Origin of the sequence: Halomonas sp. YLGW01 (genome assembly GCF_014840935.1) — a bacterium.
Lineage (GTDB): Bacteria > Pseudomonadota > Gammaproteobacteria > Pseudomonadales > Halomonadaceae > Onishia.
Genome location: NZ_CP062005.1, coordinates 1,016,904 through 1,071,970 on the forward strand (window position 1 = coordinate 1,016,904; position 55,067 = coordinate 1,071,970).

The 55,067-nt window shown below is 67.2% G+C and carries 55 protein-coding genes, 2 tRNA genes and 1 pseudogene (2 of these 58 cut by a window edge); 31 read left to right on the plus strand and 27 right to left on the minus strand.

The window, feature by feature from the left end; all coding sequences use genetic code 11:
* The 4 genes from flhF to IEJ03_RS04730 all read left to right on the plus strand — a co-directional run.
* Window positions 1–553, plus strand: partial view of a flagellar biosynthesis protein FlhF gene (gene flhF, locus IEJ03_RS04715; protein ID WP_192036536.1) — the 3' portion only. 1,709 nt of this gene lie to the left of the window's left edge; 553 of the gene's 2,262 nt are visible here — the last part of the coding sequence; its start codon lies beyond the left edge, outside the window; it ends in the stop codon at window positions 551–553.
* Between the two features lie 2 nt (window positions 554–555).
* Window positions 556–1,200 carry a hypothetical protein gene (locus tag IEJ03_RS04720; RefSeq protein WP_192036537.1) on the plus strand — a complete coding sequence of 215 codons (645 nt, stop codon included), beginning with the start codon at window positions 556–558 and terminating at the stop codon, window positions 1,198–1,200.
* Window positions 1,197–1,631 carry a flagellar protein FlhE gene (locus tag IEJ03_RS04725; RefSeq protein WP_192036538.1) on the plus strand — a complete coding sequence of 145 codons (435 nt, stop codon included), beginning with the start codon at window positions 1,197–1,199 and terminating at the stop codon, window positions 1,629–1,631. Before IEJ03_RS04720 ends, IEJ03_RS04725 begins: the two co-directional genes overlap by 4 nt.
* Before the next feature lie 131 nt (window positions 1,632–1,762).
* Window positions 1,763–2,467 (plus strand): RNA polymerase sigma factor FliA, encoded by a 705-nt coding sequence (locus IEJ03_RS04730; RefSeq protein ID WP_192036539.1) that lies wholly within the window; start codon window positions 1,763–1,765, stop codon window positions 2,465–2,467.
* 70 nt (window positions 2,468–2,537) lie between these two features.
* On the opposite strand, the gene IEJ03_RS04735 is transcribed toward IEJ03_RS04730, so the two are convergent.
* A complete protein-coding gene (locus IEJ03_RS04735; RefSeq protein WP_192036540.1) occupies window positions 2,538–3,719 on the minus strand; it encodes an HDOD domain-containing protein in 1,182 nt (393 codons plus the stop codon).
* 72 nt (window positions 3,720–3,791) lie between these two features.
* Complete coding sequence (locus IEJ03_RS04740) at window positions 3,792–5,885, minus strand: carboxy terminal-processing peptidase (protein ID WP_242458051.1); 2,094 nt, start codon at window positions 5,883–5,885, stop codon at window positions 3,792–3,794.
* Window positions 5,886–6,015: 130 nt separating this feature from the next.
* Here IEJ03_RS04740 and IEJ03_RS04745 point away from each other — a divergent pair, with 130 nt between their 5' ends.
* Window positions 6,016–7,314, plus strand: coding sequence for a M18 family aminopeptidase (locus IEJ03_RS04745; RefSeq protein ID WP_192036541.1), 1,299 nt, complete (start codon window positions 6,016–6,018; stop codon window positions 7,312–7,314).
* 127 nt (window positions 7,315–7,441) lie between these two features.
* Here IEJ03_RS04745 and IEJ03_RS04750 read toward each other — a convergent pair whose 3' ends face one another.
* The 10 genes from IEJ03_RS04750 to IEJ03_RS04795 form a co-directional block, all read right to left on the minus strand.
* Window positions 7,442–8,362, minus strand: coding sequence for a DMT family transporter (locus tag IEJ03_RS04750; protein ID WP_192036542.1), 921 nt, complete (start codon window positions 8,360–8,362; stop codon window positions 7,442–7,444).
* Between the two features lie 137 nt (window positions 8,363–8,499).
* Window positions 8,500–8,576 (minus strand) — tRNA-Met (locus tag IEJ03_RS04755).
* Between the two features lie 102 nt (window positions 8,577–8,678).
* Window positions 8,679–9,770 (minus strand): redox-regulated ATPase YchF, encoded by a 1,092-nt coding sequence (gene ychF, locus IEJ03_RS04760; protein ID WP_192036543.1) that lies wholly within the window; start codon window positions 9,768–9,770, stop codon window positions 8,679–8,681.
* Window positions 9,771–9,890: 120 nt separating this feature from the next.
* Entirely contained in the window at window positions 9,891–10,475 is a 585-nt protein-coding gene (gene pth / locus IEJ03_RS04765) for an aminoacyl-tRNA hydrolase (RefSeq protein WP_192036544.1), read from the minus strand.
* Between the two features lie 148 nt (window positions 10,476–10,623).
* Window positions 10,624–11,277 (minus strand): 50S ribosomal protein L25/general stress protein Ctc, encoded by a 654-nt coding sequence (locus tag IEJ03_RS04770; RefSeq protein WP_192036545.1) that lies wholly within the window; start codon window positions 11,275–11,277, stop codon window positions 10,624–10,626.
* A gap of 122 nt (window positions 11,278–11,399) precedes the next feature.
* A complete protein-coding gene (locus IEJ03_RS04775) occupies window positions 11,400–12,341 on the minus strand; it encodes a ribose-phosphate pyrophosphokinase (protein WP_192036546.1) in 942 nt (313 codons plus the stop codon).
* 69 nt (window positions 12,342–12,410) lie between these two features.
* Window positions 12,411–12,485, minus strand: a tRNA-Gln gene (locus IEJ03_RS04780).
* An 83-nt stretch (window positions 12,486–12,568) separates the two neighbouring features.
* Window positions 12,569–13,459 (minus strand): 4-(cytidine 5'-diphospho)-2-C-methyl-D-erythritol kinase, encoded by an 891-nt coding sequence (gene ispE, locus IEJ03_RS04785; protein ID WP_192037184.1) that lies wholly within the window; start codon window positions 13,457–13,459, stop codon window positions 12,569–12,571.
* 4 nt (window positions 13,460–13,463) lie between these two features.
* Window positions 13,464–14,069: a lipoprotein insertase outer membrane protein LolB gene (lolB, locus tag IEJ03_RS04790; protein ID WP_192036547.1), complete on the minus strand. Its 606-nt coding sequence runs from the start codon at window positions 14,067–14,069 to the stop codon at window positions 13,464–13,466.
* Window positions 14,070–14,140: 71 nt separating this feature from the next.
* A complete protein-coding gene (locus tag IEJ03_RS04795; RefSeq protein ID WP_192036548.1) occupies window positions 14,141–15,871 on the minus strand; it encodes a tetratricopeptide repeat protein in 1,731 nt (576 codons plus the stop codon).
* 233 nt (window positions 15,872–16,104) lie between these two features.
* Here IEJ03_RS04795 and hemA point away from each other — a divergent pair, with 233 nt between their 5' ends.
* From hemA to IEJ03_RS04850, 11 genes are all read left to right on the plus strand, one after another.
* Entirely contained in the window at window positions 16,105–17,409 is a 1,305-nt protein-coding gene (gene hemA / locus IEJ03_RS04800) for a glutamyl-tRNA reductase (RefSeq protein WP_192036549.1), read from the plus strand.
* Window positions 17,406–18,494: a peptide chain release factor 1 gene (gene prfA, locus IEJ03_RS04805; protein WP_192036550.1), complete on the plus strand. Its 1,089-nt coding sequence runs from the start codon at window positions 17,406–17,408 to the stop codon at window positions 18,492–18,494. The genes hemA and prfA overlap by 4 nt, the downstream gene beginning before the upstream one ends.
* A gap of 20 nt (window positions 18,495–18,514) precedes the next feature.
* Entirely contained in the window at window positions 18,515–19,354 is an 840-nt protein-coding gene (gene prmC / locus IEJ03_RS04810; RefSeq protein WP_277950349.1) for a peptide chain release factor N(5)-glutamine methyltransferase, read from the plus strand.
* A 237-nt stretch (window positions 19,355–19,591) separates the two neighbouring features.
* Window positions 19,592–20,092, plus strand: coding sequence for an Lrp/AsnC ligand binding domain-containing protein (locus IEJ03_RS04815; RefSeq protein WP_192036552.1), 501 nt, complete (start codon window positions 19,592–19,594; stop codon window positions 20,090–20,092).
* A gap of 124 nt (window positions 20,093–20,216) precedes the next feature.
* Window positions 20,217–20,969, plus strand: a complete 753-nt coding sequence (gene moeB, locus IEJ03_RS04820) for a molybdopterin-synthase adenylyltransferase MoeB (RefSeq protein WP_192037185.1) — start codon at window positions 20,217–20,219, stop codon at window positions 20,967–20,969.
* Window positions 20,970–21,322: 353 nt separating this feature from the next.
* Window positions 21,323–22,474 (plus strand): ABC transporter ATP-binding protein, encoded by a 1,152-nt coding sequence (locus IEJ03_RS04825; protein ID WP_192036553.1) that lies wholly within the window; start codon window positions 21,323–21,325, stop codon window positions 22,472–22,474.
* Window positions 22,471–23,394 (plus strand): ABC transporter permease, encoded by a 924-nt coding sequence (locus tag IEJ03_RS04830; protein ID WP_192036554.1) that lies wholly within the window; start codon window positions 22,471–22,473, stop codon window positions 23,392–23,394. The genes IEJ03_RS04825 and IEJ03_RS04830 overlap by 4 nt, the downstream gene beginning before the upstream one ends.
* Complete coding sequence (locus IEJ03_RS04835) at window positions 23,391–24,194, plus strand: ABC transporter permease (protein ID WP_192036555.1); 804 nt, start codon at window positions 23,391–23,393, stop codon at window positions 24,192–24,194. Before IEJ03_RS04830 ends, IEJ03_RS04835 begins: the two co-directional genes overlap by 4 nt.
* 118 nt (window positions 24,195–24,312) lie before the next feature.
* Entirely contained in the window at window positions 24,313–25,398 is a 1,086-nt protein-coding gene (locus IEJ03_RS04840) for a spermidine/putrescine ABC transporter substrate-binding protein (protein ID WP_192036556.1), read from the plus strand.
* Between the two features lie 293 nt (window positions 25,399–25,691).
* Window positions 25,692–26,267 (plus strand): glycine zipper 2TM domain-containing protein, encoded by a 576-nt coding sequence (locus IEJ03_RS04845; RefSeq protein WP_192036557.1) that lies wholly within the window; start codon window positions 25,692–25,694, stop codon window positions 26,265–26,267.
* A 243-nt stretch (window positions 26,268–26,510) separates the two neighbouring features.
* The gene (locus tag IEJ03_RS04850) at window positions 26,511–26,681 is read left to right on the plus strand and encodes a DUF6435 family protein (RefSeq protein ID WP_192036558.1); all 171 of its coding nucleotides are present in this window, start codon (window positions 26,511–26,513) and stop codon (window positions 26,679–26,681) included.
* 131 nt (window positions 26,682–26,812) lie between these two features.
* Here IEJ03_RS04850 and gatB read toward each other — a convergent pair whose 3' ends face one another.
* The 3 genes from gatB to gatC are packed head-to-tail and all read right to left on the minus strand — an operon-like array spanning window position 26,813 to window position 30,059.
* The gene (gene gatB, locus IEJ03_RS04855; protein ID WP_192037186.1) at window positions 26,813–28,267 is read right to left on the minus strand and encodes an Asp-tRNA(Asn)/Glu-tRNA(Gln) amidotransferase subunit GatB; all 1,455 of its coding nucleotides are present in this window, start codon (window positions 28,265–28,267) and stop codon (window positions 26,813–26,815) included.
* Complete coding sequence (gene gatA / locus IEJ03_RS04860; protein ID WP_192036559.1) at window positions 28,267–29,727, minus strand: Asp-tRNA(Asn)/Glu-tRNA(Gln) amidotransferase subunit GatA; 1,461 nt, start codon at window positions 29,725–29,727, stop codon at window positions 28,267–28,269. Before gatA ends, gatB begins: the two co-directional genes overlap by 1 nt.
* A 44-nt stretch (window positions 29,728–29,771) precedes the next feature.
* Window positions 29,772–30,059, minus strand: coding sequence for an Asp-tRNA(Asn)/Glu-tRNA(Gln) amidotransferase subunit GatC (gene gatC, locus IEJ03_RS04865; protein WP_192036560.1), 288 nt, complete (start codon window positions 30,057–30,059; stop codon window positions 29,772–29,774).
* Window positions 30,060–30,266: 207 nt separating this feature from the next.
* Between gatC and IEJ03_RS04870 the strand changes: the two genes are divergently transcribed.
* The 7 genes from IEJ03_RS04870 to tldD all read left to right on the plus strand — a co-directional run bounded on the left by IEJ03_RS04870 (window position 30,267) and on the right by tldD (window position 40,201).
* Window positions 30,267–31,304 (plus strand): rod shape-determining protein, encoded by a 1,038-nt coding sequence (locus IEJ03_RS04870; RefSeq protein WP_192036561.1) that lies wholly within the window; start codon window positions 30,267–30,269, stop codon window positions 31,302–31,304.
* 76 nt (window positions 31,305–31,380) lie between these two features.
* Window positions 31,381–32,235: a rod shape-determining protein MreC gene (gene mreC / locus IEJ03_RS04875; RefSeq protein ID WP_192036562.1), complete on the plus strand. Its 855-nt coding sequence runs from the start codon at window positions 31,381–31,383 to the stop codon at window positions 32,233–32,235.
* An 8-nt stretch (window positions 32,236–32,243) separates the two neighbouring features.
* The gene (gene mreD, locus IEJ03_RS04880) at window positions 32,244–32,723 is read left to right on the plus strand and encodes a rod shape-determining protein MreD (protein ID WP_192037187.1); all 480 of its coding nucleotides are present in this window, start codon (window positions 32,244–32,246) and stop codon (window positions 32,721–32,723) included.
* A gap of 31 nt (window positions 32,724–32,754) precedes the next feature.
* Window positions 32,755–33,336, plus strand: a complete 582-nt coding sequence (locus IEJ03_RS04885; RefSeq protein WP_192036563.1) for a Maf family protein — start codon at window positions 32,755–32,757, stop codon at window positions 33,334–33,336.
* A gap of 70 nt (window positions 33,337–33,406) precedes the next feature.
* Window positions 33,407–34,870 carry a ribonuclease G gene (gene rng, locus IEJ03_RS04890; RefSeq protein WP_192036564.1) on the plus strand — a complete coding sequence of 488 codons (1,464 nt, stop codon included), beginning with the start codon at window positions 33,407–33,409 and terminating at the stop codon, window positions 34,868–34,870.
* 10 nt (window positions 34,871–34,880) lie between these two features.
* Window positions 34,881–38,735: a YhdP family protein gene (locus IEJ03_RS04895; RefSeq protein WP_192036565.1), complete on the plus strand. Its 3,855-nt coding sequence runs from the start codon at window positions 34,881–34,883 to the stop codon at window positions 38,733–38,735.
* Window positions 38,735–40,201: a metalloprotease TldD gene (gene tldD / locus IEJ03_RS04900; RefSeq protein WP_192037188.1), complete on the plus strand. Its 1,467-nt coding sequence runs from the start codon at window positions 38,735–38,737 to the stop codon at window positions 40,199–40,201. The genes IEJ03_RS04895 and tldD overlap by 1 nt, the downstream gene beginning before the upstream one ends.
* A 57-nt stretch (window positions 40,202–40,258) precedes the next feature.
* On the opposite strand, the gene yjgA is transcribed toward tldD, so the two are convergent.
* Window positions 40,259–40,762 carry a ribosome biogenesis factor YjgA gene (yjgA, locus tag IEJ03_RS04905; protein ID WP_192036566.1) on the minus strand — a complete coding sequence of 168 codons (504 nt, stop codon included), beginning with the start codon at window positions 40,760–40,762 and terminating at the stop codon, window positions 40,259–40,261.
* A 67-nt stretch (window positions 40,763–40,829) separates the two neighbouring features.
* On the opposite strand from yjgA, the gene pmbA reads away from it, so the two are divergent.
* Complete coding sequence (pmbA, locus tag IEJ03_RS04910; protein WP_192036567.1) at window positions 40,830–42,170, plus strand: metalloprotease PmbA; 1,341 nt, start codon at window positions 40,830–40,832, stop codon at window positions 42,168–42,170.
* 179 nt (window positions 42,171–42,349) lie between these two features.
* On the opposite strand, the gene IEJ03_RS04915 is transcribed toward pmbA, so the two are convergent.
* The 11 genes and pseudogenes from IEJ03_RS04915 to IEJ03_RS04965 all read right to left on the minus strand — a co-directional run bounded on the left by IEJ03_RS04915 (window position 42,350) and on the right by IEJ03_RS04965 (window position 50,559).
* Entirely contained in the window at window positions 42,350–42,619 is a 270-nt protein-coding gene (locus IEJ03_RS04915) for an HPr family phosphocarrier protein (RefSeq protein ID WP_192036568.1), read from the minus strand.
* Complete coding sequence (rapZ, locus tag IEJ03_RS04920) at window positions 42,606–43,526, minus strand: RNase adapter RapZ (protein WP_192036569.1); 921 nt, start codon at window positions 43,524–43,526, stop codon at window positions 42,606–42,608. Before rapZ ends, IEJ03_RS04915 begins: the two co-directional genes overlap by 14 nt.
* Window positions 43,527–43,597: 71 nt before the next feature.
* A pseudogene (gene ptsN / locus IEJ03_RS04925) lies at window positions 43,598–44,079 on the minus strand (PTS IIA-like nitrogen regulatory protein PtsN).
* Between the two features lie 4 nt (window positions 44,080–44,083).
* Window positions 44,084–44,392, minus strand: a complete 309-nt coding sequence (gene raiA / locus IEJ03_RS04930; RefSeq protein ID WP_192036570.1) for a ribosome-associated translation inhibitor RaiA — start codon at window positions 44,390–44,392, stop codon at window positions 44,084–44,086.
* A gap of 157 nt (window positions 44,393–44,549) precedes the next feature.
* Entirely contained in the window at window positions 44,550–45,962 is a 1,413-nt protein-coding gene (locus IEJ03_RS04935) for an RNA polymerase factor sigma-54 (protein ID WP_192036571.1), read from the minus strand.
* Window positions 45,963–46,169: 207 nt separating this feature from the next.
* Window positions 46,170–46,895, minus strand: coding sequence for an LPS export ABC transporter ATP-binding protein (lptB, locus tag IEJ03_RS04940; protein WP_192036572.1), 726 nt, complete (start codon window positions 46,893–46,895; stop codon window positions 46,170–46,172).
* Window positions 46,896–46,903: 8 nt separating this feature from the next.
* Window positions 46,904–47,431 (minus strand): lipopolysaccharide transport periplasmic protein LptA, encoded by a 528-nt coding sequence (lptA, locus tag IEJ03_RS04945; RefSeq protein WP_192036573.1) that lies wholly within the window; start codon window positions 47,429–47,431, stop codon window positions 46,904–46,906.
* Window positions 47,428–48,009, minus strand: coding sequence for an LPS export ABC transporter periplasmic protein LptC (lptC, locus tag IEJ03_RS04950; RefSeq protein ID WP_192036574.1), 582 nt, complete (start codon window positions 48,007–48,009; stop codon window positions 47,428–47,430). The genes lptA and lptC overlap by 4 nt, the downstream gene beginning before the upstream one ends.
* Window positions 48,009–48,578, minus strand: a complete 570-nt coding sequence (locus IEJ03_RS04955; RefSeq protein ID WP_192036575.1) for an HAD hydrolase family protein — start codon at window positions 48,576–48,578, stop codon at window positions 48,009–48,011. The genes lptC and IEJ03_RS04955 overlap by 1 nt, the downstream gene beginning before the upstream one ends.
* 9 nt (window positions 48,579–48,587) lie before the next feature.
* Window positions 48,588–49,568 carry a KpsF/GutQ family sugar-phosphate isomerase gene (locus IEJ03_RS04960; RefSeq protein WP_192036576.1) on the minus strand — a complete coding sequence of 327 codons (981 nt, stop codon included), beginning with the start codon at window positions 49,566–49,568 and terminating at the stop codon, window positions 48,588–48,590.
* Window positions 49,569–49,599: 31 nt separating this feature from the next.
* Window positions 49,600–50,559 (minus strand): calcium/sodium antiporter, encoded by a 960-nt coding sequence (locus tag IEJ03_RS04965; protein ID WP_347400995.1) that lies wholly within the window; start codon window positions 50,557–50,559, stop codon window positions 49,600–49,602.
* 157 nt (window positions 50,560–50,716) lie between these two features.
* On the opposite strand from IEJ03_RS04965, the gene IEJ03_RS04970 reads away from it, so the two are divergent.
* The 7 genes from IEJ03_RS04970 to murA all read left to right on the plus strand — a co-directional run.
* Complete coding sequence (locus tag IEJ03_RS04970) at window positions 50,717–51,529, plus strand: ATP-binding cassette domain-containing protein (protein WP_192036577.1); 813 nt, start codon at window positions 50,717–50,719, stop codon at window positions 51,527–51,529.
* Complete coding sequence (mlaE, locus tag IEJ03_RS04975) at window positions 51,526–52,308, plus strand: lipid asymmetry maintenance ABC transporter permease subunit MlaE (protein ID WP_192036578.1); 783 nt, start codon at window positions 51,526–51,528, stop codon at window positions 52,306–52,308. The genes IEJ03_RS04970 and mlaE overlap by 4 nt, the downstream gene beginning before the upstream one ends.
* On the plus strand, window positions 52,305–52,769 hold the full coding sequence (gene mlaD / locus IEJ03_RS04980) for an outer membrane lipid asymmetry maintenance protein MlaD (protein WP_192036579.1): 465 nt from the start codon (window positions 52,305–52,307) through the stop codon (window positions 52,767–52,769). The genes mlaE and mlaD overlap by 4 nt, the downstream gene beginning before the upstream one ends.
* Before the next feature lie 53 nt (window positions 52,770–52,822).
* Window positions 52,823–53,479 (plus strand): ABC transporter substrate-binding protein, encoded by a 657-nt coding sequence (locus tag IEJ03_RS04985; RefSeq protein ID WP_192036580.1) that lies wholly within the window; start codon window positions 52,823–52,825, stop codon window positions 53,477–53,479.
* Window positions 53,476–53,826 carry an STAS domain-containing protein gene (locus IEJ03_RS04990; protein ID WP_192036581.1) on the plus strand — a complete coding sequence of 117 codons (351 nt, stop codon included), beginning with the start codon at window positions 53,476–53,478 and terminating at the stop codon, window positions 53,824–53,826. The genes IEJ03_RS04985 and IEJ03_RS04990 overlap by 4 nt, the downstream gene beginning before the upstream one ends.
* A 151-nt stretch (window positions 53,827–53,977) precedes the next feature.
* The gene (locus tag IEJ03_RS04995) at window positions 53,978–54,232 is read left to right on the plus strand and encodes a BolA family protein (RefSeq protein WP_192036582.1); all 255 of its coding nucleotides are present in this window, start codon (window positions 53,978–53,980) and stop codon (window positions 54,230–54,232) included.
* 13 nt (window positions 54,233–54,245) lie between these two features.
* Window positions 54,246–55,067: the 5' portion of a UDP-N-acetylglucosamine 1-carboxyvinyltransferase gene (gene murA, locus IEJ03_RS05000; RefSeq protein WP_192036583.1), read on the plus strand. It continues 444 nt past the right edge of the window; 822 of the gene's 1,266 nt are visible here — the first part of the coding sequence; the start codon lies at window positions 54,246–54,248; its stop codon lies beyond the right edge, outside the window.

The window sequence follows — 55,067 nt, forward strand, 5'->3', positions numbered from 1 at the left end:
CGAACGCCTGGCCCTGTCGGCGCTGGTCACGGAGGCTCGGGCGCTGCCCCCGGTCTCGCTGCGCTACCGGGGGCAGACGGTCAGCGTCTCGATCGCGCGGCTGGCGGTTCGCTGCACCGGCCCCGGAGAGGGCGAGCCCATGTGGGCCTGGTTTGCCGAGGTGCACGGGCAGGATAGTGGTGCGGTGCTGACGCGCCGCTATGCGATGTCGCCGGCCTGGTGGCCGGCCGAGCGCGGCCGTTCGGCATTGCTCGAACAGCTCGCCGCCGACGAGCTGCCGACCCTGGCACGTCACGCCGCACGGGAATTGGCAGGCACCGGGCCGCTGGCCATCGACGGTGAACTGCGGACCTTCATGGCCGGCGGCATCGCGGCACTCGCCATGCACCTGGAGCAGGCCGAGGACGACTGGGCGATGGATGCTCGCGCCCAGCTGCTGCGTCTCGCCGGGGGCCGCCGGCCTCGACGGGCCAGGACCCTGCTCGATGGCTTGATTCAGGTGCTGGAGGCCCGTGAGGCGATGCGCCACTTCGCTGAGCAGGAGGCGTGGTGAGCATGGGCGATCAGGCGGCCGGCCTCCGCCGCTGGGCCGAGGCGCATAAGGCTTCCGAGGAGGCGCCTGCGACGGACGAGGCCTCGAGTGTGGACGCTTCGGCGTCGCGAGGTGTGGTCCGCGATCAAGCGATCGCGGAGACGGCGAGCCGCGAGCGCACCGGCGCCCCGGACGGCAAGACCGAGTCGCCGGCCCAGGAGATAGAGACTCAGGAGGTGGAGGCCCAGGAGGTAGAGAGCGAGTCGGTCTCGGCTCCTGACGCGACATCGAGGATTCCGCTGATGGTGCTGGGATTGCCCACCGGGGCGAGCACCGAGCGTGCCCAGGCGGCACTGAAGGCCTGGGCCCGTCAGGGGCAGCGCTGGATCGGAGATCCCGGCGTCTGGCATTTGATGGCCTGTGACGCCGAGAGCCCGCAACTGGCCCGGCTGGCTCGCCAGCAGCCGCGCTGGGCGCTGTGGATCGATACCGACGGCGACGGCTTTCGTCAGGCCTTTCGCGTCATGCAGGCGGTGCAACAGGGCGGCGGCCCTCGGCGCCTGTTGGCGCTTCATCCGCCGGTGACCTCGCGTCGTGGCCTGCTCAACAATCTGCAGCAGGTCGCCCGCCAGGCCTTCGGTATCGAGCTGCTGGTGGTGGCGCCATGAGGGGAGCTGGCAAGCTCGCCCTGGCCACTCTTGCGTGTCTCGCGGCGCTGTGGATGGCGTCATCCATTCAGGCCGCCGGCAGCTGGGTGGCCAGCGCGCCGCCGCTCACCGTGGCGGTGCCAGGGCGGGTGGCGAGTTCCGGCGTCCTGTTGCCGGCGGATCCGGCCAGGGTTGGAGGGCAGGGGATCGCCGCGGTGTCCTGGCGTTTTCGCCTGCCGGCCGGACGTGCCCTGGAGGCCAGGCTATGCCAGGCGGACCGTTGCCTGATGCTTGCCACGTCCCGGGGACGACGCACCGCACCGCAGGCCTGGCGGGCCGATGCACCGCTGCGCTTTCGCTTTCGGCTGCCCGAAGGCGAGCGCCGGGCCCTGCGGGTCGAGGACCTTCAGGTGATCGTCGAGCATCGCCGTCGCGCGCCATCGCACAAATAACCCGCCTCAGTAGGGCCTGTTTCGGCCTTCCTCGAGTGCGGTCAGGCCGAATAATGGTAGTCATCGTCCCGGAAGGCCGGGGCACCGTCCGAACCACGCACCCGGCAATATGTCGGTCCCGAGGCAACAGGATGTACACGGCACAGGGCAAGATCGATCAACAGGCACTCCTCGAGCAGTACCTGCCGGTGGTCAGACGCCAGGCGCTGTCGCTGCAGGTCAAGCTGCCGGCGGGCGTCGAGCTGGATGATCTGATCCAGGCGGGGATGGTGGGGTTGCTGGACGCCCTGGGGCGCTTCGATGCCAAGGCCGGCGCCAGTTTCACCACCTTCGCCAGCCAGCGCATCCGTGGCGCCATGATCGATGAACTGCGCACCCGGGACTGGATGCCGCGCAGCGTGCGGCGCAATGCCCGCAGTGTGGATGCCAGCGTACGACGCCTGGAGCAGGAGCTAGGCCGAGCCCCGGAGGAGCGGGAGATCGCCGCCGATCTGGACATGCCCCTGGAGGCTTACCGCCAGCTGCTGAGCGACACCAACAGCGGCCACCTGCTGCCCTTCGAGGAACTGGTGGCCGAGAGCGGCGAGCCCCAGGCGGGCGCCCTGGGGCCGCAGTCTCCCTTCGCGGCTCTGGTCGATAGCCAGCAGCGCGAGCAGCTGGTGGCGGCCATCGAGGCGCTTCCGGAACGCGAGAAACTGCTAATGGCGCTGTACTATCAGGAAGAACTGAACCTGAAGGAAATCGGTGCGGTGCTCGGCGTCACCGAATCCCGAGTCTGCCAGCTGCACAGTCAGGCGGTCAGTCGCCTGCGAGCACGGATGGCGGCAGGGACCTGAGGCCTCGCGCATCCTGAGGCTTCCGTGCTTCTCAACCCGTTCGAGATGTTCCCGGTGGACGCGGCCCCTCCTAGAGCGTCATCTGCATGAGTGCCTCGGTGCGCTGCTGGGCGGCCAGGTAGCAGTCCCGCAGCCGGGCGCTGTCGGCCTGGGCATCGGGCTCTCCTGCCAACGCCTCGTAATCCTCGGCGAGGCTCAGCAAGGCTCCCAGCGAGCCACGGCGCGTCTCGATGGCGCCGGTGATCGCCGGGCCCAGCGGCACCTCGGCCAGCAGGGTCTGGCGATCCGTCTCCAGCAGCACGTCCATCAGCGAGAAGAGCCCGGTGGTGAAGGCGTCGTAGGCGTCGATGTCGGAGAATGGCTGGGCCAGCTGCTCGCACATGAAGGCCCGCACCAGGGCGAGTCTCAGCGTCAGTCGAGAGGAGGGGAAGTTGCTCGACAGCAGCATGGTGGCCACCAGGGTGCGCAGCTCCTGCAGGCCTAGCACCTGCATGGCGCGCATCAGCGAGGACTGCCGGTCGGCCTGACCGAAGAAGCTCGAGTTGGCGCGCTTGATGATGGCCACATGGAGGTGCGGAATCTGCACGATCAGATCGTTGATGGCGGACAGGTCGACGTCCTCGCGATACAGCTCGCTGACCAGGCGGATCTGGATGCCCTTGTTGCCATGGGTGCCGGAGACCGAACGGCGGTGTCGTCGAGGGCTGGCCAGGTAGCCGCCGGTGAAGAGGGTGCAGCCGGCGTGGCGAGCGGCCTCCAGGCGGGTATCGTCATCGACTCCGGTGGCCAGCATCGGCTGACTCCCGGTCTGCCACCCGGCGAGACGTGGATCGTCCAGATCGCGGCCGGCGTCCAGGCGGACCACGTCGGCCAGGGCGGTGAGAGCCGAGTCCTGGTCAGTGCCGCTCATCAGCCGATAGCCGCGAGCCTTGAGGACATCGAGCCCCTCCAGCTCCGCTTCGCCCAAGGCGGTGGTGCCGAGCAGGCCGATCACCATGCGTTTGGCCGGCATCGGCCACAGCTCGGGGCGAGCCAGCCATGCCACCGGCAGGTCGATGTAGAGGGCGCGATCGTCGAGCAGGTTATCGAGGCCGATCTCGTAGAGCGCCAGGCTACAGGCATTGGCGGCGGCCTCCAGTCCGTGATCTTCGTCGTCGCTGCGGTATTGCAGGTGATCGCCCAGGTGGACGAAGTCACGGTCGAAGATCGGGTGCAGGGTAACCTGGTACCGACGATCGGCATGCTGAGACATGGGGGTGTCGTTTCCTTGACGGCAAGCAATAGGGGCGCGCCCCGACAGGGGCGCCCGGTGGAGAGGTGGGGATCAGTCCAATCCGCTGAGCTGGCGCCCGTTGGTCCTGAGGTACGCGTAGTCGAGCAGGATTTCGGCGCTCTCGATCACCTGAGCACGATCGATGGGGGCGGGTTCTTCGGCATCCAGTGGCGCGCCGGACTCTGTCTCGGTCGCGCCACCACGGGCCTGACTCCAGTCCTCGAGGGTTTCGAGCCCCAGGGCGCGGCGGCGCTGGTTCTCAAGCGACAGCTGTTCGGCTTCCTGGGCCTGCATCTCCCGCTTACGCTGTTCGCGATTCAGACTGACGCTAGTCTGCTGATCGCGCAGGTGGCGCGAGAGCTCGGCCTGCTTCTGCAGATAGACGAAGTTGGGGTGCGTGGCGATACGATCCTGGTGCGCCGCGGACAGAGCCTCGAGATGGCGCCAGGGGGTGCCGTAGAGCCGATACTGGACGGCGCGTACGGTGTCCCAGGGCAGGGCGTTGTCGAGGCTGCTCTCGCCGATCACCTCCGGGTCGATCAGGCTCGGGAAGACGATATCGGGCTCGACGCCGCGATGCTGGGTGCTTTCCCCCGAGATGCGGTAGAACTTGGCACGGGTCAGCTTCACCTCGCCATGACTGAGCTCGTTGAGAGTCTGCACGGTACCCTTGCCGAAGGTGCGGTTGCCCACCACCAGGCCGCGGCCATAGTCCTGGATGGCGCCTGCCAGGATCTCGGAGGCGGAGGCCGACAGGCGATTGACCAGCACCGTCAGCGGGCCGTCATAGAGAGTGCCGCTGTCGGTGTCGCCATACAGGCTGATGCGCCCTCGGGCGTCGCGGACCTGGACGGTGGGACCGCGGTCGATGAACAGGCCGATCAGCGAATTGGCCTCCTGCAGGGCGCCGCCGCCGTTGTTGCGCAGGTCCAGCACGATGCCTTCCACATCCTGAGCCTTGAGAGCGCGGATCTCCTTGGCCACGTCGCGGGTCGTGCTGCGGTAGTCTTCCTCGCCGGCCTGCCAGGCATCGAAGTCGACGTAGAAGGTGGGAATGTCGATCACGCCGATGCGGTGGACGCCGTCCTCGCGGGTGATCTCGACGACTTCGCTGCTGGCCGCCTGATCCTCCAGATTGACGGTGTCACGCACGATCTCGACGATATGCGAGCGGGTCATGTCCACCGACTGGGCGGGGACCACGTCCAGCAGCACCCTGGAGCCCTTGGGGCCGCGAATCAGGTCGACCACTTCATCGAGACGCATGCCGACCACGTTGGTCATCTCGCCGTCATCGCCCTGGCCGACGGCCACGATGCGATCGGCGGGCTCGAGCACGCCGGCCTTCTCGGCGGGGCCGCCCGGAACCAGGCTCGAGACCTTGACGTACTCGCCGTCGGCCTGCAGCAGGGCGCCGATGCCTTCCAGGGACAGGCGCATCTGGATATCGAAGGACTCGCCCTGGCGCGGCGACAGGTATTCGGTGTGGGGGTCGATGGTGCCGGTGACCGCCGCCATGAACAGACCGAAGATATCCTCTTCGTTGGTCTGACGGATACGATTCAGCTGGTTCTCGTAGCGGTCGCGCAGGGTCTTGACCACCTCGGCCTCGTCCTGGTCGCTGAGCAGCATGGTCAGGGCGGAATTCTTCAGCCGCTTGTCCCAGAGGTCATCCAGAACATGCTGCTTGTCGGCCCAGGGGGCGTCCTCGCGCTCCAGGGCCAGCCGCTCGTCGGTGTCGTAGTGATAGGGGAGGCCGTCATCGAGCTTGGCGAGGATCCACTCGAGGCGCGCCTCGAGGCGTGTCTGATAGCGCTGGTAGAGCGCGAAGGCCGGTTCCAGGTCACCGTCGTAGAGCACGTCGTCGACGCGACCGCCGAGGCTGTCGCGAAATTCCTCGACATCCCGCTCGAGCAGATAGGCTCGCTGGGGGTCGAGAATGTCCAGGTAGCGTTGATAGGCGCGACGCGACCAGCTGTTGGTGAGGCTGATATCCGCGTAGTGGCCGTAGCGCAGGGAGTCGGCGACCTCGGCCGCGACCTGGCGCTGGGCCTCGCTCGGCTGCGGCTGGGCCAGGGCCATGGCGCTCAGCGTCAGCATCAGGGTGATGGCGCCCAACCGCCCCATGACTGCAATCCGTCTCATCGATGAAGCACTCCCGGTTTCATGTACACTTCGTCCCTAGCTGAGCCTGGCTCATCACGCGCCTCTCGACAGCCGAGAACGCATTGTAGCAGCCTGTGTCGCCGGACACAGACCCTCCAAGAGGATGAACATGCCTAACGCTTCCCCCCTGGATCGCCTGCTCGACTTTCTCGAGCATTCCCCCACTCCCTGGCATGCGGTCGCCAACATGGCCGCTGCGCTCGACGCCGCCGGCTATCGCCGCCTGGACGAGACAGCTCCCTGGACGCTGGCGCCCGGTGAGCGGGTCTATGTGACCCGTAACGATTCCTCGATCATCGCCCTGCAGCTGCCCAAGGGGCGGCTCGAGGCGCTGCGCATGATCGGCGCCCATACCGACAGCCCCGGGTTGCACCTGAAGCCTCACGCCGCTCAGCGCAGTGCCGGCTGGCTGCAGCTGGGGGTTCAGGTCTACGGCGGCGCCTTGCTGGCGCCCTGGTTCGATCGTGACCTGGGCCTCGCCGGCCGGGTGCACCTGCGCCGCCCGGATGGTCGAATCGAAGGGGTGCTGCTCAACGTCGACCGACCGGTGGCCACGGTGCCGAGCCTGGCGATTCATCTGGATCGCGAGGCCAACAGCAACCGCTCCATCAATCCTCAGACCGAGATGGCGGCGGTTTTGTTGCAGGGCGGCGACAGCGATGACTTCCATGACCTGCTGCGGGGCTGGCTCGAGGAACAGCATGGTATCCAGGACGCCGAGCCGCTGGACTTCGAGCTGGCGCTCTACGACACCCAGCCGCCGGCTCGGGTGGGCGCGCGGGGCGAGCTGATTGCCAGCGCCCGGCTCGACAATCTGTTGTCGTGCTTCATCGGCCTGGAGGCGTTGCTCGGATGCGACGGCGAGCAGGGCGCGCTGCTGGTGGCCAACGACCACGAGGAGGTGGGCAGCGCCAGCGCGTCCGGGGCCCAGGGGCCCTTCCTTAGCGACGTGCTGCGCCGGGTCAATGCGCAGCTCGGCGAGGCCGGCGATGAGGGCTTCATTCGCCTGATCCAGGCATCAAGAATGATCTCCTGCGACAATGCCCACGCGCTGCACCCGAACTTCACCGACAAGCATGATGCCGGTCACGGTCCTGCCATCAACGGCGGCCCGGTGATCAAGATCAACGCCAGCCAGCGCTACGCCACCAACAGTGCCACCTCGGCGCTGTTTCATGACCTGTGTCGGGAAGCCGAGGTGCCGGTGCAGAGCTTCGTGACCCGGGCCGACATGGGCTGTGGCAGCACCATCGGGCCGATCACGGCGACAGAGCTCGGTGTGCCGACTCTCGATGTGGGCGTCGCCCAGTGGGGCATGCACTCGATCCGCGAGACCGCCGGCAGTGACGACGCCGAGCGGCTGACCCGGGTGCTGACCGCCTACCTCAACCGCCCCGCGCTGGTCTGATCGTCGGCGGGGAGGGCCGGTGGGAAGGGGTTATGAAGAGGTGTGCTGGAGAGGTGTGATGGAGAGGTGTGATGGAGAGGTGTGATGGAGAGGTGTGATGGAGAGGTGTGATGGAGAGAGCCGGGTCCTAGCGGCCCCGGCCGTCCTCGCTGGCGGCCGGAGCGTCCGGCTCCGATGCCTTTGCGGGCGCGGCGGCCCGAGGGCGATCCAGGGCCAGCCCCGCCACCACCAGGGAGGCGCCGAGGATCATCGGCGCCGTCCACTGTTCGTCGAACAGCAGCCAGGCCATCACCGCGGCGCAGGGGGGCACCAGGAAGAAGGTGCGGGCGACCTGATGAGCCTCGCCCCGTTCGATCATCATCATCAACAGCCAGATGGCGCCCACCGAGATGGCGCCGACCAGCCAGGTCAGGGTCAGCAGCAGGCGAGGCGTGGGGTCGAAGGTGAAGCTGCCGACCCAGCCGGCGGCGATGGCGAACACCAGCGCCGCGCCCAGGTACTGGAAGACCAGCCCCTCGACCAGGCCCATACCGCCGCTCAGCCGCTTCTGCCACAGGGTCGCGCCCGACACGCCGACCAGCGCCACCAGGCACCAGACGAGCCCGATCACCGGCCACCCCTCGGAAACATCCAGGCCACCGCCCAGCACCAGGCTGGCGCCCAGCGCGCCCAGCCCCAACCCCATCCATTGCCTGGGGCCCAGTCGCACGCCGAGCAGCGGCAGCGAGAGGGCCGCCGTCGCCAGAGGATGCAGGCTGACCAGCAGGGCCGTGAGGCCGGCGGGCAGGCCGGCCTTGACGGCGGCGAAGACGCCTCCCAGGTAGGCGCCATGCAGCAGCATGCCGACGCCCATCTGGCGCAGACGCTGGCCGCCATCACCCCACCGGCGGGGGGAGCGACGCAGCCACAGGATGGCCGCCAGCACCGGTAGAACCACCAGGCTGCGTACCAGCAGCAGGGTGAAGGGCTCGGCGTCCATGGTGCCCAGGCGCGCACAGATGAAACCGGTCGAGAACAGCAGCACGAAGGCCAGCGGGATCCACATCATGACCATCCTTTGGCATGAGCCACCGCGCGGGGGTGCGGGGGGGGAGAGTAAGCGAGGTGCTTATTGATGCCATGAATACGGGAGGGAGTCAAAAAAACGCCCGGACGGCGAACCGTCCGGGCGTTTTTTCTGTATCTTGGTGGCTACACCCTGATTCGAACAGGGGACCCCATCATTATGAGTGATGTGCTCTAACCAGCTGAGCTATGTAGCCAACGGCGATGAATACTACGCAAGCGAATGGTGCACGTCAACCATAAGCGCATGATCCCGCGTCTTTTTTCAGCGCCCTGGCGTCATGTCGTTGCCGGCTGGCTCAGACGTTGAAGCGGAAGTGCACCACGTCACCGTCCTTGAGGATGTAGTCCTTGCCTTCCAGGCGCCACTTGCCGGCATCCTTGGCGCCCTGCTCGCCACCCAGGGACACGAAGTCGTCGTAGGCGACCACCTCGGCGCGGATGAAGCCCTTCTGGAAGTCGGTATGGATCACGCCGGCGCCTTCCGGAGCCGTGGCGCCGACCTTGACGGTCCAGGCGCGCACCTCCTTCACCCCGGCGGTGAAATAAGTCTGCAGGCCCAGCAGCTCATAGCCGGCACGAATCACGCGGTCGAGGCCCGGCTCGTCCATGCCCAGCTCGTCGAGGAACATAGCGCGCTCCTCGTCTTCGAGCTCGGCGATCTCCGCCTCGATCTGGTTGCAGACCGGCACCACCATGGCGCCCTCGGCGGCGGCGATCTCGCGGACCTTGTCCAGGTAGGGGTTGTTCTCGAAGCCGTCGTCGTTGACGTTGGCGATATACATGGTCGGCTTCAGGGTCAGGAAGCCGAAGCTCTTGAGCTGGCGCTGCTCGTCATCATCGAGGCCGAAGCTTCTCAGCGGCTGGCCCTCGGCCAGGTGCGGCTGGATGCGCTCGAGGATGGCCTTGGTGGCGACGGCCTCCTTGTCGCCGCCCTTGGCGACCCGCACCAGGCGCTGGATGGCACGCTCGACGGTGTCCAGATCGGCAAGCGCCAGTTCCATGTTGATGATCTCGATGTCCGCCTCGGGATCGACCTGGTTGGCGACATGGATGACGTTGTCGTTGTCGAAGCAGCGCACCACATGGGCGATGGCATCGGTCTCGCGGATGTTGGCCAGGAACTTGTTCCCGAGCCCTTCGCCCTTGGAGGCGCCGGCGACGAGGCCCGCGATATCGACGAACTCCATGGTGGTGGGGATCACCTTCTCGGGGCTCACGATCTCGGCCAGCCTGTCGAGGCGCGGATCCGGCATCGGCACGATGCCGACGTTGGGCTCGATGGTGCAGAAGGGAAAGTTCTCGGCGTCGATGCCCGACTTGGTCAGGGCATTGAAGAGGGTGGACTTGCCGACGTTGGGCAGGCCGACGATACCGCAGTTGAAACCCATGGTGTGTTCCTGGCATTCGGTGAAAAAACGATGGCGGGCATTCTACGCCACCCGACGGGCCTGTCACTAGCGAGGCGCCGGCGAGAGGCGGAGTCATGGCCCTGGCGGCGGGCCGTGGGATCAGCCCTTGAAGCTGTGCAGGCGGTTCATGGCCCGGGCCCAGTCGCCGGCGACGGCATCCGGCAGGGTGCGCTCGATCTCGTCCAGGGTCGCATCGATGGCGGCGCGTTCGGCCTTGCCGGGGCGGCCGAGCACATAGTTGACGACCTGGCGGGCCTCGCCGGGGTGGCCGATGCCGATGCGCAGGCGATGGAAGTCCTTGGCGTTGCCCAGCGAGGCGATGATATCGCGCAGGCCGTTATGGCCACCGTGGCCGCCGCCCTGCTTGTAGCGGGCGGTGCCGGGGGCGATATCCAGTTCGTCGTGGGCGACCAGCAGCTCTTCCGGGGCCAGCTTGAAGAACTTGGTCAGCGCGGCCACCGAGCCGCCGCTCTTGTTCATGAAGGTCTGAGGGTAGAGCAGGTGCAGGTCCTGACCGGCCAGGGTGATCTTGGCATAGAGCCCCTGGAACTTGCGCTCGGCGCGCAGGGTTGCGTGATGATCGCGGGCCAGGGACTCTACCAGCCAGGCGCCGGCATTGTGCCGGGTCGCATCGTAGTCGGCGCCCGGGTTGCCAAGGCCGATGATCGCTTTCAGCTGACTCATGTCGGTGTCCTCGCGTGTTCGGGGCGTGTGTTCGAGGGGCTACTGTTCGGGCTTGTAACAGGCAAAAAAAATCAAGCGCCGAAGCGCTTGATTTTCAGAAGACAGTACGGGCATGACGGCTGGCCGGCATGCCCGCAGGCGTCGCCGATTACTCGGTGTCGCCTTCGCCTTCAGCCGGCTTCTCTGCCGGTGCTTCGGCTTCTTCGTCTTCCTCGGCCCGGACCTTGGCCTTGGTCACGCTCAGCACGGCGTTGTCGTGATCTTCGCCGTGAGTCAGAGCGACCAGGGTCACGCCCGCCGGAACGGTCAGGTCGGACAGGTGCAGGGTAGTGCCCAGCTCGATCTCGCTGATGTCCACTTCCAGGTACTCGGGGAGATCCTTCGGCAGGCAGCTGATCTCGACGTCGGAGGCCAGTACGTGCAGTTCGCCGTCCTGGTCCTTGATCGCCTTGCTGGTGTCTTCGCCCACCACGTGCAGCGGGACGTGCAGGGTCAGCTCGTGGGTGGCGTCGACGCGCAGGAAGTCGGCGTGGGTGACCAGCGGCTTGTACGGGTGACGCTGCAGATCACGCACCACGACCTGCTCCTTCTGGCCTTCCACGTCCAGCGTGATCACGGAAGAGAAGAAGGACTCATCTTCGATGGCCTTGTAGAACGGGGCCTTGTCGATGGCGATGGACTTCGGTGCAGTCTCGCCGCCGTAGATGATCGCCGGGATGGCGAGGTCCGCACGACGCAGGCGGCGGCTCGCACCTTTCCCCAGGTCGTGACGAACGCTGGCATTAAGATTGAAATCGGACATTGAATGAAACCTCATTGGTTTGATGAGGAGAACGCCAAGCCCGCGACCAAGCTTTGGCGTTTCCATGGGCGCCTGACGGCGCGCGTATCCTGCGTTATGTCCCGTTGCCCCTTATCGGGGTGTTAGTGGAACATCGCGCTGACGGATTCTTCGTTGCTGACGCGACGGATCGCCTCGGCGATCAGGCCGGCCACCGACAGCTGGCGAATCTTGCCGCTGCGGCGGGCCGTGTCGGACAGCGGGATGGTATCGGCCACCACGACCTCGTCTAGGACCGAACCGGTGATGTTATCGACGGCCGGGCCGGACAGGATCGGGTGGGTGGCATAGGCCACCACGCGGCGGGCGCCATGGGCCTTGAGGGCCTCACCGGCCTTGCACAGGGTGCCGGCGGTATCGATCATGTCGTCCACCACCACGCAGGTGCGGTCCTGGATCTCGCCGATGATGTGCATCACCTGGGCCTGGTTGGCCTGGGGGCGACGCTTGTCGATGATGGCGAGATCGGCGTTGAGCTGCTTGGCGATGGCGCGGGCCCGGACCACGCCGCCCACGTCCGGCGAGACCACGACCAGGTCTTCATAATTCTGGCGCTCGATGTCGTCGAGCAGGATCGGCGAGCCATAGACGTTGTCCACCGGCACGTCGAAGAAGCCCTGGATCTGGTCGGCGTGCAGGTCCATGGTCATGACCCGGTCGACGCCGGCCTTGACCATCATGTCGGCGACGATCTTCGCAGAGATCGGCACGCGAGCGGAGCGCACGCGGCGGTCCTGGCGGGCGTAGCCGAAATAGGGGACCACCGCCGTGATGCGGGCGGCGGAGGCGCGCCGCAACGCATCAATCATCAGGACCAGTTCCATGATGTTGTCGTTGGTGGGTGCGCAGGTGGACTGCAGCACGAAAACGTCCTTGCCGCGGACGTTTTCATTGATTTCGACCGCGATTTCGCCGTCGCTGAACTGGCCAACCGTGGCATGGCCGAGGCGATTGTCGAGTCCTTCGGCAATCTTGCGGGCAAGTTCGGGATTGGCGTTCCCGGCGAAAACCATCAATTTAGACACGCGCAGCCACCTTTGGAGTCTTGGGAATCTCTGTGAGGGATGAAGACGGGCGGTCGACTCGGGAGGGAATGGCTGGGGTAGCAGGACTCGAACCTGCGAATGCCGGTACCAGAAACCGGTGCCTTACCACTTGGCTATACCCCAGTAACCTTGCCTGTCGACTCCGCTAGTACTCTCGTCAAGGAATCGAGTCCGGAAGACGAGAGCCGTCGTGCGGGCAATGCACGCTAGGCCTTGTGCCTTACCCCCAGAGCCTTATGGAGAGGGGAGACGTTCATGCCTTGCGCCGTGAATGCGTGCCAGCGTGGGTCGACTTGGCGCGCAATGCTAGCGGCCTCTTCGACGTTAGTCAAACGCCCGAACAGGCAAGCCCCGGTGCCGGTCAGCATGGTCGGCGCTCGCCGGGCCAGCCACTCGATGGCCTCATCGACCGGCGGATACAGCTTGCGGACCGTGGTCTCGCAGTCGTTTCGCCAGCTCGACGCGCCCCCCTCAAGTGCGCGCGAAAGTCTAATGGCCGGGGTGTCGCGTGTCAATTCAGACGCCTGGAAGACCCGTGCGGTAGCGACCGAGACCCCGGGGTGAATCACCACGAAATGCGGGGTGTCGAGGGTGGCCGGAGTGAGGCGCTCGCCGACGCCTTCGGCCCAGGCGGCGCGGCCGCGCACGAACACGGGTACGTCGGCGCCCAGTGTCAGCCCCAGGGCGGCCAGTCGTTCCTCGTCGAGGCCCAGATCCCACAGCCGGTTCAGGGCCAGCAGGGTGGTGGCGGCGTTGGAGCTGCCTCCGCCCAGGCCTCCTCCCATTGGCAGGCGCTTGTCGAGGTGGATGTCGATCCCGCGACGACAGCCGGTCTCCGCCTTGAGCAGGCGGGCCGCGCGTACCACCAGGTTGTCGTCGTCGGCCACGCCTGCGAGGGCCGGTGTGAGGCGGATGGCCTCATCGTCCCGGAGGGTGAAGTGCAGGGTGTCGCCCACATCCAGGAACTGGAACAGGGTCTGCAGCTCATGATAGCCGTCGGCGCGGCGTCCGGTGATATGCAGCAGGCGATTGAGCTTGGCCGGCGCCGGCAGGCTGAGGGTCGTCCCCGTCGTCGGGGTGGCACGGGAAAACGGCATCGTCTCAGTCACGCTCGGTCTCCGGCTGCCAGATGGTGATGAGTAGGGTGGCCTCGATGCCCGGGCGCTGCATGTCCAGGCGACGCGGCAGCCACAGGTCGCCGGCCGGCATCCAGCCACCGTAGTCGATGGTCCAGCCGGATTGGATCAGGCGCGTCGGGTAGCCCAGGGCGTCGACCTCGCGCTCGACGTTGCCTTCCGGCGCGGGCAGGCCGCGAATCCAGTGATCCAGCGACGAGACGGGCAGCGACCACCCCAGCGCCTGTTCGAGCAACGCCTCGGCGCTGTTGGCGCTGAGGCGTCCCTCGCCATTGGTCAGGGTGACCTCCTGAGCGGTGCCCTCCAGGGTGGTGCGCCCGGCGCCGAAGGGGCCGCTGATCAGCAGCCGGTAATAGTGGGGGCGCTGGCGCCAGTCTAGGTTGGCGCTGGTGTTCTCATCCGGGGTGCGCAGCCCCACCTTGCCGGCCAGGGTCCAGCTGCTTAGTGCCTCGAGGCGGTCGACCTGATCCTGCCAGGGGCCGCGTTCGGCGCTGCCGGTGGGGGCCGGTGCGCGGGCGGCACAGCCGGCCAGCAGAGCCAGGGCGATCAGAACAATGAAGCGTCGGGTCATCGGAGTCTCTCAATCTCGGGTGTCGGCCAGAGTGACGTATCGTGCAGGGCTGTGCCGAAGTCCTGGCGCCTTCAGGGCGCCAGGGCCGGGATTCGCTGGATCAGCTCATCGAGCTTGGGGTGCTCTTCGAAGCGGGCGAGGCCACGCGCGATCAGGTCGCGAGCCTCGGCGGTGCGCTCCAGCGCCCAGAGCACCTCGGCGAGATGGGCGGCGATCTCCTGATCCGGCATCCGCGCATAGGCCTGCTCGAGATAGGGCAGGGCTCGATCGTTCTCGCCCTGCTTGTGCAGCACCCAGCCGAGGCTGTCGAGGATCGCCGGATTGTCCGGGGCCAGCCGGTGCGCTTCCTCGATCAGTTCGCGGGCTTCCTCGAGGCGCGAAGTCAGGTCGGCCAAGGTGTAGCCCAAGGCATTCATGGCCATGGCGTTGTCGGGGCGCCGCTCGATCAGTGCGCGCAGGTCGGTTTCCATGCCGGCCAGGTCGCCGGCGTTGAACTTGCGCATGGCCTGCATATATAGCAGACCGTCGTTGTCGGGGAGGCGACCGCGGGCTTCGGCCAGCACCGCATCGGCGGCGTCGCGTTCGCCGACCTCATCGAGCAGCTCGACTTCCAGGGCGGCGAGATCCGCGGCCTGCGCCTCGTGGCGAAGCCGCTCGAGACGCAGAAACTCCAGGGCATCGGGCAGGCGGTCGGCCTCGATCAGCATGCGCGCCGCTTGCAGGCGGGCGCCGAGGAACTGCTCGCCCTCCGTTACCTGGCGATAGTAGAGCAGGGCATTGTCGATCTCGCCTTGCTGCTCGGCGATGCTGCCCAGCAGTAGGAAGGCCGCCGGTGGGGTGGCGTCGTCATCGACCAGTGGCAGCAACAGGCGGCGGGCCGGGGCAGGCTGGCGCGCCTCGAGGAAGAGACGCGCCAGCGCCAAGCGTAGCTCCGGCTGCTTATCGTGCTGCTCAAGCAATCGATCGGTCTGGCGCTCGGCCGCGGTGGCGCGGCCCAGCGCCAGCTCGCTGCGGGCCAGCAGCAACAGGAAGCGGCTGTCCGCCGGGGAGACCTCCAGGCCTCGCCGGGCGGCGCGTCGGGCGCCGGTCGGGTCATCTTCTTCCAGGGCGATGCGGGCGCGAGTCAGCCACAGGGCGGGCAGCTCCGGGTGGGTGCGGCTCAGGGCGTCGAGGCGCGCCTCGGCCCGCCCGCGCTCGCCGTTGGCAGCCTCGAGCAGGGCGGTGGCGAGAATGGCGTCATGGGCATGGGGGGCGTCGTCATCGGCGTTCAGCAGGTGGCGGCGCAGCGGGAGGAGCAGCGGCTGCGGCTCGACTCCCTGGCCGAGCGCCTGTTCGGCGAAGCTGGCAAGCTCCCCTGGCTTGCCCGTTGCTACCAGGGTCAGGCGCATCTCGAGCGCCTTCTGCCAGTCGCCGCGCTGCTGGGCGAGGCTCGCCAGCATGCGCAGCGGGGCCTCGGCATCGGGTGCGCGCTCGTGCCAGCGGCGGGCGGCCGTTTCCAGCAGCGCCGGCTGCTCGCTCAGGCGAGCGGCCAGGGTGGCCCGCTCGGTCAGCGCCGCCGAGCCGTAGCGCTCGGCGACGTCCAGGTAGCCCTGGGTGGCGCGCTCATAGTGACCGCGTCGCCCGGCGAGTTCGGCGATCAGCAGGGTCTCGAGGCTACTGGCGTCCAGGCCCCGGGAGATCGGCGGCGCCCCGCGCATGGGATCGGCAATCTCGGCATCCTGCGTCCCGGGCATGCCCTGGCAGGCCGTGAGCAGCGCGAGGATCGCCGTGAGAAGGGCCGTCTGGAACAGGCGTGCGCTCATGATCGTCTCATAACGTGAATCAGTGCCCAGCATAACGGCTCGCCGGGCACGGGCAAAGCCATGGGGGCGTGTCCCGGGGGTGGGCTGTGCTAGAATTGCCGCCTTCGGACGATCCGGCGTCCTCGCCCCTGGCGTTGGCGGGTGTCTCCAGGCTAGCTGGCCTGGCTCCGCACAACTCCGTACGGTGAGTGCCGTGACTCGCACCCATCCCCTTGAGCGAAGACTCTGATTGCATGACGCTTTTGGCCCTTGGCATCAATCACAAGACGGCAGCGGTCGAGGTGCGCGAGCAGGTCGCCTTTACCCCGGCGCAGCTGGAATCGGCACTGACCGAGCTGCGCGGGCTGCCCGAGGTGGAGGAGGCCGCCCTGCTGTCGACCTGTAATCGCACCGAACTGTATTGCGTGATCGAGCGTGACGGTGAGGCGGCGATCCTTGACTGGTTGAGTCGCTTTCATGCGCTCAGCGTCGAGCAGGTGGCGGCCGCGGCCTACCATTTCCTGGACGGCGATGCGGCACGACATCTGATGCGGGTCGCCGTCGGGCTGGACTCGATGGTGCTCGGCGAGCCGCAGATCCTGGGTCAGCTAAAGGACGCCTATCAGGCGGCGCGCACCCATCAGGGGCTGGGCGGCGAACTCGAACGGCTCTTCCAGCACACCTTCGCGGTGGCCAAGCGGGTGCGCACCGAGACCGGCATCGGAGAAAACCCGGTCTCCGTGGCCTATGCGGCGGTCAGCATGGCCAGCCGCATCTTCGATGACTTCCGGCGCTCCACGGCGCTGCTGATCGGCGCCGGCGAGACCATCGAGCTGGTCGCCCGCCACCTCAAGGAGGCGGGGGTGCGTCAGCTGATCGTGGCCAACCGTACCCGTGAGCGCGCCGCCCAGCTGGCCGATGGCGTCGGTGGCGAGGCGATCTCCCTCAACGAGATCCCCGATGCCCTGGCCCGCGCCGACATCGTCATCTCCTCCACGGCGGCGCCGCTGCCGATCCTTGGCAAGGGCATGGTCGAGCGGGCGATCAAGAAGCGCCGTCATCGGCCGGTGTTCATGGTCGATATCGCCGTGCCCCGGGATATCGAGCCTCAGGTCGGTGAACTGGATGATGTCTTCCTCTATACCGTCGATGATCTTCACGAGGTCATCGAGGAGAATCGCCGCCATCGTCAGGTGGCCGCGGATCAGGCCGAGGCGCTGATCGAGCATGGCGTGGGCAGCTGGCAGCACGAGCGCCGGGTGCGTGGCGCCGGCGACCTGATCCGCCGCTACCGGGACCAGGGCGAGCGGCTGCGTGCCGAGTCCGAGGAACAGGCGCTGGCGCAATTGGCGCGCGGCGAGGACCCGGAGAAGGTCGTCGCGCGGCTGGCCCGCCAGCTCGCCAACAAGCTCATGCATGCCCCCACCCTCGGCCTGCGCGAAGCCTCCGGGGCCGAACGCCAGGACCTGATCGACGCGGCCGAGGCGTTGCTCTTCAGCGCCGACGGTACGCCTCAGGCCCCTTCGATGAGCGGCACCAGACAACAGGACTCTTCATGAAAGCCACATTGCGTCAGCGCCTGGATACCTTCGCCGAGCGCTTCGAGGAACTCTCGGCCCTGCTGGCCGAGCCCGACGTCATCGCCGACCAGCCCCGCTTCCGCGACTACTCCCGGGAATATGCCGAACTCGATGAACTGGTCGCCACCTGGCGGGAGTTTCGCGATACCGAAGGCAACATCGAGGCCGCCCAGGCCCTGCTCGAGGACAGCGACGCCGAGATGCGCGAGCTTGCTGAGCTCGAGCAGGCCGAGGGCCAGGAGCGCCTGGTCTCGCTCGAGGAGGCGCTCAAGCGCCTGCTGGTGCCCAAGGACCCGGACGATGGCCGCAGCGTCTATCTGGAGGTGCGCGCCGGGACCGGCGGCGACGAGGCCGCCCTGTTCGCGGGCGATCTGTTCCGCATGTACTCCCGCTATGCCGAGAAGCACGGCTGGAAGGTCGAGGTGATCAGCGCAAGTCACGGCGAGCAGGGTGGCTACAAGGAGCTGATCTCGAGGGTCAAGGGCGAGGGCGTCTATGCCCGCCTCAAGTTCGAGTCCGGGGCGCACCGGGTGCAGCGGGTGCCGGCTACCGAGTCCCAGGGGCGCATCCACACCTCTGCCTGCACCGTGGCGGTGATGCCCGAAGCGGACCAGGTCGGCGACATCGACATCAACTCGAGCGACCTGAGGGTCGATACCTTCCGCTCCAGCGGCGCCGGCGGTCAGCACGTCAACACCACCGATTCCGCGATCCGCATCACCCACCTGCCCAGCGGCGTGGTGGTCGAGTGCCAGGAGGAGCGTAGTCAGCACAAGAACCGGGCCAAGGCGATGTCGCTCTTGGCCGCACGCCTCAAGCAGAGCGCCCAGGACAGTCAGCGCCAGCAACAGGCCGACGAGCGCCGTTCGCTGGTCGGCTCCGGCGATCGCAGCGAGCGCATCCGCACCTACAACTTTCCCCAGGGGCGGGTGACCGATCACCGCATCAATCTGACCCTCTACAAGCTCAATGAGGTGATCACCGGCGAGCTCGACGAGATCGTCGAGCCGCTGCTCCACGAGTATCAGGCCGAGCAGCTCGCGGCCCTCCAGCAGGAAGCCTGATGCGCCAAGGAGACAGTCAGATACGCCTCGACGTGCTCTTGGTCCGTGCCGCCCAGCGCCTGCAGGCGGCGGGCTCGCCAAGCCCGAGGCTCGATGCCGAGGTGCTTTTGTGCCATGTGCTCGATGTCGATCGTGCCTGGCTCTTTACCTGGGGCGATCGCGAGTCCGAGCCCCTGGTGCGAGCCCGCTTCGAGGCCTTAGTCGCGGCGCGGGCGCAGGGCATGCCGGTCGCCTACCTGACCGGTGAGCGGGAGTTCTGGGGCCTTTCGCTGCGGACCCATGACGCCACCCTCATCCCGCGCCCCGATACCGAATGCCTGGTCGAGGCGGCGTTGACGCGTGCCGGTGCCGGTGCCGGTGCCTGTCTGGATCTCGGTACCGGTACCGGCGCCATTGCGCTGGCCTTTGCCAGCGAGCGCCCCGGCTGGGGCGTGACCGGCGTCGATCGTTCGCCCGAGGCGGTGGCACTCGCCCGGGACAACGCCGTCCGACTGGGGCTCGGCCGCGTTCGCTTCCTGGAGAGCGACTGGTTCGCGGCACTTGAGGGCGAGCGCTTCGCGCTGGTGGTGGCCAATCCCCCCTATCTCGCCGATGACGATCCGCACCTCGGGCAGGGCGATGTGCGCTTCGAGCCCCGCTCGGCGTTGGTCGCCGGCGATGACGGCCTGGCCGATCTCCACTGGCTGGTGAACGAGGCCCGCGCTCATCTCGAGTCCGGTGGTTGGCTGCTGCTCGAGCATGGCCTCGAGCAGGGCGCGGCGGTGCGCCAGGCGTTTGAAGCGGCCGGCTATGCGGACGTCGCGACCCTTAAGGACCTGGGCGGGCGCGACCGGGTCAGCCTGGGATGCTGGCCCGGCTAGGGCGGCGTCCAGCGTTGGCGGTGCGACTCGCGCCGGCCAGCGCGGATATGGTACTTGTAGGGAAACAGGGTGGGTGTGCGGCGAACCTCACTGGCAATTGTCTGAAAAGGCCTGACCGATCACTGAGGTTTGCGTCGATCACCCCCTCCAACAACTATGAAAGCCATGATGTTCGGGCGATCCGGCGGCGATGCTGCAGCCGTTCGTTCGCACATCGAGCTTGGACACTGGATGCCCATGAAAGCCAAGACCCGCTCGCTCGACCGTATCGACCTGAAGATCCTGCGTGCCCTACAGGACAATGCCCGTGTTTCCTATGTCGACCTGGCCGCGCAGGTCGGGCTCTCGACCACCCCCTGCCTTGAGCGCGTCAAGCGCCTGGAGCGCTCGGGCATCATCCGCGGCTACAAGGCCGTGCTCGACCCCCGGGCGCTCAAGGCCAAGCTGCTGGTGTTCGTCGAGATCAGCCTCGAGAGCCAGTCGCCGGCGGTCTTCGACGAGTTCCGCCGTGCCGTGCGCAAGCTGCCCCAGATCCAGGAGTGTCACCTGGTCTCCGGGCAATTCGACTACATCCTCAAGTGCCGGATTCCCGAGATGTCCGCCTACCGCCAGCTGCTCGGCGAGGTGGTGCTGACCCTGCCGGGCGTCAAGGAGTCGAAGAGCTACGTGGTCATGGAAGAGGTCAAGGAAGAGTTCACCCTGCATATCCCGGATGTCGAGCAGCTCGAGGAGCACTGAGTGCGGGCCGGCGGCGATGCGATTCCGGCTGGCCAGTATCCGTAGAACCCGTGCCCGCATCGCCAGTCACCAGTAGAGCCAGTCCCAGTAGAGCCGGCCCCAGTAGAGTGAGAAAGACGTGACGATGAACGACCAGGCGCTGCTGCGCTACAGCCGCCAGATCATGCTCGAGCCGATCGAGATCGAGGGCCAGGAGCGTCTGCTTGAGAGCCACGCGCTGGTGATCGGAGCCGGCGGGCTCGGCTCACCGGTGGCCCTCTATCTGGCGGCGGCAGGGGTGGGGCGCTTGACCCTGGCCGACGACGATGCGGTCGAGCTCTCCAACCTGCAGCGCCAGATCGCCCATGGCGAGGCGGATATCGGACGCAACAAGGCTGCGTCGGCCTGCGAGGCGGCTCTGGCCCTCAATCCTTCCTGCCGGATCACCGCCGTCACCGAGCGCCTCGACGGCGAGGCGCTCGCCCACGCCGTCCAGGCGGCGGATCTGGTCCTCGATTGCACCGATCGCTTCGCCTCGCGCTATGCCATCAACGCCGCCTGCCGGGCGGCCGGCGTGCCGCTGATCTCCGGGGCGGCGATTCGCTTCGGCGGCCAACTGGCAGTCTTCGACTCTCGCGACCCGGAAAGCCCCTGCTATGCCTGCCTCTATCCGCCTGGTGAGCCGGGCGAGGATGAGGAGCTGCGCTGCGCCGAGAACGGTGTGGTGGCGCCGTTGGTGGGGGTGATCGGAAGCTTTCAGGCGCTGGAGGCGGTCAAGCTGCTCAGCGGCGCCGGTCGGGCCCATCGGGGCCTCTCCACCTTCGATGGGCTCACCGGCGAGTGGCGCCACTTCCGGGTGCCTCGGGACCCGGCCTGCCCGGTCTGCGGGACGGCCTGATCCCCGAGCAGCGCGTCGAGTCCAGGCATTCCGGCTCACCGGCCGAGCCCGACGCAGACGCCCGACACAGACGCCCGACACAGACGCCCGACACAGATGCCCGACACAGACGCCCGACACAGACGCCCGACACAGACGCCCGACACAGACGCCCGACACAGACGCCCGACACAGACGCCCGACGCTGACGCCCCTCCTGTCTCCTCTTCCCGTCGCAGCGGGCCGTTGTCCTTCTCGGCCGGCCCGATCCTCCACGGGAAAGCCCGGCCCCGGTCGTGCCCCGGGCTATTGGTCCCGGCGGCACAGTTCTATAGACTTCGCGACCGGCCATGACCCGGCCGGCGAAGGCCGGCATGCGACGAGACGAGGAGAGCGATGAGCGAGATCAGCACGGTCAGCCCCCCGCCCGTAAGGAACGGCGCGCGGGCGCCCCGGGGCGGCAGCGCCCTGCGTCGGCGATCGCCTTCGAGGGGCTGCACAAGCGCTTCGGTGCCGAGACGGTGGCGCTGGATGGCGTCGACCTGACGATTCGCGAGGGCGAGTTCTTCACCCTGCTCGGTCCCTCGGGCTGTGGCAAGACGACGCTGCTGCGGATCCTTGCCGGGCTCGAGGCGCCGGATGCCGGTCGGCTGATCCTGGGCGGGCGGGACATCACCCGGGTGCCGCCGCACCGGCGCAGCGTCAATACCGTCTTCCAGTCCTATGCGCTCTTCCCACACCTGTCGGTGCGCGAGAACCTGGCCTTCGGGCTGCGCATGCAGGGCGTCGCCAGGGCCGAGCGGGAATCGCGGGTCGCCGAGATCGCGCGCTTCATCCAGCTGGGCGGGCTGGTCGATCGCCGGGTGGATCAGCTCTCCGGTGGCCAGCGACAGCGCATCGCCCTGGCCCGGGCGCTGGTCTGCGAGCCCGACGTGCTGCTGCTCGACGAGCCGCTGTCGGCCCTGGATGCCGGGCTGCGCGGCCAGCTGCAGGTCGAGCTCAAGCGCGTCCAGGCGCGTCTGGGCATGACCTTCCTGTTCGTGACCCACGATCAGCAGGAGGCCATGGTGATGTCGGACCGCATCGCCGTGCTCAATGGCGGCGGCATCCAGCAGGTGGGCACGCCCCGGGAGATCTTCGAGCGACCGGCGAATGCCTTCGTGGCGCGCTTCATGGGCCATGACAACCTCTTCCCGGTGCGCTCACGCCAGGGCTCGGAGCTCACGACCGCCCTGGGCACCCTGAGGGTCGAGTCGCCGGCGTCCGGCGACGGCGATCTGCTGCTGATCCGTCCCGAGACCCTCGATCTGCAGCCGCCGGATCAGGGCGGCTTGAACCGCCTGGCCGGACGTGTCACCGACTGCCTCTATCGGGGCAGTCACGCCGAATACCGCCTCGCCGTGGGCGATGGCGAGCTGCAGGCGCTGGTCAACAATCGGGGCGGACGGCTGCCCGGCGTCGGCGACCGCGTCGGCGTGTCGGTGGCCGCCGAGGATCTGGTGACCCTGAGCGGGGAGGGCGCATGAGCCGGGGCGTCGAGACTCGCGCGCCCGGTGCGGCGGGAAGCCTTGGCGAGACGCGACACCTGCTGCTGACCGTGGCGCCGGGGGCGCTGTGGCTGCTGATCTTCCTGGTGCTGCCGAGCCTCTACCTGATGGGGGTGGCCTTCATGAGCAATGGGCCCTACGGCCAGCCCCGGATGCCGCTGACCCTGGAGGCCTTCGAGCGCCTGGCGGGCTTCGGCATCCTGGGCTGGAGTCCGGCCAACCTCTACACCCTGCTGCGCTCGCTCCTCCAGACGCTGGTCGCGACCCTGCTGGTGGTAGCGATCAGCTACCCGCTGGCCTACCACATCAGCACCGCCCGGGCGCGCTGGCGGCCGGTGATGCTGCTGGCGCTGGTGGTGCCCTCCTGGACCAACCAGGTGATTCGCACCTTCGGCTGGATGAACCTGCTGGCACCGGGCACGCCGCTGGCCGAACTGGCCGAGGCACTGAGCCTGATTCTCCCCAACATGGGGCTCTATCCGTCGAATATCGCGGTGACCCTGGGGCTCGTTTACAACTTCCTGCCCTTCATGGTGCTGCCGCTCTATGCAGCCTTCGAGAAGCTCGATACGGCGCAGGTGGAGGCGGCTCAGGATCTCTACGCCTCCCCCATCATGGCTTTTCGCCACGCGGTCTTCCCCCAGACCCTGCCGGGGCTCCTGGCCGGCGTTGTGCTGGTGGCGATTCCCGCCTTCGGCATGTACGTGGTGTCGGAGCTCTTGGGCGGCGGCAAGCACATGCTGCTTGGCAACCTGGTGGCGCGGCAGTTCGCCGGGGGCGCCAATTGGCCGCTGGGAGCCGCCGGGGCGATCCTGATGCTGCTGGCGACCTTCGCCGGCCTCTACCTGATGCGACGGCTGGGCAGGCGCCTGGGCGGCGGCGAGGAGGTGGTGATATGACCCGTCGTGGCTTTCACCGTGGCCTGCGCGTCTTCTGGTGGCTGACGCTGGTCTTTCTCTACCTGCCGCTGGCGGTGGTGGTGCTCTATTCCTTCAATGCTTCCAACAGCGCGGCTCATTTCACCGGCGTGTCGCTGCGCTGGTATGAACGCCTGTTCGGTAACGAGGCGCTGCTCGCCGCCCTGGGCAACAGCCTGCTGCTGGCGGTGATCTCCTCGCTGATCGCTCTCCTGCTCGGCAGCCTGATCGGCTATGGCATGTTTCACCATCGCCGGCGCCGTCTGGGCTGGCTGGTGGTGCTGATCTATCTGCCGCTGGTGCTGCCGGATATCGTCTTCGGCATCGCCGAGATGGCCTTCTTCGTGCAGGTGGAGCGGCTGACCGGCTCGCTGTCGCCGGGGCTTGACACCATGATCATCGCTCATGTCACCTTCCAGGTGCCCTTCGTGGCGCTGATCGTCTACTCGCGCCTGGTCGGACTCGACCCGAGCCTGTTCGAGGCGGCCAGGGATCTCTATGCCACACCCTGGCAGTGGGCCCGCCACTTCCTGGTGCCGAGCCTCAGGCCGGCCCTGATCTCCTCGGCCTTCCTGTCGTTTACCCTGTCGCTGGATGATTTCGTGATCAGCTTCTACACCGCCGGTCCCGAGAGCGCGACGCTGCCGATCTACATCTGGGGGGCGATCAGGAAGGGGGGCTCGCCGGAGATCAATGCCATCGCGACCCTGATGATCGCCGCGGTCGCACTGGCCGCGGTGGCGAGCCTGCTGCTGGGCCGCCAGCAGACGAGGCGCCACTAGCGCCGTCGTCACCAGCGGGCGCGTTGCCATGACAGGAGGCCGCGACATGCCGCCTCCCCTCATCTATCGTCATGACCTGTTCTATCACTTGCTTATTCACTGCCCAGGAGAGCCTCGCATGTCTCACTCGCTTCTTCGTTCCGTCCGTCGTCCGGCCCGGCTCGCCGGCGCGCTGACCGGCCTGCTGCTGGCCGGCGGCGCCCAGGCCGCCGACGACAAGCTCTATCTGTTCAACTGGACCGAGTACATGGACCCGGCGATCATCGAGGCCTTCGAGGAGCGCTATGACGTCGAGGTGGTGCAGAACTACTTCAACTCGCTGCCGGAGATGATGGCCAAGCTCAATGCCGGCGGGGTGTCCCAGTACGACGTGATCGTGCCGTCCAACTACTATGTGCCGCGCCTGATCGAGACCGGCCTGGTGCAGCCGCTGGACAAGTCGCGGCTCGAGCAACTGGACAACGTCATGGCCACCTTCCAGAACCCGGGCTATGACCCGGGCGGGGACTACAGCGTGCCCTATCAGTGGGGAACCACCGGCATCATCTACAACACCGAGACCTTTCCCGAGGCGCCGAAGAGCTGGTCGCTGCTGTTCGAGGCGGACCAGAACCCGGCACATCCTTTCGCGGTCGCGGGCGATGGCCAGGTGACCATGGGAGGGGCCTGCGCCTATCTCGGCCATGGCTATGACTGCACCGGCCTGGATGCCTGGCGAGAGGCGGCGAAGCTTTTGATCGAGACCAAGAGTCGCGATACCTTCAGCGGCTTCACCGACGGCACCCCGGCGCTGCAGCAGTTGTCCCGCGGGGTGGTGCATGCGGCGATGAGCTTCAACGGCGATTACCTGGCCTTCAAGGACGAGGATCCCGAGGGCTTCGCCGATACCGCCTTCATGATTCCCGATGAAGGGGCGGAAATGTGGGTCGATACCATGATGATCCCCGCCGAGGCGCCGAACCCCGAGCTCGCCCATGCCTTCATCGACTTCCTGCTCGAGGCCGAGGTCGGCGCTCAGCTGTCGAACTACAACTACTACGCGAGCCCCAACGCCGCCGCCGCGCCCTACCTCGATGAGGTGCTGACTCAGCCGCCGGTGCAGCCAAGCGACGACGACATGGCGCGCCTGCGTTTCATCCCGAGCCTTTCAGGCGACGAGCTGCAGATCTTCCAGCAGCTGTGGTCGGAGGTGCAGGCTCGCTGATCCGGCGTCGGCCCGGGCTACCGGGCGTGAGGGCGTCGTCAGACGGCGACGGCCCTCGACAACTGTGAAAACTTTCGTGGAAGTTCTCCGCAGGGGCCGCGTGACCCATGTCTCGGCCGCGGCCCCTGCGCTATACTCCGTCCGTCTCCGACTCGAAAGCGGCAGGACGTCGCCCGAGTCTCGCGTCTCATCCCTCCCTGTCACCTCGCCTGGCGCCAACGCGTGCCCAGGGGCATGAATCCGACTCCCGGATTCCCCCGAGCCGACTCTTTGTCGTGTTTGAGGAACAAGTGATGAACAAGTCCATCGTGATCGGTAGCACCCTGTCCGTGTTTGGCCTGGGGGGCCTGGCGGTCGGTGCCTATCAGGTCAGCAACTTTGCCCAGCCACCCGAGCCGGTCTATGCCGACATCCTGCAGGTCGAGGCGGCCACCCGTACCGTCGAGACCCCGCGGGAGGTCTGTGAAAATGTGGTGGTCAGCCAGCAGACGCCGAGTCGCGACCCGAATCGCATCATCGGCACCGCCGCCGGCGCCATCGTCGGCGGCCTGCTCGGCAACCAGGTCGGCGGCGGCAGCGGCAAGAAGATCGCTACCGTGGCCGGTGCCGTGGGCGGTGGCCTCGCCGGCCGCGAGGTGCAGGGGCGTATCGAATCCGGCCAGACCACCACGACGACCCGGCAAGAGTGCCACACCGTCACCGATACCCGTCAGGAGCACCTGGGGTATGACGTGGAATACCGTCTCGACGGTCAGGTCTTCAGCGCCCGCCTCGATGAGGCGCCCCAGGGCGACCGGGTGCTGATGCAGAACGGCCAGCCCCAGTGGCATGCCGGCCAGGCCAAGCCTCAGGCCGCCTCTCAAGGCTAGGCCCATCGCCCCTGCGCCGGCCTCCGCCTGAGACCGGCGCGATCTTTCCCCTGCGGTTGGCCAGCGGCCATGCGCACACCATGTCTGGCGTCCCGTCCCGCGAAGGTGGTGGCCGTGGGTTCGACCCGTCTAGGGGAATGGTCGAACAGTGGCGTCGGGAAGGGGTGGCTATGTACAACTCCTGTATCGATATTGTGCATAAATTGGCGTAGTCTGCGGGTACCTTCCTTCAGGAGCGACGCCATGTTTGGGATCTTCAGGAACGACCCGACCAAGAAGCTGCAGAAGGCCTATGAGCGCAAGCTCGAGCAGGCCATGGAAGCCGCTCGCAATGGCGACATGCATGCCAATGCCTCCTTGACCGCCGAGGCGGAAGCGCTGCGCGAGGAGATCGAGAAGCACAAGAGCGCTTGACCGGGGCTGATGGAAGGGGCCACCGCCCGATACGACGACGCCCCCTGTGAAGGGGGCGTCGTACGTTAGGAGTCGAGCCACGCCTGGTGTGAGCTGGCGCTCGGTGCCACTGAGGCTTCAGCACAGGGGCCTCAGCACAGGGCGTCGAGCTTCTCCTTGAGCAGGCCGTTGACCTGCTGGGGGTTGGCGGTGCCGCGGGAGGCCTTCATGACCTGGCCGACGAAGTAGCCGATCATCTTGCCGCGCTTCTCCGGTTCGGCATCGCGATACTGAGCGACCTGCACCGGGCTGTCGGCGATCACCTGATCGATCATCGCCTCGATGGCGCCGGTGTCGGTGACCTGCTTGAGGCCGCGGGCCTCGATGATCGCATCGGCGGAGTCGCCCTCACCGTCCCACAGTGCGGCGAAGACCTGCTTGGCGGCCTTGCCGTTGATGGTCTCATCCTTGACCCGGGCCACCAGCTCGCCGAGCTGGGCGGCCGACACCGGGCTCGAGGCGATCTCCAGGCCTTCCTTGTTGAGGCGGCCGGCGAATTCGCCCTGCACCCAGTTGGCGGCCAGCTTGGCATCGCCGCAGACGTCCTTCACGCCCTCGAAGAAGTCGGCCATGGCGCGGGTTGCCGAGAGCACGCCGGCATCGTAAGCGGACAGCCCCAGCTTATCCTGGAAACGGGCGCGCTTCTCGGCGGGCAGTTCGGGCAGCGAGGTGCGCAGATGATCCACGTAGGCATCATCGAGCACCACCGGCAGCAGGTCGGGGCAGGGGAAGTAACGGTAGTCGTTGGCCTCCTCCTTGGTGCGCATGCTGCGGGTCTCGTCGGCCTCGGGGTCGTACAGGCGGGTTTCCTGCACCACCTTGCCGCCGTCCTCGAGTAGCTCGACCTGGCGCTCGACCTCGAAGGCGATGGCGCGCTCGACGAAGCGGAAGGAGTTGACGTTCTTGATTTCGGCGCGGGTGCCGAAGGCCTCCTGGCCCTTGGGGCGCACCGAGACGTTGACGTCACAGCGCATCGAGCCCTCGGCCATGTTGCCGTCCGAAATGCCGAGGTAGGTGACGATGGAGTGAATCGCCTTCAGGTAGGCCGCGGCTTCCTTGGCGGAGCGCATGTCGGGCTCGGAGACGATCTCCAGAAGCGGCGTGCCGGCACGGTTCAGGTCGACCCCGGTCATGCCGTGGAAGTCTTCGTGCAGGGACTTGCCGGCGTCTTCCTCGAGGTGGGCGTGATGCACCCGGATGCGCTTGGTCTCGCCGTCATCGAGGGTGATCTCGACCTCGCCCGGCCCGACGATCGGGTGATACATCTGGCTGGTCTGGTAGCCCTTGGGCAGGTCCGGGTAGAAGTAGTTCTTGCGATCGAAGATCGAGACCTCGGGAATCTCGGCGTCGATGCCCAGCCCGAACTGTACCGCCATGGCCACGGCGGATTCGTTGAGCACCGGCAGTACCCCGGGCAGGCCCAGGTCAACGGCACAGGCCTGGCTGTTGGGCTCGGCGCCGAAGGCGGTGGAGGCCCCGGAGAAGATCTTCGAGCGGGTGGCCAGCTGGACGTGGACCTCGAGGCCGATCACGGTTTCCCATTGCATCATGCGTTCTCCTTGCCGAAGGCCGGGCGTTGCTGGTGCCAGTCGGTGACCTGCTGGAACTGGTGGGCGACGTTGAGCAGCTGTGATTCGGCGAAGTGTGGGCCGAGGATCTGCAGGCCCACAGGGCGGCCATCGATGTTGCCTGCCGGCACGCTGATGCCGGGGATGCCCGCCAGGTTGATGGCAATGGTGTAGATGTCCTGCAAGTACATGGACACCGGGTCCTTGTTGGCGCCCAGGTCAAAGGCGGGCGTCGGCGTCGACGGGCCCATCAGCACGTCGACCTCCTCGAAGGCGTCCATGAAGTCCTGGCGGATCAGGCGGCGGACCTGCTGGGCCTTCTTGTAGTAGGCGTCGAAGAAGCCTTCGGAGAGGGTGTGAGTACCGATCAGGATGCGGCGCTTGACCTCGTCACCGAAGCCTTCGGCGCGGGAGCGCTTGTAGAGATCTTCGAGATCCGTGGGCGCGTCGCAGCGATGGCCGAAGCGCACGCCGTCGAAGCGGGACAGGTTCGAGGACGCCTCGGCCGGGGCGATGACGTAGTAGGCCGGGATGGCGTGATGGGTGTGCGGGAGGCTGACTTCCTGCACGGTGGCGCCCAGGGACTCGTAGACCTTGACCGCCTCGCGGATGGCGGTCTCCACGGCAGGGTCCAGGCCGTCGCCGAAGTACTCCTTGGGCAGGCCGATCTTGAGGCCGGACAGCGAGGCGCCCAGTTCGGCGCGATAGTCGGGCACGCCGCGGGCCACGCTGGTGGAATCGCGCAGGTCGTGGCCGGCGATGGCGCTGAGCAGCAGCGCGCAGTCCTCGGCGGTGCGGGCCATGGGGCCGCCCTGGTCGAGGCTCGATGCGTAGGCCACCATGCCGTAGCGGGACACCCGGCCATAGGTGGGCTTCAGCCCGGTGATGCCGCAGAAGGCGGCCGGCTGGCGGATCGAGCCGCCGGTGTCGGTACCCAGTGCCGCCGGCACCAGGCCGGCGGCCACGGCCGCGGCGCTGCCGCCGGAGCTGCCGCCGGGCACGGCCGCGAGATCCCAGGGATTCTTCACCGGACCGTAGTGGCTGTTCTCGTTGGAGGAGCCCATGGCGAACTCGTCCATGTTGGTCTTGCCAAGACTCACGGTGCCGGCGGCCTTTAGCTTCTCGACCACGTGGGCGTCATAGGGCGCGACGAAGTTGTCGAGCATCTTCGAGCCGCAGCTGGTCTTCACGTCCTGGGTGCAGAAGATGTCCTTCAGGGCCAGGGGCAGGCCGGTGAGCGGGCCGGCTTCGCCGCGAGCACGGGCGGCATCGGCGGCATCGGCGGCGGCCAGCGCCTGCTCGGCGGTCACGCTGATGAAGCTGTTGAGCTCGCCGTCGAGGCGCTCGATACGCGCGAGCAGCGATTCGGTCAATTGGCGACTGGTGAACTCGCCGGCCTCGAGGGCGCGGGCAAGCTCGGTCAGGGTCATGTCATGCATGTGAGGCTTGGCTCCAGATGAGGCATTCAGGCAGCGAGCAGGGCTCATTCGACGACGCGGGGCACCAGGTAGAGGCCGCTCTCGACCGCGGGGGCGTTCTGCTGGAAGCGCTCGCGCTGGTCGGTCTCGGTGACCTCGTCGGCACGCAGGCGCTGGGTGGCGTCCAGCGGGTGCGCCAGGGGCGCCACGCCGTCGGTGTCGACCGCCTGAAGCTGGTCGACCATCTTAAGAATGCGGGTCAGGTCGTCGACATAGCGGTTGGCCTCGGTTTCATCGAGGCCCAGGCGGGCCAGGTGGGCCGCGCGCTGCACGTCTTGCGGTTCAAGCGCCATGGTGAATATCCCTTGAGCATGGATCGTGGTGGCGGCACCGAGCAGGCGTCTGCCGCGGGAAATAACCGCGAAATGTACCATATCCTGGGGCGACTGGCAGGACTTGACGTCCAGGCGCCCGCCCCGATGCAGCTTGCTGCAATACAGCCGCGATGATACCGTTTGCCTCCGCACAGGGTTCCGGTCTGCACTAGGTGAAAGACTTCCATGTTTAAACGTTTACGTGGGCTGTTCTCCAGCGATCTTTCGATCGATCTGGGTACGGCCAACACGCTGATCTATGTTCGCGGACGGGGCATCGTGCTCGACGAGCCTTCCGTGGTGGCGATTCGCCAATCGGGCAACATGCGCAGCGTGGCTGCCGTCGGTATCGACGCCAAGCGCATGCTGGGCCGTACGCCGGGCAACATCACCGCCATCCGGCCGATGAAGGATGGCGTGATCGCCGATTTCACCGTGACCGAGCAGATGCTTCAGCACTTCATCCGCAAGGTGCACCAGAGCACCTTCCTGACCCCGAGTCCGCGGGTGCTGGTCTGCGTGCCCTGCATGTCGACCCAGGTCGAGCGTCGCGCGATCAAGGAATCCGCCGAGGGCGCCGGCGCCCGCGAGGTGTTCCTGATCGAAGAGCCGATGGCGGCCGCCATCGGTGCCGGCCTGCCGGTCGAGGAGGCTCAGGGCTCGATGGTCGTCGATATCGGCGGCGGTACCAGCGAAATCGCCATCATCTCGCTTAACGGCGTGGTCTACTCGGAATCGATCCGGGTCGGCGGCGACCGCTTCGACGAGGCCATCACTGCCTATGTGCGCCGTCACTATGGCAGCCTGATCGGCGAGGCGACCGCCGAGCGGATCAAGGAGGAGATCGGCTGTGCCTATCCGGGCGGCGAGCTGCGCGAGATCGACGTGCGCGGCCGCAACCTGGCCGAAGGTATTCCGCGCAGCTTCACGCTCAACTCCCATGAGATACTCGATGCGCTCCAGGAGACCCTGGCGGCCATCGTCACCGCGGTGAAGAGCGCCCTCGAACAATCGCCCCCCGAGCTCGCCTCGGACATCGCCGAGCGAGGCCTGGTGCTGACCGGCGGTGGTGCCCTGCTGCGCGATCTGGACAAGCTCATTTCCGAGGAAACCGGTCTGCCGGTGATCGTCGCCGAGGACCCGCTGACCTGTGTGGCGCGCGGTGGCGGCAAGGCGCTGGAAATGATCGATCAGCACACCTTCGAGCTACTCTCCAGCGACTGATCCGTTCGCTAGACCGTGACCCGGGGGATCGCTTATCAAACCGCTGTTCACGCACGCTTCAGTGCCCGGCTACCGCATGCTGCTGTGTGCGGTGCTGGCGCTGGCGCTGATGTTCACGGAACAACAGTTGTCACGGGTCGAAGCCCTGCGGGCCCAGTTATCGACCGTGGTGGCCCCGATCCAATGGCTGGTCAGCCTGCCCAGTGATGTCCTGACCTGGGGCTCCCTTGCCGTGTCGGATCAGCGCGCCCTGGTGGACGAGAACCGTCGCCTTCGTCAGCAGTTGCTGACGCTCTCGCATCGTGTCCAGCGCATGGCCAGCCTGACCGCCGAGAACGTGCGGTTGAGGGAACTCCTCAACGCCACCCGGCACGACGAGATGCCCTTCCTCACCGCCGAGCTGCTGTCGCTGGATTCCGATCCCTTTACCCATCAGATGGTCATCGATCGTGGCCGTCGCGACGGCGTCTATGTGGGGCAGCCGGTGATGGATGCCTCCGGTCTGGTGGGGCAGGTCACCTCGGTGTCCGCCTACTCGAGTCGGGTGCTGATGGTCGCCGATGCCAATCATGCGATGCCGGTGCAGGTGAACCGCAACGGGCTGCGTTTCATCGTCCAGGGCACGGGGCGTTTCGATGCCATGAGCGTGCTGCATGTCCCCGATACCGCCGATATCCGCGAGAACGATCTGCTGGTGTCCTCGGGGCTCGCCGGGCGTTTCCCGGTCGGCTACCCGGTGGCACGTGTCAGCGAGGTGACCCACGACCCGGGCGAGCCCTTCGCGACGGTGAAGGCCGCGCCGGTGGCGAAGCTGCAGCGGGCGCGTCACTTTTTGCTGCTGTTTCCCCCGGAGGTCGATGTCGCCGCCGGTGATGCGCTGTGGACCCACGATTTCGCCCTCGACCCCCTGCCCAAGGAGCTGATGCCCTGATGGTTGCCATGGGACTGCGCGGATACCTGCTGGTGTGGTCGACCCTGCTGCTGGCGCTGTGCCTGCAGGTCATGCCGCTGGCCGATCAATGGTTGATGTGGCGCCCCGACTGGCTGGGCCTGATGCTGGTCTACTGGTGCATGGTGATGCCCCAGCGCATCGGGGTCTTCCACGGTTTCGTGCTGGGGATCCTGCTCGACCTGATCGAGGGCTCGCCACTGGGGCTGAATGCCCTGGCCCTGTCGCTGCTGGCCTTCCTGGTCGCCCTAGTCTATCAGCGGCTGCGCGCCTATTCGCTGGTCCAGCAGGCGGTGCTGATCGTGGTGCTGCTGGGCATCGTGCAGTTGATCAAGCAGTGGCTGATGACCCTGTTCGGCCCCTTTTCCATCCATCTGGCCTTCCTGCTGCCGTCATTGATCGGCGCCATCCTGTGGCCCTGGCTGTTCACCATGCTGCAGGCCCTGCGTCGTCGCCTTGCCGTGTCCTGACGGGAAGCCTGTCACTGATCAGGAGGCATTCATGGCCACCCTGTGTCTGGCGTCGGCGTCCCCGCGCCGTCGTGAACTCTTGGCCTCGATCGACGTCGACTGCGAGGTGCGCCCGGTCGATATCGACGAGACGCCGGGACTGGGGGAGGCGCCCCGTGACTATGTCTGCCGCCTGGCCCGGGAGAAGGCGAGCGCCGGTGCGGCGCTCTCCGCGCTGCCGGTGCTCGGATCGGACACCGCGGTGGTGCTCGACGGCGAGATCCTCGGCAAGCCTCGCGATCGCGCCCATGCCCTTGAGATGCTGGCATCGCTCTCCGGCACCACCCATGAGGTGCTGACCGGCGTGGCGGTGAGCGGCCCGCAGGGGATGCTGGATGTCTGTGTGACGACGCGGGTGACCCTTCGCGAGATCAGCCCCGTCGAGGCTGCCGCCTACTGGGCCACCGGCGAGCCCCGGGACAAGGCAGGCGGGTACGGCATTCAGGGCCGGGCGGCGGTGTTCGTGTCCCATATCGAGGGCAGTCACAGCGCCGTGGTGGGTCTGCCGCTGTATGAGACCGCCGAGCTGCTGGCGCGACAGGGCGTTCCGCTGTGGATGAGCCCGTGTGAATAAGCGCCTGTGAATGAGTGAGCGGTGAGCTGTGTCATAATACTCGTATGAGCTAATGGTGAAGGAATCCCGCATGAGCGGCGAAGTACTGATCAATCTGACGCCCATGGAAACGCGCGTGGCCGTGGTCGAGAACGGCGTCCTGCAGGAGGCCTTCATCGAGCGCAGCGGGCGGCGGGGCATCGTCGGCAATATCTATCGGGGCAAGGTGGTGCGGGTGCTGCCCGGCATGCAGGCCGCTTTCGTCGATATCGGCATCGAGCGCGCGGCCTTCATCCATGCCCACGAGGTGATGGCGCCCCATACTCCGCCCGATCAACAGGTGTCGATCAGCCAGCTGCTCCAGGAAGGCCAGCCGCTGGTCGTCCAAGCCACCAAGGACCCGATCGGTTCCAAGGGCGCGCGGCTGACGACTCATCTGTCGGTGCCCTCCCGCTACCTGGTCTACATGCCGGATTCGCCCCATAACGGCGTCTCCCAGCGCATCGAGGATGAAGGCGAGCGGGAGCGGCTGCGTCAGCTGACCGAGGCCTGTCAGGCGGAGCAGGAGATCGAGGTCACCGGCGGCTTCATCATCCGCACCGCCGCCGAGGGGGTGAGCCGAGACGAGCTCTTCGCCGACATGCACTTTCTGCTGCGGCTGTGGCGCAAGGTCAGCGAGCGCAAGCATACCGCCGGCATTCCTAGCGTGATCTACGACGACCTGCCGCTGTTCATCCGCACCCTGCGAGACGTGATGCGTGACGAGATCGAGCGGGTGCGCATCGACTCCCGGGAGAATTACCAGAAGCTGGTCGAGTTCGCTGGCGAGTTCATGCCCGGCAGCGAGTCGCGCATCGAGTATTACCCCGGCGAGCGGCCGATCTTCGATCTCTACAGCGTCGAGGACGAGATCCAGAAGGCCCTGGGGCGCAAGGTACAGCTGAAATCGGGGGGCTATCTGGTGATCGATCCCACCGAGGCGATGACCACCATCGACGTCAACACCGGCGGCTATGTCGGCCATCGCAACCTCGAGGAGACGATCTTCAAGACCAACCTCGAGGCCGCCACGGCGATCGCGCGCCAACTGAGGCTAAGAAACCTCGGCGGCATCATCATCATCGACTTCATCGACATGGAAGATCCCGAGCATCAGCGCCAGGTGCTGCGCATGCTCGAGAAATCGCTGGAGCGCGATCATGCCAAGACCAAGTGCACCGGCGTCACCGAGCTGGGCCTGGTGCAGCTGACTCGCAAGCGCACCCGGGAGAGCCTCGAGCAGACCCTGTGCGAGGCCTGTCCGGTCTGCCATGGGCGCGGCACCCTCAAGACGCCGGAGTCGGTGTGCTACGAGATCTTCCGCGAGATCCTGCGCGAGGACCGCGCCTACAGCGCCGAGACCTACATGGTGCTGGCCGCTCAGGCGGTGGTCGACCGCCTGCTCGACGAGGAGTCATCCTCTGTCGCCGATCTGGAAGTCTTCATCGGCAAGACCATTCGTTTCCAGGTGGAAGCCCACTATTCCCAGGAACAGTACGATATCGTGCTGATGTAGGAGGCGTGCCATGAGCCCGTTTCGCCTCCTGCTGCGCTGGGCACTGACCACTCTCGCCGTCCTGCTGGCCTTGCTCGCCATGTTGCTGCTGACCCTGCGCCTGGCGGCCGGCGAGCTCGATCGCTTTCGCCCCGAGCTCGAGTCCCTGCTCTCCGGGCGCTTCGATGCCGAGCTGTCGATGGGACGACTCTCGGCCGGCTTTCACGGCCTCGACCCGACGCTCTCCCTAGAGGCGCTGACCCTGACCTCCCGCGCCGAGCCGGCGCGGCCCCTGCTCGAGCTCGAGCAGGCGCGCCTGAGCCTGGACAGTGCGGGCAGCCTGCTGGGGGGAGTGCCTCGGGTCGAGGGCGCCACCATCGGCGGCGTTACCGTCCACCTCTACCAGCATCCGGATCGCAGCTGGCACTGGCCGCAGCCCGCCGAGCTGCCGCCGGAGATCGTGCCCGATGGGCAGTTTAGCCTCGAGCGCCTCGATTACTGGGTGGGTGTGCTGCTGCGTCAGCGGGTGGAAATCGAGGACGTGCGGGTGGTGCTGCACGGCCTCGATCGTCGCCTGGCGTTCGAGGCGCCCCGCCTGCTGATGGCCGGCGAGGCCGGTCGTGCCCATATCGAGGGCCAGTTGCACGTGGCCGACAATCCCGATGCGGCCCTGACCGCGGTGCTGGAGGTATTGCCGGGCCAGGGCGGGCTCGCAGACTTCAATGCCGCCCTTCAGGCTCACATGGAACTCGATGACCTGGTGGAGCTGGCCGGCGTGCTCAGCCGCGATGATCCGCTCAGCGTCGAGGAGGCGAGCGGTGAGGCACGGCTTTGGGGGCGCTGGCGACACGGTGCTCTGGAGGATGTGCGCCTGGATGTGGAGGTCCCCAGGCTTCGCCTGAGTCATGAGCGCCAGCCGCTGGATCTCGAGGCTATCCGTGTCACCGGCCAGTGGCTGCGAGGCGAGGAGGGCTGGCAGGCCTGGCTGAACACCTATGGCGATGCCCAGGCGGCGGTGAGTGGCGATGGTGCCGAGGCCGGTAGCTCGCCGCTGCCCAGGCACTGGCAGGTCCGCGGCGACGCCGAAGGCTGGTGGCTGACCACCGATGCCTTCGATCTGACGGCCCTGTCGGCCTGGCGCGAACGTGTCCCCCTGCCGGAAGGCCTCGAGCGGGTGCTGACCCGACTGTCCCCGCGAGGACGGGTCGCCGGCCTCAAGGTGGGGCAGCGCAATGATCACTGGCGCGCCTATGCCGAGCTTAAGGAGGTCTCCGTCGATCCCTGGCGGGGGGCGCCAGGAGGCGGTCCTCTGGATGCCTGGGTCGAGGCCGAGGGTCTCTCCGGCACCATTCGCTTCGTCGACAGCAAGGGAGAAGGGGCCTCCCTCTATTTCCCGACGGTCTTCGAGGCGCCGATGGCGCTGTCACAGGCCTCCGGCGAGGTGAGTTGGGCCTATCGGGACGAAGGGGTCAGCGTCACTGGGCGTGACCTGGCGGTGACCTGGCGCGACGCGCCGGTGACAGGCCGCTTCGACCTCGAGGCAGGCCGGCCGACGCGGGGGCAGTTGGCGCTTGACCTGGCCTTTGCCGATGTCGACGCCACGGGCGTCGATCTCCTCGACTGGCTGCCGGTCAAGGCGCTGCCGCCGGCCCTCACCGACTGGCTGGGCCGCGGGGTGGCGGGATACGTCGATGAGGGCCGGCTGTCCCTCGAGCTGCCGCTTGGCGACAAGCTACGCGCCGAGGACCTGGGCCTGTCGCTCGTACTGGATATCCGCGATGGCACCCTGCCGTTCGCCCCCGGCTGGCCGGCCCTCGAGGGCGTCAGGGGGCAGCTGCGCCTCGAGAACCAGCGGCTGTCGGCCGATGTCGAGTCGGCCAGCCTGATTGGACTCGAGGCCCGTGAGGCGACGGTCAGCCTGATCGACGAGCGTCTCGAGGTGGCGAGTCAGGCCTCGGGCGACACCGCGGCACTCTTCGACCTGCTGGCAGCCATCCCCGGCCTGGACATCGACCGGGAAAGCATCACGAGCCAGGGCAGCCTTGCCGGCGACGTGGCGCTGACGCTGCCCCTCGAGTCGCCGCAGGCCCTGGCGCTCGAAGTCAACGCCCGCGTCGATGCCTCCCGGCTCGGCTACTCGCCCCTCGGGCTCGAGGTCTTGGCGGTGAACGGCGAACTGACCTATCGCCATCGCGAGGGCCAGGGAGCGCTCTCGGGCGAGCTCGGTGGCCGCGCCTTCGACGGACCCGTGCGGGCGCATTTCGATGGCGAGGCGCGCACCATGACCCTGCGCGGCCGCGCGCTGCCGCGTGGGCTCCTGGAGTGGATCGACCAGCCTGGCCTGGCGCCCCTGGTCGAGGGCTATTTCCCCTATACCTTGCGCATGCCGATCGATGGCCGACCGCCGACCGTGATGCTCGACAGTCGGCTCGAGGGGTTGGCCGTGAAACTGCCGGCGCCCTTCGGCAAGACGGCCAGCCAGGTGGTGCCGCTGAGCCTGACCCTCGACAGTGCCCGTGGACGAGGCCAGATGACCCTGCGGGATCGGGCGCGGCTGCGCTGGCGTGACACGCCGCTGGGCAATCAGGGGCAGCTGTGGCTGGAGCGCTGGCCGCTGGAACCCGACTGGCCCCGCGGCCCCGGCTGGTCGGCGCAGTGGCAGACCAGCCGGCTGGCCATCGCGCCCTGGAGTGAGGCGCTCGCCGGCCTGTCGCTGCGGGACCTGGCCGGTGCCCAGGGCAGCGCATCGAGTAGCGGGCCGAGCCCATTCGGTTCGGGCAGCCCGCTGCGCGCCCTCGAGCTGTCCACGGCCTGCCTGTCACTGAATGGGCGATGCCTCGGTACCCTGCAGGCGAATGCCAGGGTGCAGTCAGGCGAGCAATGGCGCCTGACGTTGGATGGCAGTATCGCCAAGGGGCGGGCCGACTACCGGCCCCGCGACCCACGGCCGATCAACATCGATCTCGAGCGGCTATCCCTGGATGGCCTCTGGCCGGCCCCCGAAGCCCCCACGCAGCTTTTCGAGGAGGTCGCCGTCGCTCCCGAGCCGGCGCCGCTGCCGGTGTGGCTTGAGGCGCTGCCGGACGGTCGCCTGCGGGTGGCCGAGCTTAACCGGCTGGGTACTCGCCTGGGGCCCCTGACTCTGGGCTGGCAGGCCTCGCCCTCCCAACTGGTGCTGTCGCCGGTCGGCCTGACTCTCGGTCAGGTATCGGCCCGCGGCGAGTTGACTTGGGAGGCCGCCGGCGCGGCCTCGAGCCTGACCCGCTCGCGTCTGCGCCTGGATGGCGGCGATCTGGGCTCGGCGCTCGCCGCCCTGGGCCAGGACGTGCCGATCCGCAACAAAGAGACTCGGGTCACCTCGCAATTGGCCTGGCCCGGGGCGCCCTGGCAGTTCGCGCTGGCGCGCTCCCGGGGCAGTCTAGAGGTGGCCCTACGCGAGGGGCGCTTCCTCAACCTGCAGTCCGGCTCCGCCAAGCTGGTGGGACTGCTCAACTTTGATAACCTGTTGCGCCGCCTGCGCCTGGATTTCTCCGATGTCACCGGTCAGGGCACGGCCTTCGATCGTGTCAACGGCCGGGCAACGCTGTATGGTGGGATTCTCGAGACTCACGGTCCCGTGCAGATCGAGGCGCCGTCGACGCAGTTCAGTCTCGAGGGTCAGGTCGACCTGGTGCGCCGTGAACTCGATCAGCATCTAGCGATCACAGTACCGGTCTCCCAGGCATTGCCGGTGGCGGCGCTGGTGACCGGTGGCCCGGTCATCGGCGGGGCGGTCTTCCTCGCCCAGCGCCTCTTCGGTCGTGCCATCGATCGCGTGACCCGAATTCACTACCGCGTGCAAGGTCCCTGGACCGATCCGCGGATTGCTCTGGAAAGTGCCGAATGATGCTCAAGTCCTCCGACCTCTCTTCACAGGACATGCTGGACAGCGCCGTCAGCACCCTGCTGGCCCCCGGCGGCCTCGACTTGGCGGCGCTCGATACCGGGCTCGGCCATGCCTTGGGGCCGGGCGTCGACTTCGCCGACCTCTACTTTCAACGCAGCTGGCAGGAAAGCTGGGTGCTGGAAGACGGTGAGGTCAAGGATGCCAGCTACAACATCGATGGCGGCGTCGGTGTGCGCGCCATGGCCGGAGAGAAGACCGGCTTCGCCTATTCCAACCAGATCAGTGCCGATGCGCTGGTCGAGACCGGGCGCACCGCGTCGGGCATCGCCCGCAGCGGTGCCCGACTGACCCAGGCTGCTCCGCAGCTGGCCACGGCCGCTCCCCGCTATGCGGGCATCGATCCCCTGTCCGGCCTCTCCGCGGAAGACAAGATCGCGATGCTCAAGGAAGCCGATCGCATCGCCCGAGCGGCAGACCCGGCGGTGAGTCAGGTCAGCGCCTCCCTGACCGGCGTGCACGAAGTCGTGCTGGTGCGCGCCAGCGACGGCACCCTGGGTGCGGATATCCGCCCGCTGGTGCGCCTCAACGTCAGCGTCATCGCCGTGCGCGACGGGCGTCGCGAGCGCGGCAGTGCCGGCGGCGGCGGCCGCTACCCGATGGCGCGTCTGCGCGACGAGGGCGCTCCCGAGCGCTTCGCCAAGGAGGCGGTGCGCCAGGCGCTGGTCAACCTCGAGGCCATCGATGCGCCGGCCGGACAGCTGCCGGTGGTGCTGGGCGCCGGCTGGCCGGGCATCCTGCTCCACGAGGCGGTGGGCCACGGCCTCGAGGGGGACTTTAACCGCAAGGGCAGCTCGGCCTTCGCCGGCCGCATGGGTGAGCGGGTCGCCGCCCCCGGGGTCACGGTGGTCGACGATGCCACCCTGAGCGATCGGCGTGGCTCGATGAGCATCGACGACGAGGGCACCCCGGGGCAGTACACGCCGTTGATCGAGGATGGCGTGCTCACCGGCTACATGCAGGACAAGCTGAATGCGCGGCTGATGGGCATGGCGCCCACCGGCAACGCGCGTCGCGAATCCTATGCCCATATGCCGATGCCGCGCATGACCAATACCTACATGCTGGCCGGGCAGGACGATCCCGCCGATATCCTCAAGAGCGTCAAGCGGGGCATCTACGCGGTCAGCTTCGGCGGCGGCCAGGTGGACATCACCTCGGGCAAGTTCGTGTTCTCGGCAAGCGAAGCCTACCTGATCGAGGACGGCAGGATTACCGCGCCGGTCAAGGGCGCGACCCTGATCGGCAACGGCCCGGAGGCCATGGGGCGCGTCTCGATGATCGGTCATGACCTCGAACTCGACACCGGGGTCGGGGTCTGCGGCAAGGAAGGTCAGGGCGTGCCAGTGGGGGTCGGCCAGCCGACCCTGAAGCTCGACGAGCTGACCGTGGGCGGCACCGACTCGTGATCGGTGGCGCGAGCCGGGGCGCAAGCGGCCCCGGCCTGCGCCGGATCGGAGCAGGCGTTACAGCCCCGCCGTGTCCCGGATCAGCTTGAACAGCTTGCGGGCGCTGGCCGGGGGCTTCTCCTGAGCGCGCTCCCGGCGGGCGTTGCGGATCAGTTGGCGCAGCGCCTGTCGGTCGACGTCGGGGTAGTCGACGATGAAGGGCTCGAGGGCCGCGTCGTCCTCGATCAGCCGGTCACGAAGCCCCTCGAGGCGGTGGAAGGCGTGGTCGCGGCGCAGTTTTTCCTGCTCGAACTCGTCGAACACCGCCTGGATGCCGGCGACGTCCTCGCCGCGCATCAGCTTGCCGACATACTGCATGTGCCGGCGACGCCCCTCATGGGAGCGAATGCGCGCGGTTTCCTCGACGGCGGCCAGCAGCTCGTCGGAGAGCGGTAGCCGTGCGCGCCAGGCGTCGGAGAGGGCGATGATCTTCTCGCCCAGCGCCTGCAGGGCCTGCATTTCCTGCTTGCGCTGGGTCTTGCTTTGCCGACCGTCGTGGTCGGCGGGCGATTCAATTGACATGCCATTACCAAAAAGCATTGGGAGGTTGGCGCAGTATACCAGCCAGCCTCGCGACAAGGAGACCAAGATGACTCAGGCTTTCGATGCCGCCGCCCAGCAGGCATTGCTGGAGTCCCGGGCCGAGGCCGCCCTCGACCAGGCGCGCGCCCTGGGGGCCGATGCCTGCGAGGTGGGGGCCAGCGTCGATCAGGGCATCGGCGTCAGTGTGCGCCTCGGGGAAGTGGAGACCGTCGAGCTGTCCCGGGATCAGGGTATCGCGGTGACCGTCTATGTGGGCAAGCGCAAGGGCACGGCCTCGTCGTCGGATGCCGGCGAAGCCTCCATTCGGGCCGCCGTGGATCAAGCCATGGCCATCGCGCGTCACACCGGCGAGGACCCCTTTGCCGGGCTGGCGCCGGCCGAGCTGATGGCGCGCGAGCTGCCGGATCTCGACGTCCACCACCCCTGGCCGCTGACCACCGACGAGGCCATCGAGCGTGCACTGGCCTGCGAAGCGGCCGGCCGCGCGGTGGAAGGGATCAGCAAGTCCGAGGGGGCGGATCTCTCCAGTGGCGAAGGCGTGCGCGTCTATGCCAACAGCCACGGCTTCCTCGGCAGCCAGCGGGGCAGCCGTCATTCGCTGTCCTGCATGCTGATCGCCGAGGACGACAACGGCATGCAGCGCGATTATGACTACACCAGCGAGCGGGACCCTCGCAAGCTCGCCAGCGCCGAGGCGATCGGAGCCTCTGCCGCCGAGCGCACCCTGCGGCGCTTGGGCGCCCAGCGCCCGGTCACCGGCCGCTTCCCGGTGATGTTCGACCCGAGCCTGGCGGCGGGGCTCGTGGGCCACCTGATGGGCGCCCTGGCCGGCGGTGCCCTGTATCGCGAGGCCTCCTTCCTCTGTGACCGCTTGGGGGATCGCCTCTTTCCCGACTGGTTCAGCCTCTTCGAGCGGCCCCGTGAGCGTGGCGCCATGGCCAGCAGCCCCTTCGACAACGATGGCGTCTATACCCGCGATAACGTCTTCATCGACCAGGGCCAGCTCGCCAGTTATCTGCTCTCGGCCTACAGCGCCCGGCGGCTGGGCATGACCACCACCGGCAATGCCGGCGGGGCACGCAACCTGCGCTTGGAGGCGCCCCTCGAGAGCCGTGAGGCGCTGCTTGCGAAGATGGATCGAGGGGTGCTGGTCACCGAGCTGATGGGGCAAGGCGTCAACGGGGTGACCGGTGACTACTCCCGCGGAGCGGCCGGCTTCTGGGTCGAGAACGGTCGCATCCAGTACCCGGTCGAGGAGTTCACCATCGCCGGCAGCCTGCCGAAGATGTTTGCGGGGCTGGTCGGTGTCGGCGACGATATCGATACCCGGGGCAGCGTGCACAGCGGCAGCTGGTTGATCGACGAGATGACCATCGCCGGCGGCTGACCACTCGGCGCCGGGTCGCCTCCTGCATGGCGCTCGGCATCGCATGGCGGCCGGCATCGGGCGGCAGGCGGCGAAGTCACCACCCTTGCGCTCCACCCATAAAAGAGCCACCCCGAGGGGTGGCTCTTTTGCTGCGAGATGATCAGGAGGGCGCCAGCGCCATGGAGGCGGGCGAACGCTCAGCCATCCTCGTCGAAGCGCGCCTCGATCAGGGCCACCAGGGCGGCCAGCGCGGCCTCGGCCTCGTCGCCCTCGGCCCGTATCTCCAGCTCGCTGCCGTAGGGGGCGGCGAGCATCAGCAGCGCCATGACGTTGGCGGCGTCGGCCTCTCGGCCCTGGTGGCTGACGATGACGCGGGCCTGGTAGGCCTGACAGCATTGCACCAGCTTGGTGGCGGCGCGGGCATGCAGGCCCCGCTTATTGATGAGGGTGAGTTCACGTCTTGGCATGGCCATCAGCGTCCCTGCTGTCCATTTGAGCCTGGGGCACGGCGGTATGGATGCCGAGCTCCCGGTGGCGGAGACGCACGCCGGGGTGGTGTTCGGCGAAGTGGTTGGCCAGTCGCTCGGCCAGGTAGACCGAGCGATGCTGGCCGCCGGTGCAGCCGATGGCCACCGTCATGTAACTGCGGTGGCTGGCCTGGTAGGCCGGCAGCCAGCGGGTCAGCCAGTCGATGATGTCACCGGCCAGGCGTTCGACGTCCTCGTAGCTTTCGAGAAACTCGATAATTTCCCGGTCGCGGCCGGTGGATTGACGCAGCCGAGGATCCCAGTAAGGGTTGGGGAGGCAGCGGGCATCGAAGACGGTGTCGGCATCCAGCGGTACGCCGCCCTTGAAGCCGAAGGACTCGAAGGTCAGGGTCATCTGCCGATCGCGATGCTGGGCCACCTGCTCGGCGATGCGGCCGCGCAGGTCGTGGACCGACAGACGGGAGGTGTCGATGACCAGGTCGGCGAGATCCAGGATCTCGGCGAGGGCGGCTTCCTCGCTGTCGATGGCCTCGGCGAGGGTCATCTGGCTGTCCCGCGTCAGCGGGTGGCGACGGCGAGTGGCCGAGTAGCGCTCGAGCAGGATCTTCGAGTCGGCGGTCAGGTAGACCACCTGACACTGGATGCCGCGCGCCTGTAGGTCGGAGAGCAGCGTCGGGAAGCGCTCCAGGGCATGGGGCAGGTTGCGGGCATCGATGCTCACGGCGCTGGAGGCGCGCCGACTGGCGTCGCGTTGCAGCTCGTCGACCAGGGAATCCAGCAGCATGGCGGGCAGGTTGTCGATCGCGTAGTAGCCCAGGTCTTCCAGCGCCTGGAGGGCGATCGACTTGCCGGAGCCGGAGCGGCCGCTGATGATCACGAGCTGCATGAGGGTCTCCTGCTTACCGGGTCAGTGGGCGAGGGGCATCGTTGCGGTGATGGCGTGGCGCCGATTGGGGGTCAGGCGGAGCGGCCATCACTGGCGTGGCGGCGAATCGCCTCCAGCAGGATGTCATAGAGCTGGCGCTGCGTCTCGCTGTTGCGCAGCCGCTGGCGTGTCTCGGGGTCGTTCATGACCGCCGCGACCTGGCCGAGCAGGGCGAGGTGGGCGTCATCGGCTTCTTCCGGGACCAGCAACACGAAGACCAGATCGACGGGCTCGCCGTCGATGGCATCGAAGTCGACGGGCTCGCTGAGCTTGAGGAAGCCGGCCAGGGGAGACTTGCAGTGCGGGTTGCGCGCATGCGGGATGGCGACGCCGTGACCGATGCCGGTGCTGCCTAGCCGCTCGCGGCCGATCAGGCGACTGAAGACCTCCTGGCTATCGAGGCTGGGCGTGTTCTGGGCGATGAAGGTGCTGAAGAACTCCAGCACCCGCTTCTTGCTTCCCCCGGGCACACCGAACAGGGCGCGCTCGGGGGCAGGATGGATTCCAACGTCATGATGTCAGCGAGCGCCTGCGCCTTGGGCGCGCGCCTGGGCTTTTTCCTTGTGTTTGACAAGCTGACGGTCGAGCTTGTCGGCGAGGGCGTCGATCGCGGCGTACATGTCGACGTCTTCCGCTTCGGCATGCAGTTCGGCACCGGCGGCATGCAGGGTGCAGGAGGCCTGCTGGCGCTCTTTCTCGACGGAAAGGGTGGCCTGAACCGTGGTGATGTTGTCGTAATGACGCTCCAGGCGGGCGAGCTTCTCGTTCACATAGTCACGCAATGCGTCGGTCAGTTCGACGTGATGGCCGGTGATGTTGACTTGCATGGCACGCTCCTTATCCTGCGGTTGGCCAATCGATTGTAACCCTTTTTAGCGCCCTGCATACCCCTTCGCTTGGCGCTTTTCCAACGCAGCTACTTTCGGTGATTTTTCCACGCTTAGTCAATGGGTTATGCCTTGAAAACAGGCATTTCACACGACATCAGGAGAGTCGCTTGCGCTCGCTGGACGGCGGGATGCCCATCGCTTCGCGATACTTGGCCACGGTTCGTCTGGCGACCTGGATACCGCTTTCGGCCAGTAGGTCGACCAGTTTGCTGTCGGAGAGAGGCTTGCGCGGCGGCTCGCTGCCGATCAGCTTCTTCAGGCGAGCCCGAATGGCGGTGCTGGAGTGGGCGTCGCCACTGTCACCGCCGACCTGGCTCGAGAAGAAGTATTTCAGCTCGAAGACGCCCCGTGGCGTATGAATGAACTTCTGGGTAGTGACCCGCGAGATGGTCGACTCGTGCATCTCGACCTTGGTGGCGATGTCGGCGAGGATCAGCGGTTTCATGGCCTCCTCGCCCCGCTCGAGGAAGTCGATCTGGCGGGCCATGATCTCGCGCCCCACCCGCAGCAGGGTGTCATTGCGGCTCGACAGGCTCTTGATCAGCCAGCGTGCCTCCTGCAGGTGCTGCTTCATGAAGGTGTTGTCGTCGCTCTTGTCGGCCCGGCGGATCAGGGCGGCATAATCCGGCTGGATGCGCATCCGCGGCAGCGCCTCCGAATTGAGCTCGATGCGCCAGCCTTCCTGGGTGTGGCGGGCGATCAGGTCGGGAATCACGTAGTCACTGCCCGTGCTGTCGAAGGCCTGGCCCGGGCGAGGGTCCAGCGTCCGAATGAGCGCAATCACCTGGTCGAGCTGGGCGTCGTCCAGCCGCAGCCGGCGCTTGAGCAGCTTGCGATCATCGCCGGCGAGGGCCTCCAGAAACTGGCGCACCAGGCGCTTGGCCTGGGGCAGCAGGGGTAGGTCCGGCGGCAGGGCGCCCAGCTGCAGCAGCAGGCATTCACGCAGATCGCGCGCAAAGACGCCGGTCGGTTCGAACTGCTGCACGCGCAGCAGCACCCGCTCGACGTCGCCGGTCTTGAGGCCGTCGAGGCCCTGGGCACGCAGGCCCTGAGTCAGGTCGTCGAGGCCTCCCTCGAGATAGCCGCTGGGAGTGACCGCGTCGATCAGGCTCTCGGCAATCTGGCGCTCGGTATCGCTGACATCGGCCATGGCCAGTTGCCAGGCGAGGTGATCGTGCAGGCTTACGCCGATGGCGTTGCGGTCGAGGTCGGGGCCTTCCGCGCTGCCGCTCGGCGCCGCCATGTCCTGGTAGGTGTCGGACCAGTCGCTGTCTGTCGACAGCTCGCTGGGGATCTCGGTGGACCAGTCGTCCTCGCGGGGTTCGGCGACGTCCTGCTCGCCGTAAGCCTCGTCGAGTTCCAGCATCGGATTGGTTTCCAGTGCCTGCTGGATCTCCTGGCGCAGGTCCAGGGTCGAGAGCTGCAACAGCGCGATGGCCTGCTGAAGCTGGGGCGTCATGGTCAGCTGGGTGCCGACGCGGAGTTGCAACGAGGGTTTCATGACCATGGCAAGGCGCGTGTCAGGCAGAAATGGAATGACTAACTTAGCCGTTGACCGGAGGCCGTGCAAGCCGTTGGTGATGATTTATTAGCAATAAGCGTGCCATGCGCAACTTTCGTGCCGCTCAGGGGGTAGCGCCTGCTCGCTGCGGGGTTGGGAGCGAGGGAGCGGGGTAGGGAGGCGACCAAGGCCTCCCGAGTCGCCGGGTCGAGGCTAGAGCCGGAAATCCTCGCCGAGATAGACGTCTCGGACCTTCTGATTGGCGAGGATGGCCTCGGCATTGCCTGCGGCGATGATCTCGCCGTCGCCGACGATATAGGCGCTGTCACAGATGTCCAGGGTCTCGCGCACGTTGTGGTCGGTGATTAGCACGCCGATGCCCCGGTCGCGCAGGGCGCGGATGATCGACTTGATGTCGGAGACCGAGATCGGGTCGACGCCGGCGAAGGGTTCGTCCAGCAGGATGAAGGCCGGTTCGGTGGCCAGGGCTCTGGCGATTTCGACCCGACGCCGCTCGCCGCCCGACAAGCTCATGCCGGTATTGTCGCGAATATGGGTGATGTGGAACTCGTTCAGGAGCTCCTCCAGGCGTGCTCGGCGGCCGTCGCGGTCCAGGTCCCGGCGGGTCTCCAGGATGGCCATGATGTTGTCGGTGACCGACAGTTTGCGAAAGATCGAGGCTTCCTGGGGCAGATAGCCGATGCCGGCCAGGGCGCGCTCGTGCATGGCGGCCCGGGACAGGTCCCGGTCGTCGATATGGACCGTGCCGGCATCGGCGCGTACCAGGCCGACGATCATGTAGAAGGAGGTGGTCTTGCCGGCACCGTTGGGGCCCAGCAGGCCGACGATCTGGCCCTGGTCGATGGACAGGCTAATGTCCTTGACCACGCGACGTCGCTTGTAGCTCTTGGCCAGATGCTGAACGCTGAGGGTCTTCATGGGGAGCCTTATTGCTGGGGAGTCAGGGTCATGCGCACGCGCTGGCGTGTCTCGCCATCGTTGTCGACGCCGCTGTCGGCTTCGACCAGGCGGCGATCCAGGTAGTAGTCGACCCTGGCGCCGCTGAATCTGTCCCGGCCACGGTGAAGTTCCGCCTGGTCGATCAGCTCCACCCGCCGCTCGAGGGTATGGTAGACGATGGTGCGTCCCCAGCCCTTGACGAGGGGCGCCTCGGGGCTCGGCTGCTGTTCGATGTAGGCTCGCTCGCCGGTGGCGCGTACGCGGGAGACCTCGCCCTGATCGGTGCGGGAGATGGTGACGCGCTGGCCGGTCAGCTGCATGCTGCCCTGGCGCATGTCGACGTCGCCGCTGTAGACGGCGGTGCCGGCCTGGTCGTCGAGCTCGAGGCGATCGGCGACGATCTCGATGGGGGCGCTGGCATCGCCGTCGAGGGCCATGGCCGGCAGCGTGATCAGGCTCAGCAGGGCGGGCAGCAGCAGGCCAAGAGCCCGGCGGGTAAGGTCGCGTCGCGTCATGGGGCTTGCTCCTCGGGGGGGTGAAAACCGCGTACGTTGCCGGTCAGCTGCAGCCGGTCGTCGTCGAACCAGACATCCAGCCTGTCGCCGCGCACGCGCTGCGAGGACTGAGTGATGCGCGCCTCGCTGTCGCTCCAGGCATGATTGGTGTCGGTGTCGATGTTCAGGGTCTCGGTGTTCAGTTGCCAGCCCTCGCCGGGGGATTCCAGGTGGGCCGCACCGCTCAGCACCAGCGGGTTGCCGCCGGGGCCGAGGGTGCCTTGTCGGCCGCTGGCCCGCCACAGTTCCCCGTCGTCATCGAGCAGGCGCGTCCGGGGCGTGTCGGCGCGGGTCGTGTCGTCGTGAGGGGTGTGAACCAGGCGCGGTGTCTCCAGGCGCTGATGCGGGCGCCCCTGGGCATCGAAGCGGGTCAGGGTCACGCCCTCGAGGTAGAAGTCGGGCTCACCGGCGCTGTCGGTAGGCACCGGCCCCGGCGCGCGCACGTCACGCTGCTCGACGAGCGTCAGCACGGCACCCAGGGCGACCAGCAGCAGGGCTAGCCAGACGCGGGGCGAGGGGCGGGGCAGGCGCAGTGCCATCAGGGCCGACCGCGATCCGTGGCATCTAGGCTGTATCGGTCCATCACCGCGGCCCAATGGCCCTGGCTCTCCAGCAGGGTGTCGCAGATATCGCGCACGGCCCCGTGGCCGCCGCTGCGTTCGGTGACCCAGTCGGCCTCGCGACGCATGTAGGGCGGCGCGTTGGGTACGGTGATGCCGAGGCCGGCCGCTTGGATGGCGGCCAGATCCTGAAGGTCATCGCCACAGTAGGCGGCCTGCTCAAGCTCGAGACCGAGGCTTTGGGTCAGTTCGCGCAGGGCGGTGAGCTTGTCGTCCCGGTGCTGGAAGACGTGCTCGATCCCCAGGGCGGCGGCGCGCTGGGTGACCATCGGCGATTCGCGGCCGGTGATCAGGGCGACCTCGACGCCGGCCTGGCGCAGCAGCTTGATGCCATGGCCGTCCTGGGTGTGAAAGGCCTTGATCTCGATGCCGTCGGCCTGGAAATAGAGGCGGCCGTCGGTGAGAACGCCGTCCACGTCCAGGGCCAGCAGCCTGACTTTTCGTGCGCGATCGGCAAGCGTCGGGGCGAGCGGTGAATCGGGTGACATGACAACTCCTTAGATGACGCCGCTTCTCAGCAGGTCGTGCATGTGCAGGGCGCCGACCGGGCGGCTTTCTCCGTCGACCACGGCCAGCGCGCTGATGCGGCTCTCTTCCATGATACGCACCGCTTCGGCCGCAAGCACGTCGGCCTGGGTGCGCTTGCCGGGAGAGGTCATGACCTCTTCGACGCGCAGGGCGTGCAGATCGCTATGCTGGTCGAGGGTGCGGCGCAGGTCGCCGTCGGTGTAGACACCGGCGAGGCGACCGTCCGGGGCGATCACGCAGGTGAAGCCGAGTCCCTGGCGCGTGATCTCGATCAAGGCGTCGCGCAGCGGGCTGCCCAACGGCACCTGTGGCAGGCGGTCGCCCTGATGCATCAGGTCGCCCACGGTAAGCAGCAGTCGTCGTCCCAGGCTACCGCCGGGATGCGAGAGGGCGAAGTCCTCGGCGGTGAAGCCGCGGGCCTCGAGCAGTGCCACCGCCAGGGCATCGCCCAGCACCAGGGCGGCGGTGGTGGAGGCGGTCGGTGCCAGGTCCAGTGGGCAGGCCTCACGTTCGACGCCGGCATCGAGGTGGGCCTCGGCGTGGCGGGCCAGCGTCGAATCGGGGCGGCCGGTCATGCTGATCAGCGGCACATCCATGCGCTTGAGCAGCGGCAGCAGGGCGGTCACCTCGGCAGTCTCGCCGGAGTTGGACAGTGCCAGCACCACGTCGCCGGGCGTGATCATGCCCAGATCGCCATGGCTGGCCTCGCCTGGGTGGACGAAGAAGGCCGGGGTGCCGGTGCTGGCGAGCGTCGCTGCGATCTTGCCGCCGACATGGCCGGACTTGCCCATGCCGGTGACCACCACGCGGCCCGAGCAGCCGAGCAGCAGCTCGCAGGCGCGGTCGAAGCCGGCGTCGATACGGGCCTCGAGGGCCTCGATGGCATCGCGTTCGATACCCAGGGTGCGGCGCGCGCTGGCCCGATAGGCCGAATCTTGTGCATCAGTCATGGGGAAATTGTTGCCCGTTGTCAGGTGTCGCTCAAGCGCCCGTGAGGCTGGACTGGAGCAGTAGGCCCAGGTAGCCGACATAGATCAGCACCAGCAGGGCGCCGGGGAGGCGGCCCAGGGTGCCGCGGCGCTGCCACAACAGCCAGCTGCCGAGCAGTAGGGTCAGCAGCAGCATGGTGGGATAGTCGCGGCTGATGGCGTGGGCATCGACCGGGCCCGGGGCGAGCAGGCCGGGCATCGGCAGCACCGCCAGCATGTTGAACAGGTTCGAGCCGATGACGTTGCCGATGGCGATATCGTGGTGTCGCTTCAGGGCGCTGGCCACGCAGGCGCCGAGTTCCGGCAGGCTGGTGCCGATGGCGACCACGGTGAGGCCGATCACCAGCTCGCTGACGCCGAAAGCACTGGCGATCTCGCTGGCGCCCCACACCAGTAGGCGGGAACTCGCCACCAGCAGGATCAGGGTGGCGATCAGCCAGGCCAGCGCCCGGGGCAAGGCCATGTCCGGGATCTCGCCGTCCTGAGTGTCGCCGTCGCCGTTGCCGCCATCGGCCTTGAACAGCCACCACAGGCTGAAGATCAGCAGGGCGGCCAGCAGCAGGGCATCGAAGAGGCCCAGTTCACCGTCGGCCAGCGCGTAGCCGGCAAGCCCGGTGGCGCCCAGCAACAGGGGGAGTTCGCGGCGCACGATCGAGAAACGCACCGGCACCGGCACGATCAGGGCGGTGATGCCGAGCACCAGGCCGATATTGGCGATGTTGGACCCCAGGGCGTTACCGGTGGCGAGATCAGGCGTGCCATCGAGCGAGGCCATGATGGCGACGATGATCTCGGGGGCCGAGGTGCCCAGCGCGACGATGGTCATGCCGATCAGCAGTGTGCTCATGCCCGCCCGATACGCCGTGGCGGCCGCGGCGCCCACGAAGCGGTCGGCGCTCCACAAGAGGCCCAGGAAGCCAAGCACGACGGCGAGCAGGGGTAGCAGCATCATTAAGGAGGGATCCATGTCGGTCAGTGAGAAGCGGCCAATTAAACGCGTTGAGGCGCCGCGAATCAAGGCGAGTCGCGGCGCCTGCGCGGGGCGCTAGCGGGGATCGTGGCAGTTAATATACAATGTTCGATAATTTTCGGGTGGAGGTTAGGACGCCATGCACGATTCACCCCTGGTGGTGGTCGAAGGGCTACGCTTTTCTCGTGGCGATAGGGAAATCTTTCGGGGCGTGGATCTCGCCATCCCCCGTGGCAAGATCACGGCGATCATGGGGCCGAGTGGATCCGGCAAGACCACCCTGCTCAAGCTGATCGGTGGCCAGCTGGCCCCGGATGCGGGCCGGGTGATGATCGATGGCGAGGATCTCCATGCCCTGAGTCGCAAGAAGCTGTTCGCCCTGCGGCGGCGGATGGGCATGCTGTTTCAGAGCGGCGCCTTGTTCTCGGACCTGAGCGTCTTCGAGAACGTGGCCTTTCCGCTGCGGGTGCACACGGACCTGCCCGACGCCATGATTCGCGACGTGGTGTTGATGAAACTCGAGGCCGTGGGGTTGCGCGGCGCCCGCGAGTTGATGCCGGCCGAGCTGTCCGGCGGCATGGCGCGCCGGGTGGCGCTGGCACGGGCGCTGGCCTTGGACCCGGAGCTGATCTTCTACGATGAGCCCTTCGTCGGCCAGGACCCTATTTCCATGGGTGTGCTGGTGCAGCTGATTCGTCGCGTCAACGATGCCCTGGGGCTCACCGCCGTGGTGGTCTCCCACGACATCAAGGAGACGCTGTCGATCGCCGACTATGTCTATGTAATCGCCGACGGCAAGGTGATGGCTCAGGGTACGCCCGAGAGCCTCGATGTCGATCAGGATCCCCGCGTCCGCCAATTCATGCACGGCGAGCCCGACGGGCCGGTGCCGTTTCATTATCCGGCGGATGATTTCTATACGGACATGCTCAACGGAGGAGGGCAGCCATGATCACGCGGATTACCCGCCTGGGTCGTCAGGGCTGCGATCTGCTCGAGGCGCTGGGGCGGGCCGGACTGTTTCTCGCCCAGTCATCGGTGGGATGGCCCTCCGGTGAGGGGGTCTATCTGTGGCTACGCCAGATGCATTTCATCGGCGTGCTGTCGCTTGCCATCGTGCTGGTGTCGGGGCTGTTCATCGGCATGGTGCTGGCCCTGCAGGGCTACACCATCCTGGTGGACTTCGGCGCCGAGGATGCCTTGGGGCAGATGGTCTCGCTGTCGCTGCTGCGCGAGCTGGCCCCGGTGGTGGCGGCGCTGCTGTTCGCCGGCCGTGCGGGCTCGGCGCTGACCGCCGAGATCGGTCTGATGAAGGCCACCGAACAGCTGAGCAGCATGGAAATGATCGGCGTCGATCCGCTCAAGCGGGTGGTGGCGCCGCGCCTGTGGGCGGGCTTCGTGTCTCTGCCGCTGCTGACCGTGGGGTTCAGCGTCGTCGGCGTCTGGGGTGGGCATCTGGTGGGCGTCGAGTGGCTTGGCGTCTACGAGGGCTCCTACTGGGGCAACATGCAGGCCAGCGTCGATTTCATCGAGGATGTCGGCAATGGCATGCTCAAGAGTCTGGCCTTCGCCCTGGTCGTGACCTGGATCGCGGTGTTCCAGGGCTATGACCTGGTGCCGACCTCGGAAGGCATTTCACGCGCTACCACAAGAACGGTGGTGTATTCCTCGCTGGCGGTACTGGGACTGGATTTCGTGCTGACCGCGCTGATGTTTGGAGAACTGGGATGAAGCGCAGCAAGATGATGGAGTTTGGGGTCGGGCTGTTCATGCTGGCCGGGATTCTCGGGATCGTCTTCCTGGGGTTGGGCGTCAGTGGCCTCGCCTTCAAGGGCGGCGAGGAGACCTATACCCTGGAGGCCAACTTCGCCAATATCGGCGGGCTGAAGCCCCGGGCTCGGGTTACCATGGCCGGGGTGACCGTCGGTCGGGTGGAGGAGGTCGAGCTGGATACCGAGTGGTATGACGCCCGCGTCACCCTGTCCCTCGACAGTCGCCTGGAGGGGCAGTTGTCTCGCGACACCACGGCCTCGATTCTCACCTCCGGGCTGCTCGGCGAGCAGTATGTCGGCCTGTCGGTGGGGGGCGACCCCGAGACCCTGGCCGACGGTGATACCATCAGCGACACCCAGTCGGCCCTGGTGCTGGAGGAGTTGATCCAGCAGTTCGTGGCCAATATGGCCAAGGAATGACCGTGACGATGACCATGAACAGCCCTGACATGACCTACCGAGAGAGACGATCCATGCGCGTTCACCTGCCCTCTGTTACCCGCTGGCTGCTGGCCTTGGTGCTGTGCGTCGTGATGATGCCCGCCCAGGCGCAGGCCAATGCTCCGAGCCAGGCGCCCGATGAGCTGATCCGCCAGAGCATCGACGACCTGATGGGCAAGATCGAAGGTCGTCGTGGCTACTTCTCCGAGCACGTGGATGAGCTCGAAGCACTGGTCGAGGAGAGCCTTCATGACGTCGCCGACTTCCGCTACATCGGCGCCAGCGTGATGGGGCGCTATTTCCGCAACGCCACGCCCGCTCAGCGCTCCCGCTTCGTCGACACCTTCCGTCAGACGCTGATCGACACCTATGCCAAGGGGCTGGTGACCTTCGACTACCGGGAGATCCGCGTGCTCGACCAGCAGCAGGCGTCTCGCGAGCCCGGTCAGGCCAGCGTCGACATGGAAGTGGTCGCCAACGATGGTGCCGTCTATCCGGTCAGCTACTCCCTGCGCCTGAGCGGCGGCGAGTGGAAGGTCGTCAACGTGATCGTCAATGGCATCAATCTGGGACTGACGTTCCGTAACCAGTTCGATCAGGCGATGCGCGACAATGGCCGTGATTACGATGCCACCATCAATGGCTGGTCGCCCGAGGTGGAGATCGGCGACGAAGAGCAGGGCGCATGACCCGTCTCTTCGACGCTCAGGGGGTGTGCCTCGAGGCTGTCGAGGGTGAGCTGGCCGTCAGCGGCGACGTGGATTTCGACGTTGCCGCGCCGCTGGCCGCTGCCGGCGCCAGCTGGCTTGCCGAACAGCACGCCGCCCACGGGCTCCGTCTCGACCTGCGTGGTGTCGATCGGGTCAGCAGCGCCGCCTTGAGCGTGATGCTCGAGTGGCTGCGCAGCGCTCGTCGAGCCGGTCTCGAGGTGCAGTGCGTGCAGCTGTCGCCGGCGCTTGCCAAGCTCACGGCGCTGGCCGGACTGGATTCCCTCCTGCCTCAGGGCCAGGCCCGCGAGACGACCTCGGCGGACTGATCCCGTCCGCCGAGGTGATCGGGCGTGGCCCTGGCATTTTCTTCCCCATCGCCATCGGCGGCGCTTTTGATTACCATGTGGCCTTTCTTCGTCTCGTGATGCGGTGATCTGCCTTCACCGCACCCTTCCGTGTTCCCAAGGAGGCATCCCCATGCAACCCCAAGACGTCAAGGCGCTGCTCGAGACGCGCATTGCCGACTGTGATTTCCACATCCAGGGCGAAGGCTGCAACTTTCAGGTCATTGCCGTGGGCGAGGTCTTCAATGGCCTGACACCGGTCAAGCGCCAGCAGTTGATCTACGGGGCCCTCTCCGAGGAAATCGCCAGCGGTGCCCTGCATGCCGTCAGCATCAAGACCTATACCCCGGCCCAGTGGCAGACTGCTGCCGACAGTGCCGGGGCCTGAGTAACGGACTCTCATGGATAAGCTGATCATTACCGGTAATGGCCCCCTCGACGGTGAGGTGTGGGCCAGTGGTGCCAAGAATTCGGCCCTGCCGATCCTGTGTTCCTCGCTGCTGGCGGAGGGGCCCGTGACGCTCGGTAACCTGCCTCACCTGCAGGACATCACCACCTCGCTCGAGCTGCTGGGACGCATGGGTGTCGACCTGGTAATGGGCGACAAGATGGCCATCCAGCTCGATGCCAGCGGGGTGACCGAGTGTCACGCCCCCTATGACCTGGTCAAGAAGATGCGCGCCTCCATCCTGGTGCTGGGGCCCTTGCTGGCGCGCTTCGGCAAGGCCGATGTCTCGTTGCCGGGGGGCTGCGCCATCGGCTCGCGTCCGGTGGACCTGCACATCCGTGGCCTTCAGGCCATGGGGGCGGAGATTAGCGTCGAGAACGGCTATATTCGCGCCACGGCGCCGGGCGGCCGCCTCAAGGGCGCGACCGTCTTCTTCGATGTGGTGACCGTGACCGGCACCGAGAACCTGCTGATGGCGGCGGCCCTGGCCGATGGCACCACGGTGCTCGAGAACGCGGCCAAGGAACCCGAGATCGTCGATCTGGCCGAGTGCCTGATCAAGATGGGGGCGCGCATCGAGGGTCACGGCACCGATACCATCACCATCCAGGGTGTCGAGCGTCTGCACGGCTGTTACCACGACATCATGCCCGACCGGATCGAGACCGGGACCTTCCTGGTGGCGGCGGCCCTGACTCGTGGCCGGGTGCGGGTGCGCCGTACCCGGGCCGACATCCTCGAGGCGGTGCTGGCCAAGCTCGAGGAAGCCGGCGGC

Coding starts and splice junctions, on each gene's coding strand:
- IEJ03_RS04720 (WP_192036537.1), top strand. CDS start 556: ATGGGCGATCAGGCGGCCGGCCTCCGCCGCTGGGCCGAGGCGCATAAG.
- IEJ03_RS04725 (WP_192036538.1), top strand. CDS start 1,197: ATGAGGGGAGCTGGCAAGCTCGCCCTGGCCACTCTTGCGTGTCTCGCG.
- IEJ03_RS04730 (WP_192036539.1), top strand. CDS start 1,763: ATGTACACGGCACAGGGCAAGATCGATCAACAGGCACTCCTCGAGCAG.
- IEJ03_RS04735 (WP_192036540.1), bottom strand. CDS start 3,719: ATGTCTCAGCATGCCGATCGTCGGTACCAGGTTACCCTGCACCCGATC.
- IEJ03_RS04740 (WP_242458051.1), bottom strand. CDS start 5,885: ATGAGACGGATTGCAGTCATGGGGCGGTTGGGCGCCATCACCCTGATG.
- IEJ03_RS04745 (WP_192036541.1), top strand. CDS start 6,016: ATGCCTAACGCTTCCCCCCTGGATCGCCTGCTCGACTTTCTCGAGCAT.
- IEJ03_RS04750 (WP_192036542.1), bottom strand. CDS start 8,362: ATGATGTGGATCCCGCTGGCCTTCGTGCTGCTGTTCTCGACCGGTTTC.
- ychF (WP_192036543.1), bottom strand. CDS start 9,770: ATGGGTTTCAACTGCGGTATCGTCGGCCTGCCCAACGTCGGCAAGTCC.
- pth (WP_192036544.1), bottom strand. CDS start 10,475: ATGAGTCAGCTGAAAGCGATCATCGGCCTTGGCAACCCGGGCGCCGAC.
- IEJ03_RS04770 (WP_192036545.1), bottom strand. CDS start 11,277: ATGTCCGATTTCAATCTTAATGCCAGCGTTCGTCACGACCTGGGGAAA.
- ispE (WP_192037184.1), bottom strand. CDS start 13,459: ATGCCGTTTTCCCGTGCCACCCCGACGACGGGGACGACCCTCAGCCTG.
- lolB (WP_192036547.1), bottom strand. CDS start 14,069: ATGACCCGACGCTTCATTGTTCTGATCGCCCTGGCTCTGCTGGCCGGC.
- IEJ03_RS04795 (WP_192036548.1), bottom strand. CDS start 15,871: ATGAGCGCACGCCTGTTCCAGACGGCCCTTCTCACGGCGATCCTCGCG.
- hemA (WP_192036549.1), top strand. CDS start 16,105: ATGACGCTTTTGGCCCTTGGCATCAATCACAAGACGGCAGCGGTCGAG.
- prfA (WP_192036550.1), top strand. CDS start 17,406: ATGAAAGCCACATTGCGTCAGCGCCTGGATACCTTCGCCGAGCGCTTC.
- IEJ03_RS04815 (WP_192036552.1), top strand. CDS start 19,592: ATGAAAGCCAAGACCCGCTCGCTCGACCGTATCGACCTGAAGATCCTG.
- moeB (WP_192037185.1), top strand. CDS start 20,217: ATGAACGACCAGGCGCTGCTGCGCTACAGCCGCCAGATCATGCTCGAG.
- IEJ03_RS04825 (WP_192036553.1), top strand. CDS start 21,323: ATGCGACGAGACGAGGAGAGCGATGAGCGAGATCAGCACGGTCAGCCC.
- IEJ03_RS04830 (WP_192036554.1), top strand. CDS start 22,471: ATGAGCCGGGGCGTCGAGACTCGCGCGCCCGGTGCGGCGGGAAGCCTT.
- IEJ03_RS04835 (WP_192036555.1), top strand. CDS start 23,391: ATGACCCGTCGTGGCTTTCACCGTGGCCTGCGCGTCTTCTGGTGGCTG.
- IEJ03_RS04840 (WP_192036556.1), top strand. CDS start 24,313: ATGTCTCACTCGCTTCTTCGTTCCGTCCGTCGTCCGGCCCGGCTCGCC.
- IEJ03_RS04845 (WP_192036557.1), top strand. CDS start 25,692: ATGAACAAGTCCATCGTGATCGGTAGCACCCTGTCCGTGTTTGGCCTG.
- IEJ03_RS04850 (WP_192036558.1), top strand. CDS start 26,511: ATGTTTGGGATCTTCAGGAACGACCCGACCAAGAAGCTGCAGAAGGCC.
- gatB (WP_192037186.1), bottom strand. CDS start 28,267: ATGCAATGGGAAACCGTGATCGGCCTCGAGGTCCACGTCCAGCTGGCC.
- gatA (WP_192036559.1), bottom strand. CDS start 29,727: ATGCATGACATGACCCTGACCGAGCTTGCCCGCGCCCTCGAGGCCGGC.
- gatC (WP_192036560.1), bottom strand. CDS start 30,059: ATGGCGCTTGAACCGCAAGACGTGCAGCGCGCGGCCCACCTGGCCCGC.
- IEJ03_RS04870 (WP_192036561.1), top strand. CDS start 30,267: ATGTTTAAACGTTTACGTGGGCTGTTCTCCAGCGATCTTTCGATCGAT.
- mreC (WP_192036562.1), top strand. CDS start 31,381: ATGCTGCTGTGTGCGGTGCTGGCGCTGGCGCTGATGTTCACGGAACAA.
- mreD (WP_192037187.1), top strand. CDS start 32,244: ATGGGACTGCGCGGATACCTGCTGGTGTGGTCGACCCTGCTGCTGGCG.
- IEJ03_RS04885 (WP_192036563.1), top strand. CDS start 32,755: ATGGCCACCCTGTGTCTGGCGTCGGCGTCCCCGCGCCGTCGTGAACTC.
- rng (WP_192036564.1), top strand. CDS start 33,407: ATGAGCGGCGAAGTACTGATCAATCTGACGCCCATGGAAACGCGCGTG.
- IEJ03_RS04895 (WP_192036565.1), top strand. CDS start 34,881: ATGAGCCCGTTTCGCCTCCTGCTGCGCTGGGCACTGACCACTCTCGCC.
- tldD (WP_192037188.1), top strand. CDS start 38,735: ATGCTCAAGTCCTCCGACCTCTCTTCACAGGACATGCTGGACAGCGCC.
- yjgA (WP_192036566.1), bottom strand. CDS start 40,762: ATGTCAATTGAATCGCCCGCCGACCACGACGGTCGGCAAAGCAAGACC.
- pmbA (WP_192036567.1), top strand. CDS start 40,830: ATGACTCAGGCTTTCGATGCCGCCGCCCAGCAGGCATTGCTGGAGTCC.
- IEJ03_RS04915 (WP_192036568.1), bottom strand. CDS start 42,619: ATGCCAAGACGTGAACTCACCCTCATCAATAAGCGGGGCCTGCATGCC.
- rapZ (WP_192036569.1), bottom strand. CDS start 43,526: ATGCAGCTCGTGATCATCAGCGGCCGCTCCGGCTCCGGCAAGTCGATC.
- raiA (WP_192036570.1), bottom strand. CDS start 44,392: ATGCAAGTCAACATCACCGGCCATCACGTCGAACTGACCGACGCATTG.
- IEJ03_RS04935 (WP_192036571.1), bottom strand. CDS start 45,962: ATGGTCATGAAACCCTCGTTGCAACTCCGCGTCGGCACCCAGCTGACC.
- lptB (WP_192036572.1), bottom strand. CDS start 46,895: ATGAAGACCCTCAGCGTTCAGCATCTGGCCAAGAGCTACAAGCGACGT.
- lptA (WP_192036573.1), bottom strand. CDS start 47,431: ATGACGCGACGCGACCTTACCCGCCGGGCTCTTGGCCTGCTGCTGCCC.
- lptC (WP_192036574.1), bottom strand. CDS start 48,009: ATGGCACTGCGCCTGCCCCGCCCCTCGCCCCGCGTCTGGCTAGCCCTG.
- IEJ03_RS04955 (WP_192036575.1), bottom strand. CDS start 48,578: ATGTCACCCGATTCACCGCTCGCCCCGACGCTTGCCGATCGCGCACGA.
- IEJ03_RS04960 (WP_192036576.1), bottom strand. CDS start 49,568: ATGACTGATGCACAAGATTCGGCCTATCGGGCCAGCGCGCGCCGCACC.
- IEJ03_RS04965 (WP_347400995.1), bottom strand. CDS start 50,559: ATGATGCTGCTACCCCTGCTCGCCGTCGTGCTTGGCTTCCTGGGCCTC.
- IEJ03_RS04970 (WP_192036577.1), top strand. CDS start 50,717: ATGCACGATTCACCCCTGGTGGTGGTCGAAGGGCTACGCTTTTCTCGT.
- mlaE (WP_192036578.1), top strand. CDS start 51,526: ATGATCACGCGGATTACCCGCCTGGGTCGTCAGGGCTGCGATCTGCTC.
- mlaD (WP_192036579.1), top strand. CDS start 52,305: ATGAAGCGCAGCAAGATGATGGAGTTTGGGGTCGGGCTGTTCATGCTG.
- IEJ03_RS04985 (WP_192036580.1), top strand. CDS start 52,823: ATGCGCGTTCACCTGCCCTCTGTTACCCGCTGGCTGCTGGCCTTGGTG.
- IEJ03_RS04990 (WP_192036581.1), top strand. CDS start 53,476: ATGACCCGTCTCTTCGACGCTCAGGGGGTGTGCCTCGAGGCTGTCGAG.
- IEJ03_RS04995 (WP_192036582.1), top strand. CDS start 53,978: ATGCAACCCCAAGACGTCAAGGCGCTGCTCGAGACGCGCATTGCCGAC.